A 57,369-nucleotide genomic window follows, 5' to 3' on the forward strand; every position below is an offset into this window, starting at 1 on the left:
TTGACGTTGCCGTCAGTGACGAGGAGATGGCACGCCGTCAGGCACAGTGGACCATGCCGCCGTACAAGGCGACGCGCGGGACGCTGTACAAGTATATCAAGAGCGTGAAGAACGCCTCCGAGGGCTGTGTGACGGACGAATAAATCCTTCGCGCCTCTGCGGCCGGCCAGGCGTTTCAATTCATTATGAGTCATCGCGCAGCGCCGGCAGCACCCGCTCGCCTAATAAGCGCAGACCCTCTGCGGTGCTCAGGCCGTGGGGCGTGCCGAACTCGACCCGCTGCGCTCCCGCCTCGAACACGGCCGCAGCCTGGTCCGCCACCTGCTCGGGTGTTCCGGCGAACGCCACCCGTCGTAGTAAGTCATCGGAGATATAGCTGCCGGCCCGTTCGAAATCGTAGGCATCGCTGGCCGTTCTGATGCGGGCCAGCAGCTCCGGCTCGATAGCCAGGCTGCGATCCAGCTCGGCGATAACCGGCAGATACAGCGCGGCCTCTCGGCGCGCCAGATCACGGGCCGCTTTGCCGTCCGCGTCCACCACCGTCACCGCTCCGACTACGAGGCCGATGGCGTCCGTGCTCCGTTGGCTGTGAGTCGCACTGCTCTTCAGGACGCTCCGCATCTGAGACACCGCAGCCGGATTGGCCGTTCCGCCGAGTTTGACCTCGCTGATGTGTTTGGCGCAGGCCGCCAGGGTTTGCACTCCCCATGTCCCCAACAAAAAGGGCACATCGGGCCGGGCGATTTTCCACCGCAGGGCCTCGCCGCCGGCCAGGGAAAACACCTGTCCGACATAGGGTTCGGACGATTGGCTGAGCAGGTGGCGAATGCAGCCGAAGGCTTCCCGCAGGGCGGTCACCGGCCGCTGGGCGTGTACGCCGACAAAGTCCAGCCAGGCTCCCCGCGCCAAGCCCAGGTAGGCGCGGCCGTGTGAGGCCTCGTCGAGCAGGGCGATGTTGCCGGCAATGTTGATGGGGTGGCAGGTGAACGGGTTGACCGCCGCAGGGCCGATGCGGACACGGGTGGTGTGGCGGGCGATTTCCAGCAGGGGCAGCCAGGCGGGCTGATACAGCATGTCGTTGTACACGCTCACCCCGCCGAAGCCGAAGTCTTCAACGGCTTTGGCCAGAGACCCGTAGGCGGCAAGAGGCTTGTCGGTCTGGAAGGCGATGCTGACGGAGCGCTGCATGGCACGTGATCGGACGCTCTACGGACGGACGGGCAGGGACGCCCGCCCGTCATGGCTGAACTCAGCGCCGGCCGGCCGGGCCGCGCAGCAGCTGGCCGGGCAGGGCGCCGGTGTGCTCGCCGTCGCGCAGCACCACCTGACCGTTGACGATGCTGGCCAGAAAACCGTCGGCTTTCTGCTTCAGGCGGCGTGCCCCGGCCGGCAGATCGTGGGTGACCTGGGGGAGTCGGGGGCTGACCGTCGCAGGATCAAAAATCACCACATCGGCCTGCCAGCCCTCTCGCAGCAGACCGCGTCCGGTCAGACCCCACTGCGAGGCCGGCACAAAGCTCAGCTGGTGCACAGCCTCTTCCAGGCTCAGCGCCTGTCTGTCGCGGACCCAGTGGCTCAGCACATGGGTCTGGAGCGAGGAGTCCATGATCTGCGACACGTGCGCCCCGGAGTCCGAGAAGGTGACGACCGAGCGGGGATGGCGCATCATCTCCAGCACGTGGTCCTGGTTGTGGTTGACCAGCGGCTGTAAGAAAAAGCGTTGCAGGTGTGTCTCCAGGGCCAGATCGAGAAAGGTCTCAAGCGGATCCTGGCCGCGTTCGTCGGCAATCTCGGCCACCGAGCGGTAGGGCGGGGTTGCCGCGTCCATGACAAACAGCCACTTGAAATTCGCCGCCCGGGCTTCGGCTCCGATGCCCGTATTGCTCCGCCGCGGTGCCTGACGCACGGCGGCGACCAGTCGGCCGCGCAGCTCCGGGTCGCGCAGTCCGGCTTCCTGCTCGGCCAGCGGCAGTTTGCGAAAATCGGACCACACCGGCAGCTTGTCAAACGGCGTGGTCGTCTCAAACGACAGGATCACGTTCAGCGGACGGCTGTGGACCTGGATGAACATCCGCCCGCCGGCCGCCGCCGTGTCATCGGCCAGCTGAAAGAAGGGCTGCCACATATTGGGCGCCTGACGGCTGCTGAACATGCCGAAGGTAACCGGCACGCCGGTATCGACGGCCAGGGCCTTGAGCCGTCCCATGTACTCGTCAACCCGGTCGGGATCGAACCGGGCGTCCTCATTGGCGATCTCGAACACCCCGGCGTTCTGCTCGCCCAGCACGCCGACCAGTTGACGCACCTCGTCCCAGCTGGCCAGGCGGCTGGCGACCGGCTGGTTGTCCGGCGTCTGATGATTCTTGGTCCGTGAGGTTGTAAAGCCGATCGCCCCGGCCTGAATGGCGCTGCGCACCTCGTGCTTCATGGCCGCCAGGTCGTCCGGGCTGGATTCCTGACTGAAGGCGCGCTCGCCCATGACGTGGGTACGCAGGGCCGAGTGGCCGATATAGGCCGCGTAGTTGATGCCCTTGGGCAGACGCTCGACCGCGTCGAGGTATTCCGGGAAGCTCGTCCAGCTCCAGCGGATGCCGGCTTCCATGGCCTGGGGGGCGATGTCCTCGGCCCGCTCCAGGTTGCGCATGACCAGCAGTTTGTCCTTTTCCGCGCACGGGGCGAGCGAGAAGCCACAGTTGCCCATGACTACGCTGGTGATGCCGTGCCAGCACGAACAGGTGCCGAGCGGGTCCCAGAAGACCTGGGCGTCCATATGGGTGTGGCCATCGACAAAGCCGGGACTGACCACATGGCCCTCGGCGTCGATGACCTGTGTCGCGCCGTCACGAATACGGCCGATAGCCGCAATTTTTCCCTGGGCGATGGCCACATCGGCACGAAACCGGGGCAGGCCCGAGCCGTCAATAAGCGTTCCGTTGCGAATCAGCAGGTCGTAGTGCATCCGTCCCTCCTTAGTGCGTGCGGCTGAATCCTACCACCTCAGCGGTCGAAGTTCGAGGCCAAACTCAGAACGAACTCAGCTCAGAACACGGTCTTCCCTGAGCTGCGCAATCTCCCCGTCTGGGTAGCCGAGGATGTCGCGCATGACCGCATCGGTGTGCTGTCCGAGCACCGGCGCGGGAGCCTGCACCCCGTTTGGCGCGTTGCTGAGCAGCCAGGGAATGCCGGTGTGGGTCTGGCGGCCGACCTCGGGATGCGGCAGTCGGACAAAAAATCCGCGTTCGGTGAGATGGGGGTCTCGGTCGAGGTCGTGGCTGTTCATTGACGGAAAGGCCGCCACTCCGGCCGCCTGTAGGCGCTCGGTGATGTCCCACTTGTCGCGCCGCGAGGTCCAGGCCGTCAGTCGCTCTTCGAGTTCGTCTTCGTGCGCCTTGCGGTCGGCCGCAGTCAGAAAACGCGCGTCGCGCAGGAGTTCTGGCCGGTCCATAGCCCGACACAGCGCCTGCCACTCCTGGTCGGTCCCGCAGGCAATGGTCACCCATTCGTCCTCGCCGGCACACCGAAAGCAGTTATGGGGCGCAAGCCACGGGTCACGGTTGCCCTGCCGGGCGGGCTGTTGGCCGTTCATGGCGTAGGCCATCCAGCCCTCGGGCAGCAGGGCGGCCACCGCCTCCCACAGCGAGACGTCGATGTACTGGCCGCCGCCGGTTCGCTGGCGGGCGACCAGGGCGGCACAGATGGCGACCGCAGCGTTGATGCCGGCGTTGGGGTCGCCGTATGAGAGGCCGACTTCGGCGGGTGGGCCGTCCGGATAGCCGGTCAGGGAAGACAGGCCGGTCAGCGGGGCGATGGCCGGGCCGTAGGCCATGTAGTTTTTCTGCGGGCCGGTATGACCGTAGCCGGAGATGGAGGCGACGATGAGGTCGGGTTTGAGCCGTTTGAGATCGTCGTAGCCAAAGCCCAGGCTGTCCATCACCCCGGTAGCGAAGTTATCGACCACCACGTCGCTGCGTTGAATCAGCTCGCGGGCAATGCGCCGACCTTCGGGCGTGGTGAAGTTCAGCCGCAGGCTTTTCTTGGCCTGGGCCCACTGGTTGAAGACGGCGCTGGTGTTGGCGCTGGGTTTGATGCCCCTGGGGCTGGCCGGCAGACGCCGGGTCAGGTCGAGCCGCGCCCGGGACTCGATCTTGATGACCTCAGCTCCCAGATGAGCCAGATGGGCGGTGCAGAAGGGGCCGGCCCACACCCAGCTGAAGTCGGCCACCCGCACGCCGGCCAGGGGAAGAGCCGGGGGAAGAGCCGGGGGAGTCGAGGTTTGGACTGGCTGGGCGGGTGCGGTGGTCTGGAGTTGCTCGGCGTTCTGCTCGCCCAGCAGCGGGGCCGGACGACGGATCTTCCACCACGGCCGGCCGAGTTGGTAGGGCGGACCCAGGTGGGTCAGCCGGCCCGCCTTGGGGTGGGATACCTCAACAAAGAAATTGCGGGCTCTGAGCTGCTCCTGCTCGGCCAGCTGGGCCATATCGAACACCGGCGCAAAGCAGATGCGCTTGTCCTGTCCGGCCCGGAACAGGTCGGCTACCTTCCAGTTCCGAAACCAGGCGTTCAGATGCTGGTGGAGCGCTTTTTTGTTCCTGGCCCGTCTGGCCGCGTTGCGGAACAGGTCTTGGCGACTCCAGTCCGGGTTGCCCATCAGCTCTTGCAGCCGCTGCCACTGGTCTTCTTCGGCCACAGCCAGAAAAATGAGACCGTCTTTGCAGGCGAAGATTTTCCACGGGTCTTGCAGGCGTCGGCCCAGGCGCGAGGTGTGCCAGCCCAGATAGGTGTAGAAGACAAAGTTGTGCTCCAGAAACGACGCCACATAGGACTGGACAGACAGGTCGATGTGTTCGCCCCGGCCGGTTTGCAGGGCGCGAAAGTAGGTGGCCAGGCAGGCGGTGGCGGCCGCCAGCCCGCCCTGAAAATCGGCCTGCTGACCGGCGGCTCTGAGCGGCGGCAGGTCGGGTCGGTCGGAACCGCCCGGGCTGAGCCAGGCCCAGCCGCCGCCGTGGGCGACGGTGAGTTCGTAGGCCGTGTAATCCTTGTACGGTCCGGTCAGGCCAAACGGCGTGACCGCACACATGACGAGACGCGGGTTAATGGCCTGGAACGCCCGGTAGTCAAGGCCCAGCGCCTCGGCCTGGGCGGCCGGGTAATTATGCACCAGCAGGTCGGCCCAGCCGACCAGTTCGGACAGGCGGTGACGATCTTGGGTTGAGCGCAGGTCGAGCGTCTGGCCGCGCTTATTGGTATTCAGAGCCAGAAACAGGCCGCTCTTTTCCGGGTCCGTAATGTCGTCCGGAAACGGACCGTGGCGACGCGCCCGGTCCCCGTCCGGCTCTTCGATTTTCACCACATCGGCGCCCAGGTCGGCCATCAGCTTGGTCGCGTAGGCGGCCGAGACCATGTGGCCGAGTTCCAGGACTCTGACCCCCTCAAGGCCCTGCATGGCATTCCCTCCTGTCGTCCATCAGGCAGATTCTAAGTGGGGAAGGGTCTTAATGAATTGGTCCGTCACCAAGCGGACCGCCTCCATTATTGCGGCTCGGGAGACACGACCGCGATACCCTTTGACGATCTCATCTATGTGTTCTCCAGCTGCCAGCCGTTCAAGCGTGCCGGTGATCTCAATGCGTGTGTATTTGAAAGTGGGACGGCCTTCACATACCCCTCCCGCCCGTACGACAAAGTCCCCGAGCGGGTGATAGTGGTAGGGTTCTCCAGCAACTATCTCGGTCAAGAAATCTGACATGAGAGGGACTCCTCACTCGGCCGTTTACCCTCGGTACCGGGCGAGCGCTGTGCCCGCCCGGTGGTGTCATGCCGACCTGGTCTAGCGCGGGGCAAAGGCCTCAACGACGCGTGGGTCGGGCAGGGCTTCGTCATCGGCCCGAATCGGCAGCAGGCAGACGTGCGTCGCTCCCGCGCCTAGATGGGCATCGATGCGGTCCTGAATCTTCTCCTCGCTTCCCCAAGCCACAATGGCATCGACCAGCTCGTCGCTGCAGCCGTTCTCAAAGGCTTCGTCCGGCCAGCCCAGATTCTTCAGATTCCGGGTGTAGTTGGGCAACCGGGGGACATAGGTCTTCATGTACTGACGCGCGGCGGTGCGGGCCTTGGTCGCGTCGCTCTCCAGAATGACGGCCTGGGCGGCGCAGATCCACGCCTCAGGACCGATCTGAGCCCGGACCTTGGCCGTATGCTCGGGCGGCACAAAATACGTATGCGTGCCCTGGGCCTGTTCGGCCGACAGAGCCAGCATCTTGGGGTGCAGGGCGGCGATCAGGATCGGGGCCGGCTCGGCCGGCTTGGGAGCCTGATAAAAGACATCCTTGAGCTTGGGCAGGTAGTCCTTCATGTAGCTGTACGGCTTGTCATAGCTGTGGCCGCGCAGGTTGGAGACGAGCGGCTTATGGCTGACGCCGATGCCCAGCACGAAGCGGCCGCCCGACAGCTCGGCGACCGTATTGGTGGCCGTAGCCATGGTATAGGCGTCCCGCGCCCAGATGTTGGCAATGCCGGTGGCCAGGTTGAGCGTGTCTGTGTTGTTCAGCAGATAGGCCGCGTGGGCAAACGGCTCGCGGCCGACCGCCTCGGGAATCCACAGTGTCTTGTAGCCCGCTTTTTCGACCGACTGGGCAAAGGCTGCGCTGTCCGGCGCGCTCATGCTGTCCAGAAAAAACCAAATCCCGACTTTTCCGATATCCATATGACCTCCTGTGCGATCTTTTGGCGCTAGATCATACCGTTTCAGACCGCGTGGGGCTATGCCTGGTAAGCGTGTTCGTTGACTCCGTGCCGGGAAAACCGTAGGTTTCGGTCATTCTGAGCGGACTGAGCAGGGGAGGTCGGCATGGCTGTGACGTTTCATAAACTCCACCCCCATTTTGTCGCCGAGGCGGGTCCGATTGATCTACGCCGGGTACACGACCCGGAGACCCTGGCCGCGATTCGGACCGGCATGGACGACTACGCGCTGCTGGTGTTCCGTGACCAGCGCTTCAGCGACGAGGAGCACCTGGACTTTGCCCGGCGTCTGGATGGCGAGCTGCACACCAAAACCGGCATCAGCGCCCTCAAAAAGAGCCGCTTGGGCAACGAGGCTCTGGCCGATGTCTCAAACCTGACCGACCGCGGGCAGCTCCAGCCGGCCGACGACCGGCGGCGCATGTACGGACTGGGCAACCGGCTGTGGCACACCGACGCCTCGTTTCAGGACCCGCCCGGACGCTACTCGATGCTGTTTGCCCGGGTCATCCCGCCGGTCGGTGCGGACACCGAGTACGCCGATATGCGGGCCGCCTACGACGCCTTGTCGCCGGAGCTGAAGACCCGGCTGGAGGGGCTGCGGGTGCACCACTCGATTGCCCACTCGCGTGAAATCCTGGGCTTTGCCTTCTCACAAAAAGAGCAAGAGATTCTGAAGGGGGCGGTTCATCCTCTGATTCGGAGCCTGCCGCGCTCGGGCCGCAAGTCGCTCTACATTGCCGCCCACGCCTCACGGATCATCGACTGGCCGCTGCCCGAAGGCCGGCTGCTGCTGCTCGAACTGATTGAGCACGCCACCCGCCCGGAGTTTGTCTACCGGCATCAGTGGAAGGTCGGTGATCTGGTGATCTACGACAACCGGGCGACCATGCACCGCGCCCGGCCCTTTGAGGATACGAAATACCCGCGTGAATTGCGGCGGGTGACGACGCTGGATATTCAGGACAAGGCCGCTGCCGAGGCCGCCGGCGAGAAGGTCAGGGTGGCCCGGTAGCCTAAACCGGCCATGACGCGCAGCATCAGGTCTGTCGATACGTCCTTGGTGTTGCGGTTGAGCATCGCCGTTACACGCGACAATCGGAAGAGGGGCGCATATAGCATTGCCGGTTGTCACGCGGTGGGCACTGCGCCTCCCCACCTTGAGATCTCGACGGAAAGGGGCCACTAGCGAAAAATCGACCGGAGTATTTCGCCAAAGAGGTGTCAACGATGGGTAGGATGGTCGGCTTTTCCCTCTTATCCATCCCGTAGGGCGCTGCCGAACGACACCTCATTAGCCTATTCCTCGTCTGACGTTTCACTGTCAGCTACGCTAGCCGCAGTCATCGCTGTTGGCAGGTGTACGGACCGCTCTCGCATGAATTTCCGTTCATCCTCTATCAGGAACTTCTGCCGTTCTTGGATCAGACTAACTCGGTCATTACTCTGTAACTGGTGGATCGAGCTCATCGGGAAGCCATGTGTCGGTAGCAATTTTATTAAGTGGTCGTCTCCCAAGTCAGCCAAGCGTGTGAATGATTGGCCGACTTGGTCTTCGTCTATGAACATGCGATTCGCGGGACTGCTGAAAAGGTCCGTCATTGCCCCTAGGCTCGATGTCACATAGCCTACTGCCCTGGTTCCACGAGCAGAAAGCAGATAACCAGGATCGAGGTGTTCCTCATCGTTGCAAAGTGAGAGGGGGCGAAGAGACGTAAGGTAGAGGAGAAAGGCGCGAACGCGAGCGCTTCGGCTATCGAAGCGCTCGGGAAACGCCTGGGCTCGTGCGTCCAGATCAACGACACTGACCCCGGTCTTCCTACCTTCAGCAAGGTCTCGGATTTCACTCAGCGCACGAGTGGCTTGCGTAGTGTTCACTCCGCCAAACCAGCCGGTAAAAGAGGTCACCCAGAACCAGCGCTTTAGCAATGCGACTACATTGGCGTCTGGTTGTGGGCACAGTCGAAAAAACTCGCCAAGCATCACAAGTTGGAGCCCATAGGGCAGCAACCGGTCAGAGGTAACTCCCAGATCTTTGAGAAAATCGAGCGCCCTTGTGATTCCCTTCTTTGCCTCTTCGAAGGCTGCTGGAAGCTTATCTCTGACCTCCGTCTTGACCACAAGATTCGCCCACTCCTTGGCGTAGATATCAAGGCCGAGAGCAGCAAGTATTGCCCTAAGAAGGAAGACGCGGTCGAGATTTCCGAACCCTTTTCCCTCAAGCTCTTCCTGAAACTGGTCCAAATTGTCGGCAAGATGGAACTGTCCTTCCTGATAAGTCAACGCAGAGACCATCTGGTCGGCGGTCATCTTGCGTCCAGTACGATTGAGTCGGGCGAAGACTGCTATGGCACTGTCGATGTCTGCCTCACGGATACGAACGAGGGGAATCTGATAGTTTCGGAATGCGTTCGCCAGACGGTCGGCTTGGTCGAGCCAGCGTTTGGCCATATTCTCGTCATCAACTTTCGAGCTGATGTTGTGGCACGCGGCAAAGAATCCGGCTGTGTTAAGCAGGCTCCTTACGGGGAAGTGGTGCGGCTTCACTCCACCCGTAGGCTCCCGGAGAAAGTCTCCGTTGTCGAGGTCACAGTACACGCACCATTCCACGTCGTGTATGATGGACTTCTCCCCGTCGGGTAACTGAAGCGTGCCGACAAGAGTCGATACCCGTTGTTGGCCGTCAAGTAGATATCCAACCACACCACCCGGCTCCCGACTAACCGCGACGGGACCGACGTATTCGGTGGTCTCGACAGGTTGCTCTGTCTCCCAGACGAGGATGGATCCAATCGGAAAACCGCGTAGTACGCTGTCGAGCAGAGCGTGCAGGTCTGCCTGTTTCCAGACGAAGGGGCGTTGAAACCTTGGAACGCGGATTTTCCCGGCCATAATGCGTTCGACAAGGTGGCCCAGAAAAATAACCTCGGGGGAGACTATGGTGCGAGAGGGCTGACCGTCGGACATGTTTCTATACTTCCTTCCGAATTATCTCGATGCCGCGCTCAAGGTCACCTTGTCCACGGTCGAGCAGTTCGTTCTTAGCTTGCCCCTCCCAGAGGGTCCAGCATTTGTAGACATTCTTCCCGAATCCTTTGGAGAGGCCCTCTCGGTCGGCCGGCGACAGGCCAGCAAACAGTTCCTGCTCAGGCGGACAGGATTTTTCGACCAGCCATCCTTCATATCGAAGAAATTCTTTTGATCGTCGGTGAGGCTGTCCCAGGCTTCAACCAATTGAGCGTGGTCTGCTCCTACGTCTTTTCTCTGACTAAGAAGGATTCGGGGGAGGTAATTCTCGGCTTCTCGTTTGGCGAGGACCCAGCATGGAACACTCCACTTCTCGCATTCGGTACGTAGTGCCCGAGCCGTATGGCTTTCCGTATCCTCCGGACCCTTCCGGTCGCTATCGACAATAACGACCAATCGCGGTCGATAGGGCTTTCCCAGCATCAGGCGCTCAACATGTTCCAGCATTTTTCCCTTGCCGCCCCGGCTGTCAAATCGGATCGGCTCTCCTGGCTGACGCCAAAGCTTATGAAGAGATTTATCAAGCTCCATCACGACGCGTTTTACGAAAGCGCCATCGCTGCCCCGCTCCTCCACTAAAATCTGGAGGGGTTCGTCAGCAAGGCGGAAAGCATTCTCGGGGCTGAGTTCATCCGTTCCATTTGGATGCGCTGTCACTCGCACGCGTCTTCCGTGTGGAGCGGAGGTCCACGCATCGCGCTGAATCGACCTGACGAACATCTCGTGTACCCAATCACCTTGAGATCCACGGTCACGAATCCAAGACGTGGTTTCAATTATGTCGGGATTTGGCAGACTGGTCGTGTCCCACACGTGCCAGCCATCCTCGATCCTGTAGATAATGCGATCCAACTGCTGATGAGCGTCCGGGTTGTTCGCTGCACTGGGGTCAATCTCGATGCGCACCAAGCTCATTCCTTCGGCCGGCTGGCACGGCGGATAGCAAGAATCTCGTCATAGTCTTCGATGAAGACGCCTTCTGGCCAGCTATCCATCTCGCCGTTCTCGTTGATTTTGATTTTCCGCAGAATAGAGCCGTGTCCTGGTTCCGTGTCAATCCAGTAAATCAACACGTTCTCGGCCGGCAGTCGTCCTTCCGCGATCCAGCGTCTTGTGCGAAGCAGCATCATTTCCGAGTGAGTCTCGATAACCATGGGCCGCATGGGGCTAAGGTTCTCGAGCAAGAGTTGTGCGACATCCGCGTGAGCCGCTGGATGGAGCTCGGCTTCGGGGTGTTCGATGACATCGATACCCTGGCCTGCCTTGCGAGCCGTGAGTGCCATGACCACAACCGGGAGAACATGCGAAAGCCCTCGGCCGGATTGCAAGAGGCGTACATCGGTGGAGCGGGCAGGCGCTGGGACTACGAGTTCAGAGTAACTGCCCTGTGCTACCACATCGAGACTCACACCGAAGGTGATGCGATACCACTCGCGAACCGATTCTCTCAACTCGTCGTCCGCCGCTAGAGCTAAGGGCGTATTCTGCCCGTTTGGCCCAAGCTCTGTAGGCGAATGTTCTATCGGAGTGAAGGGCGATGGAATGAGGCGACGTGGGCACTGCAAATGGCGAACGCCTGAAGCCCAAGCCTTGAGGCCTTTGGCTGACGCACCAACCCAATCTGCAAGATTGTTCGGCTGCTCGGGGATCAGTCCTCGCCAACCGATCTGTCGCGATTCCTGCGCTCTTCCCGAGACACAGACATTGTAGAGGGCTCCTCTATCGAACCCTTGCCTTTCCACTGCGACCTTCTGGCCGTCACTGATAAGGCTCCACTTTGAAATCTGACGCTCGGACGGATGAGACGGTGCTACAACGTTCGTAACGGTGGCCGAAAGCGACAATTCAGTGCCGTTATCCGCTAAGGTTGCGGACAAGTATAGCCGACCGTGAACGGTACGCCCGGTCACCAAATCCTCGAAGGTCTCCCCATGTTGGATTCCTCCAGACTTCAACGGAAACGGCTCCAACGTGTCATTCTCTGAAGGAGCCACGCCGCCCGCAAATAGCTGGATCGCCTTGGCTAGTGCTGTCTTACCCGCGTTATTCGCGCCCACGAGAATGGTCAAAGGGGCGAGTTCCAGCTCGGTCAGTTCAGCATAGCCTTTGTATCGTTCGAGACTGAGCTTGCGGAGTTTCATTGTTGATCACCTGACAGTCTACCTAAGTGAGTGCTCTATAGAATGTCAAGCCGCTTGAGCATAGAGGATGAACGCTGTTATGCACGACCGGGAGGTGCGGGCGAGTTTTGCGACTTGCTGATGGGTGAGTCTGCCTTTCTGTACGGCCTCAATGATGGTGTCATTCAAGTCGCTCCGAAGCTGGCTTTCAGCTCCATCGGCGGGACTGAGCCCCAACTGTCAAGCTCTCATCCGTCACCTCACTGTTCCATCATCACATCCCGACTGGCGAATCCCTTGGCCATGGCAGCCCAAGATGCTATGGCCAGAGAAAAAGGAGGACGGCATGAGCGAATCTGGCAACGCAGCACAAAGAGCGGCAACAAGTTCCTACGCCGAGGCCGACCCGAAACTGTACGCCTTTCTGGACTGGATGGAGCAACAAGACCCCGACTACTCGAAAGCCTTCAGAGCCTATGGCGAGAAGGGCACCGGGGAGGGGCAGGCCCTGGCCGTCAAGTATCGGGAGATGGTCATGAGCGCCGTCCTGGTCTTCTCGGGCCGACGGGAAGGCGCGGTGGCCCACCTCAAACGGGCAATCGAGCACGGGGCGACCAAGCGCGAACTGTTCGAGGCCGGCCAGTCCGCAGCCATCCCCGGCGGCGGCATCACCCTGGGCCTGTGGATGCAGATCCTGGCTCAGCTGGATAGTGAGGGAGCGTTCAAAAACGGCTGATGCCCGACCAGCAAAGGAGGGAGGGTGTATGACACACCAAGCGACCGCGTCGTCCAAGCCGATTCACCCCCAGACCCAGATCGGTCATATCCATCTGACGGTGACCGACCTGGAGCGCTCACTCGCCTTTTACCGTGATCTGTTGGGCTTTGAGGTGACCATGCGCTACGGGGACTCGGCCGTGTTTCTATCCGCCGGCGGCTACCACCACCACCTGGCGCTCAACACCTGGGCCGGACCGGAGGCGAGTCCGCCCCCGCCCGGCCATACCGGGCTGTATCACTTCGCCATTCTCTACCCCAACCGGCAGGAGCTGGCCCGCACGGTCCGGGCCTTGCGTCAGGCCGACTACCCGCTGCAGAGCACCTCCGACCACGGCGTGTCCGAGTCCATCTATCTGGCCGACCCGGATGGCAACGGGGTCGAGCTGTCGGTCGACCGGCCGCCCGACAGCTGGCCCCGTGACGCCCAGGGCAATCTTCAGGCCAGCCGCGGCAGCCTGGACCTGGACGAGCTGTTGGCCGAGTTGGCGGACAGTCAGGACTGAGCGCACCCGGCAGCAGACAAGAAAGGGCACAGGCATGGATTTCAGTTTTAGCCCACAGGAAGAGGTCTTTCGTCGGGAGTTTCGGAGCTGGCTTGAGGCCAACATCCCGCGTGACTGGCGCGACGACGGCGAGTTGCACGACCCGGATTCCAAGGAGGAGTTTGAACGCCGCCGGGCCTGGCACCGCAAGCTGTACGACGGGGGCTGGATGTGTATTCACTGGCCCGAGGAATACGGCGGACGCGGGGCCAGTCTGATCGAGCAGGTCATTTACCACGAAGAGCTTGATCGGGCCAAAGCGCCGCCCACGGTCAATTTTCAGGGTATCGCCCGGGTCGGACCGACGCTGATGCAGTGGGGCACGCCCGAGCAGAAGCAGCGTTTCATTCCCAAGATTCCGCCGGCCGAGGAAATCTGGTGCCAGGGCTTGTCGGAGCCCAACCACGGCTCTGATCTGGCGGCGGTCGAGACCCGGGCGATTGACCAGGGCGACCACTTCCTGGTCAACGGCGCCAAGGTCTGGACCTCGAACGCCCACCACGCCGACTACACCACGCTGCTGTGCCGGACCGATCCCGACGTGCCCAAGCATAAGGGCCTCAGCTATCTGCTGGTCGATATGAAAAGCCCGGGCATCACAGTCCGCCCGCTGGTCCAGATCACCGGCGAGCACGGCTTCAACCAGGTGTTTTTCGAGGATGTCCAGGTGCCCATGGCCAACCTGGTCGGTGAGAAAAACCGGGGCTGGATGGTGGCCATCACCAACATGATGTTCGAGCGCACCATTCATGGCGGGCGGACCGACATGATGGTCGAGGTCGAGCAGCTCATCAGCCTGGCCAAACAGGTCGAACGCCACGGCCGACCGGCCTGGCAGGACAGCTATGTGCGCCAACGGATCGCCGGTTTTGCCTGCGAGGCCTCGGCGCTGAAGTACACTAGCTTCCGCCAGCTGACCCGCCAGTTGCAGGGCCAGCCGCCCGGACCCGAGGGGTCGATGATGAAGCTCGGCACCAGCACCCTGAACCACCGCATGCAGGAGTTTGCCATGGAGCTGCTGGGACCCTACAGCCAGTTTGAATACCAGGCCGACCAGGCCATTGACCGCGGCAAATGGTCACACCGCATGCTGGCTGCGCGGCGCAGCACGATTGCGGCCGGCACCAACGAGATTCAGCACAACATCATTGGCGAGCGGGTGCTCGGCCTGCCCAAGGGCTGAGGGCGCACGGCTTCACGCATAAGGAGGGATGAGCGATGGCAGCCGGAAAAGTGATTGACGCCGACGGACATATCCTCGAACCGCCCGACCTGTGGCAGCGCTACCTGGAGGGCAAGTATAAAGACCGGGCTATCCGCATGGAAAAAGACCGCGACGGCGTCGAGTACTTCGTGATCGACGGCCGTCCCTCGGCCAACCTGCGCGGCGTCGGACCGGCGGTGGGGGGAATCGGTCAGCCCTACCAGGAGATCGCCACCTCGGGCAGCTTCAGCTACTTCGACGGTCCCAGGGGCGCCTATGAGCCGACCGCCCGCCTCAGCTACATGGATGAGGAAGGCGTGGATGCGGCCGCCATCTTTCCCTCGCTGGGCCTGACCTGGGAGGTCGAGGTGAAAGAAGCCGCCCTGGCCGCCGCCTATGCCCGGGCCTATAACAACTGGGTGATTGATTTCTGTAGCGCCGACCCGCGGCGCTTGATCCCGGTCGCCCATATCTCGCTGCTCGACATTGACGAGGGGGTCAAGGAAGTCCGGCGGGTGGCCAAGCTGGGCGTCAGGGGGGCGTTTATGCGCGCGGCTCCGCCCAGCCAGATTCCGTACTGGGATCGCGCCTACGACCCGTTCTGGGCCGCCCTGCAAGAGGCCGACATGCCGATCGGCTTCCACGTCTCTTTGAACGAATACTTCCTCGGCCACCAGTGGAAGATGAACGAGTCGGTCACCGCAGTGTCGAGTCCGCTCCACGGCTACCGTTTCAGCGTGGTCATGTTTGACGTGCAGGCGGCCTTTGCCGCCCTGTGTCAGGGGGCGGTGTTTGACCGCTTTCCACGCCTCAAGGTGCTGCTGCTCGAAACCGGCGGCGGCTGGATCGCCCACTTTCTGGAGCGCCTCGACGCCAAACACAAGCTGCTGAGCTGGAAGACCGGCCTCAAGGAGTATCCGAGCGAGTACTTTCGGCGCCAGTGTTGGATCTCTTTCGATCCCGACGAAACGACGATCCCCGACGTGGTCAAGCACTGCGGGGCCGATAAGTTCATCTGGGCCTCGGACTTCCCCCACTTTGACGCCAGCCCGGCTGCGGTCGAAGAGACCAAACAGGCGGTCTCCAGCCTGTCGGACGAGGACCAACGGCTGATCCTGGGCGAGAATGTAGCCAGAATCTACAATCTGTGACCTATAATCTGTAATCTCTAATCTGTGAGGGGCGGCAGGGACTCCAGACATGAACACCGACACCGCGTCTGATCGTATCGACTTCTACCTGTGCACCCATCTGCACTGTAGCCACAACCGCGTCCGGCTGAAGCTTCGCCCCGCCGACCGGACGGCCCACGAGCTGAACGGCCCGGCCCTGGCCCGAGCCTTGCGCCAGCTGGTTGGAGAGAAGGGGCTGGGCGATCAGGTTCGGGTACGGGAGACCTCGTGCATGCGGGGTTGCCTGGTCGGACCCCGGCTCAACGTGGTCGGCGGGGCCGGGTTTCGGGAGGCGGTACGCTATCTGCACCTGCCGGCCGCCAAGCGCCACCTGAAGTGCGCGGCCTGGCAAACCGCAGGCAGCCTGGAAGAGGTGCTGGAGCGCCACCTCGAGGACAGGCGGCTGCTGCGCCTCATTACCTAGAGACGGTGGTGACAAGCCCCCCTGAAAACGCGTATGAATGACACACTACCCAAAACGGAGGAACGACGATGCGCGATGGATTCAAAATTGTCGATACCGATTCGCATATGATGGAACCGACGTGGCTGTGGGACCGGCATATGGAGGACGCCTACAAATCACAGGGGCCCCGGATGGGCGAGGCGCCGGGATCGGGCCGCCGGGCCTTTCTGGTTGAGGGCGAGTCCTTCACCCGCGAGAAGGGCAAGTATCCGATGGCGGCCAAGGCATTTCTCAAAGCTGCGACCAAGGCCATGGACCGCTTTGATAAAGCCCGGCAGACCGAGTTCAGTCCCCAGAGCCGGCTCGACGATATGGACGAACACGGGGTTGACGTGCAGATTCTGTACCCGACCTATACCGGCCAGATGCTGGGCCGCGAGTTCCGCGATACCAAGCTCCTGGCCGCCTGTGTGCGCGCCTACAACAACTGGGCGACCGACTATACCTCGCTGGCGCCGGAGCGTCTGCGCTGGGCTGCGGCTCTGCCCATGCAAGATGTCGGGGAGGCGATCACAGAGGCCCACCGGGCCGCCGAAGCCGGCTGTGTCAGCTACTACATGCGGCCCAATCCGGTCCGAGGCCGGACCCTGTGGCACGAAGACTACCATCCGCTGTGGGCCGAGATCGAGAAGATCGGCAAACCCATCTCGACCCACGATTCGGCCTCGGCCTCGGTCCCGTCGTTCGGCGACCGGATGGACACCCATACCAGCGGCCATATTCTGTCACACCCGTTTGAGGCCATGGCGGCCATGGCCGGGCTGATCTGGTTCGGCATCTTTGAGAAGTTCCCGAATCTGAAAGTGATCCATGTCGAGGGAGACGGCGGCTGGACCCCGTACTGGCTCCAGCGCATGGAGCAGCACTGGAGCTTCAGCGGCAACGCCGAGCACGAGTACCTGACCCGCCGGCCGACCGACTACTTCAAGACCAACGTGTGCGTGGCCTTCCGGGGCGACGAACCGACCATGAAGGCTGCGGTCGAACTGGTCGGCGACGACAACTTCACCTGGGACTCCGACTACCCGCACCCCGACGGCACCTATCCGTGGGGTGTCCAAGCCATGCTTGAGCAGCCGATTCCCGAGGTGTCCAAGCGCAAGCTGTTGTGGGACAACGCGGCGCGTATCTTCAATCTGGACTGAGCCGACCGCCGACGCGGTCTCAACCCACTCAGGCGCCGCCCGGCGCCTGATTTCTTTTTGACAGGAGAGCAACATGAATTTTGACGCAAAGGTCGGTCTGGTCACCGGCGCCGCCTCAGGCATTGGTCGTGCTACTGCGCTGGGCTTTGCCCAGCGCGGGGGAACGGTCGTGGTGGCCGATATCAACCCGGAGGGAGCCGAACAGGTTGCGGCTGAAATCGGCGCCAGCGGTGGCAAGGCGCTGGCGCTGGTTGCCGACGTGACCACACAGGCCGATATCGACGCCATGATCTCCCGCACCGTCGGTGAGTTTGGCCGCCTCGATTTTTTGCATAACAACGCCTTTGGCATGCCGGGTGACGACCGCTTTGCGGCCCGGACCGGCGAGCTTGACGATCAGGTCTGGGATAAGACCCTGGAGCTGGGCCTGACCGCCGTCTTTCAGGCCATGAAGCGCGCCATTCCCGAGATGCGCAAAAACGGCGGCGGCGCGATTGTCAACACCGCCTCGATCTCGGGCCTGTACGCCGACTACGGCATTGCCGCCTATAATGCGGCCAAGGCCGGGGTCATCAACCTGACCCGGGTGGTGGCCGTTGAGTATGCCCGCAACGGGATTCGGGCCAACTGTGTGTGTCCGGGCGCGATCAACACGCCGCTGATCGCGCCGGCTCTGGAGATCGCCGGCTTTCAGGACAAGTTCGACGCCGCGATTCCGATCGGCCGGCTGGGCGAGCCCGAAGAAATCGCCAACGTGGTGCTCTTCCTGGCCTCGGATCTGGCCTCGTTTGTGACCGGTTCGGCCTTTGTCGCCGACGGCGGACAGACCGCCAAAACCGGCAGTCCGTCGTTCCTGGCCGAGGGCTAGACGCGGCTGTGTCAAGCATTGCACTCGCGTCTCAGTCGGACTATGCTCGGCTCGAATGACGCCACAAGGAGGGAGCTATGGCAGACCTGGAAACCCAGATGCAAGAGGTGATTGACCGCGAGGCGATCCGTAACCTGCCGCTGCAGTACTGTCACTGCGTGTGGCAAAAGGACCTGGACGGCTACGCCAATCTGTTCACCGAGGACGGTTCGTTCACGATTGACAACCCCGACCTGCCGGGCGCCCAGGGCCGGGACAATCTGCGCAAAATGATTGCCAGCGGCCTGGACGACATCCAGCCCCGGCCGTTCATTCATAACCACGTGATTGAGCTGACCGGCCCGGACAGCGCCACCGGCACCTGCTACGTCGAGGTCCACATGCTGCGCGAGGGCAAGAAGTGGGAGATGCGGGGCTGGTATAACGACGAGTACGCCAAGGTCGGCGGCGAGTGGAAATTCAAGTCGCGGTCCCGAGAACGAGGGCTAAGAGGGGAGCCGAGTATGGCAAACTCCAGTCTGGAACCCCAGCTGCAAGAGGTGCTGGATCGTGAAGCGATCCGCACCCTGCCGCAGCGCTACTGCCACTGTGTGTGGCAAAAAGATCTCGACGGCTACGCCGCGCTGTTTACCGAAGACGGAACCTTCGGCACCGACGATCCCAGCCTGCCCAGGGGCCAGGGCCGCCAGCAGCTGCGCAGTCTGATCGAGGGGGCGCTCAACGACCTGGGCCCCCGGCCGTTCATTCACAACCACGTGATCGAGCTGACCGGTCCCGACTCGGCCACCGGCACCTGCTACGTCGAGGTCCACCTGCTGAAGGAGGGCAAGAAGTGGGAGATGCGGGGCTGGTATAACGACGAGTACGCCAAGGTCGGCGGCGAGTGGAAATTCAAGTCGCTTTGGCCCCGAGAACGAGGGCTGAGCCGCGTCCTCTGTCAACCACAAGAAGATCGCAGGCGTCACGCGCAGCCAGGGAGGCACCATGGCCCGACCGTTTGATCCCATCCTCGTCGAAGTCATCCGCAACCAGATCGCGGCAATCACCGAGGAGATGACCCTGACCGTGTACCGGACCGGGCGTTCCGGCATGTGCAAGGTCGGTGATTTCGCTACCGCGGTGTGCGACCGCCACGGCCGGGTCGTGGGTGAGGGCGGCTCGCCGTACCAGATGTGTGTCTTCATCGACACCATGGACAATGTGCTGGCCAAGCACGGCGACGATCTCAAACCCGGCGATATCATCATTGCCAACGACCCCTACTGTGGCATTTCCCACATGCCCGATATCACCCTGATTGCGCCGGCCTTCTGGCAGGGTGAGCTGGCCGGCTTCCTGATCTCCTACTCGCACCACACCGATGTGGGCGGCCGCTTTGCCGGCGGCATCTCCAGCCTGTGCCAGTCGAGCTTTGAGGAGGGCGTGCGGATTCCGATGCTCAAGCTGTACGACGCCGGCCAGCGCAACGATGTTCTGCTGGATCTGATCGTGGCCAATGTGCGCACGCCCGAGGAGTGGGTTGGCGACGTTGACGCCAAGGTGGCCAGCTGCTGGAAGGGCCAGGAGCAGCTGACCAAACTGATCGACAAGTACGGCTTCGAGCAGCTGAACGCCACCTGTGACCACCTGGTCGAGTATGCCGAGCAGACCACCCGCCAGGCCATCAGCCAGATCCCGTCGGGCGAGTACCGGGAAGAGATGCTGTTTGTTGACGAGAACGAGGTCACCGGCGGGCCGGTTCCGCTCGACGTCATCGTCCGCATCGAGGGCGACCGGGCCACGCTCGATCTGTCGTCCAGCCCACCCCAGGTCAACGCCTCGATCAACGCCCCGCTGGTATCGACCAAGGCCGTCACCCGGGCGCCCTTCAAGTCGCTGCTGCCGACCGATGTGATTGTCAACCACGGCTTTGCCCGGCCGATTGATATCATTGTGCCCGAGGGGACGCTGCTCAACCCGCGCTATCCGGCGGCGGTCGGTGGCCGGGCCTCGCTGATGATGTCGCTCAGCAACATGGTCTACCGGGCGATTGCCAAGGCGCTGCCCGGTCGGCTCGGCGGGGTCGGCGAGGGCGCCGACATGCTCCATTTCAACGCCCACAGCAACGGCAAGTACCAGTCCTTCATGGACGTATTTTTCGGTGGCTGGGGCGGCCGTCCGCAGGCCGACGGGGTGGACGGTGCCTCACCGCTGGTGATGGGCGGCGGCTATGGCTCGATGCCGGCCGAGCTGCTCGAACGGGAGTATCCGGTCACGATCGAGGGCTTTGGTTTTGTGCCCGATACCGAGGGGGCGGGCCGCCACCGCGGCTCGGTGTCGGTCTACCGCGAGTGGCGTTTCCGCAAGCCGGCCGAGGTCTTGCTGCGGACCGTCGGCCTGCGCGGTTCGGAGGGCCTCGACGGCGGCGGACAGGGCGGCGACGCGGTCAACATCCACACCTCGGACGGCCAGCAGACCGTGCTGACCCCCCAGGCCCACGTCCACCTCCAGGTCCAGCCCGGCGACCGGGTCTACCACAAGGTCCACGGTTCGGGCGGCTATGGCGATCCCTTTGAGCGTGACGTGGAGGCGGTCAGGCTCGACGTGCTTGAGGGCAAGGTCTCGGTCGAGCGCGCCCGCACGGTGTACGGGGTGGTGATCGACCCCGACAGCCTGAGCGTCGATGAGGCAGGCACGCTGGAGCTGCGGGGCGGTAGACAGCGTCTGGCGGCGGTGGCGGATTAGGGCGGGAGACACGCGCATGCGGGTGGGGTTTGATATCGGCGGGACGTTTACCGATGTGATCGTGCTGGGCGATGACGGTCGGATCGACACGGCCAAGGTCCTGTCCCTGCTCGACCGGATCGGCGAGGACATCGTCGGTCATATTCGTCAGGTTGGTTCGTCGGAGCAGATCGCCAATTTTGTCCACGGCACGACCATCGCGTCGAACGCCGTGATCGAGGGCACGACCGCGCCGACCGGTTATATCACCACCCGCGGTTTCCGCGACGACCTGGAGATGCGGGGCGAACGGCGGCCCAATTTGCAAGACCCCAACTGGGTCAGGGGCCGTCCGCTGGTGCCGCGCCAGCTGCGCCTGGAGCTGAGCGAACGGGTTCTGGGCGACGGAACGGTCGAGCGCTCGCTGGATGCCGAAGAAGCCCGTCAGGCCATTCGCAGTCTTGCCGCCCAGCGGGTGCAGGCCATTGCCGTGTGTCTGATCAACTCCTACCTCAACCCGGCCCACGAGCAGGAGGTGGCGCGGCTGATTGCGGATGAGCTCGGCTCCGGGGCGGTGGTGTGTATTTCGTCCGATATCTATCCCCAGATCCGAGAGTATGAGCGGGCCAGCACGACTGTCATCAACGCCTCGCTGATTCCGGTCGTGGACCGCTATCTGGACCGGCTCGAACACCACCTGTCAGCCTACAGCGAGCGGCTGCTGGTCATGCAGTCCAACGGCGGGATCATGTCGGCCGAGCTGGCCCGCAACAAGCCGGCCTTTATGATCGAATCCGGGCCGGCGGCCGGAGTCCTGGCTGCGGCTCGGCTGGGCCAGGAGACCGGTCTGGACAAGGTCTTGTCGTTCGATATGGGCGGCACCACGGCCAAGGCGTGTCTGATTGAAGACGGGCTGCCGGCCGAGCGGGCCGCCGGTGAAATCGGTGGGGCGGCCAACGTCACCACCCACCAGTTCTACAAGGGCGGCCATGCCCTGCGCGTGCCCTCGCTCGACATCGTCGAGGTCGGGGCCGGCGGCGGCAGCATTGCCTGGATCGACGCCAGCGGGGCGCTGCGGGTCGGACCCCACAGCGCCGGGGCCGAGCCCGGACCGGTGTGTTACGGCCGGGGCGGCAGCAAACCGACGGTGACGGACGCCAACGTAGTCAACGGCTATATCAATCCCGAGGCGATTGCCAACACAACGATGCGGATCGACTATGACGCGGCCTGGCGGGCGATCAAGGACCAGATCGCCGACCCGCTGGGGCTGGACACCCGCGAGGCAGCCTACGGGATCAGTCAGATCGCCAACTCGGCCATGATGCGCGCCCTGCGGGCGGTCTCGACCGAGCGCGGACGCGATCCGCGCGACTTTACCCTGGTGTCTTTTGGCGGCTCGGGGCCGGTTCACGCCGCCGCCCTGGCCGACGATATCGAGATCGGCAAAGTCCTGGTGCCGGTCTTTCCCGGCGTGTTCAGCGCCCTGGGGCTGTTGCTGGCCGACTACCGCCACGACTATATCCGCAGCGTGGTGACGCCGCTGGCCGCGATCCGGCCCGGGCGGATCCAGGAGTTGTACGCCGACATGCAGGCCGAGGCCCGGGAGCTGATGCAGGCCGAGGGCATTGACGTCGAGCTGATTCGCTTCGAGCCGTATGTTGATATGAAGTACGACTATCAACTCCAGGACTTGAGCATTCCGTGTCCGGACAACGCTGATGCCGCCGAGCTGCCGGACACACTCGCCCAGGGCTTTCAGGCTGCTCACGAACAGGCGTTCGGCTATACCACCGGCGATCCGATTGAACTGGTCAGCCTGCGCCTGCGCGCCCTGGCGACGGTTGGGGATATTCGTTTTCGAGACCTGGGGATGCGGATTGGGGCGTCGTCCGGCGCCAACGGTCACAAGCCCCGGGCGGCTTTCTTCGGCCCGCAGCACGGTCTGCTACAGACGCCGGTATGTCGCCGTAGCGATATTGCCGACCCACAGCCCGGGCCGCTCATTGTTGAAGAGCCCGACACCACCGTCCTGGTTCCGCCGGACTGGCAGATCAGCCGCGATGCCTTCGGCAGCCTGGTGCTGACCAAGGCCGCCTGAGGGGTTTGCCACAACACGACATGTGGAGGAGAAACTGCGATGTCTGAGACGCTCAGCCAAAATGCGACGGATTCGGCGCCGCCCGTGCGCACGACCGTCCCAAGCCCGGTGCCCCATCCCCTGCATCCCCTCACCCGCGCCGAGATCGAACGCGGCGTGGCGACCCTGTCCGAGTCGGGGGCGTGCCACGGGCGGCTTGCCTTTTCCAGCGTCAGTCTGCTCGAGCCGGCCAAGGCTGCGGTCAAGAACTTTGCGCCGGGTCAGCCGCTCACCCGCGTGCTGCGTTTTCTGGGCGTGGACGGACAGGGCAGCTTTGACGCGCGGGTGAACGTCAGCACCGGCGAGCTGCTCGAAGTCCGCCGTCAGGCCGGTGTGCAGGCACCGCTCAGCGGCCGGGACTTTATCCGGGCGATAAAAATCACCAAGGCCGACCCGGCCTGGCAGCGAGCTGTTCGCAAACGTGGGATTGACGATTTTGAGCAGATCCAGATCGACATGTGGCCGGGCAGCGGTCCGGCGGTCAACGGCGCCGACCCCGGCCATAGGCTGGTTCGTGCGATTGCCTTTGTCCGCCAGGATAAGACCGACAACGGCTACGCCCGGCCGCTGCACGGTATTATCGCCCACCTCGATCTGACCGAAGGCCGGGTGGTGCATGTCGAAGACCACGGGGTGAGGACGATTCCGCCCGAGAGCGGCCGCTATGAGCCGGAGCACCAGCCCGGGCTGCGCACCGACCTCAAGCCGCTCGACATCAGCCAGCCCGAGGGACCGGGCTTTCGTATCGACGGCTATGCCGTGAGTTGGCAGAAATGGTCCTTCCGGGTCGGTATGCACCCCCAGCACGGCCTGGTTCTGCACGAGCTGTGTTACGAGGATGGCGGGCAGAAACGCCCCATCCTGTACCGGGCTGCGCTGGCCGACATGGTCGTGCCCTATGGCGACAGCGACCCGATGCACTCCTGGAAACACGTTCTTGACGCCAGCGAAGCCTCAATCGGCAATCTGGCCAACTCGCTCAAGCTGGGCTGCGACTGTCTGGGAGAGATTCGCTACCTGGACATCAACACCGTGGCGTATGACGGCTCGGCCGTCACGGTCGAGAACGCGGTGTGCATCCACGAGGAAGACTACGGGGTGTTGTGGAAGCATATGGATATCCACTCCGCCCCGGCTTTCCACACCGAGGTTCGCCGCTCGCGGCGGCTGGTGGTGAGTTCCTTTTTCACCGTCGGCAACTACGAGTACGGCTTCTACTGGTATCTGTACCTGGACGGAACGATTCAGATGGAGGTCAAACTGACCGGTATCGTTGGCGTGAGCGCGGTCGAGACCGGGGCCGAGAAGCCCGAGTTTGCGCCGCTGATCGCCCCCAACCTGGCCTCGCCCATCCACCAGCACCTGTTCTGCTTCCGGCTCGACTTTGATCTCGACGGGGAAGACAACGCGGTCTACGAGGTAGACGTCGAGCCGCTGCCGCTTGGGCCGACCAACCCCCACGGCACCCAGTTCCACGCCCGCAGCACCCTCCTGGGCTCGGAAACCGAAGCCCGCCGGGACTGCGCGCCACACAAAAGTCGAAGCTGGAAAGTGGTCAATCCGCAGCGCCTCAACCGGCTGGGCGTCCCGGTCGGCTACAAGCTGCTGGCCGGCGCGACCCCGACCCTGTTTGCCGACCCGGACTCCTACGTCGGACGGCGGGCCGGGTTTGCCCGGCATAACCTGTGGGTGACTGCCTTTGACGCCGAGGAACTGAGTGCGGCCGGTGATATGAGCCTGCAAAGCCCGGGCGACGATGGGCTGCCGGCCTACTCGCGCGGGCGTGATATCGACAACACCGACCTTGTGGTGTGGCACACCTTCGGGCTGACCCATGTCCCCCGGCCCGAGGACTGGCCGGTGATGCCGGTCGAGTACAGCGGCTTCAGCCTGATGCCGGTTGGATTCTTTGAACGCAACCCGGCCCTCGACCTGCCGCCGAGCAAGCACCACTGTTCGTGACGGGGGAGGGGTGAGCGCCCCTCCTGTTTCTTAGACTGCGCACGAGGCGGCCAGGCTCGACAGGGCGACCCGGCGGCGGCCTTCGCGCAGGGCGTTGCGATCAAACCCGTTGGTCAGATAGCCGAACGAGATGCCGGTGGCCGGATCGGCCCAGCCGCTCTGGCCGCCAAAGCCCGGATGGCCAAACGCCTCGGCCGAGTTGGTCTTGCCAAAGGCGCGCAAATTGGCCTTGCCGTCCCCGCCGGCTATGGCGATGCCCAGGCCGCGCAGGGCGCGGTGGCCCAGAAAGGGGTCTCTGAGGTCGCCGGTGCGCGGTTGGCGCGCCTGGGCCAATATTTCGGGCTGCCAGACCTGGTTGCCGTCGTGAGCCCGCCCGTCATTGAGCAGAGCCTGGTAGAACAGGGCGATATCACCGGCGGTGGTGATGCAGCCGGCCGACGGTGAGCCGGCCTGGCGGGTGACGGTCTCGTTGAGTTCGAGCACACCGTCTTCGCTGATGGCGCTGGTCGTCTTGCCAAAGCCTTTGAGGCCCATTTTTTCGTACTCTTCGGGGCTCAGGTCCTGGCCGACCCATGCACCGTCGGCCACCTGCTCATTGCCCGAGGGCGGCAGTCCGATCCGCAGCTCGGGCAGGCCCAGCGGCTCGGCGATCCGCGTCCGCACAAACTCGCTCAGGCTCTGGCCGGTCTGTTTTTCGATGATCGCGGCAACCGCCCAGAAGTTGGACGAGATATGGTACTCGAATTTCTCGCCCGGCGCATGGCTGAGCCGCCACTGGGCAAAGCGGTCCACGCGCCGCTGAGGGTCGGCCCATTCTTTCTGCCAGTGCGGGGCATACGGAATGCCCGAGGTATGGACCAGGCAGTGTTCGACGCTTACTGCGTCTTTGCCGTTGGTGCCGAATTCCGGAATATAGTCGGCGATGCGGTCGTCAAGGCGTAGCGCGCCCTCCTGCATCATGATCCAGGCCGAGGCTGCGGTCAGCGCCTTGGTCGAAGACATGATGACAAAATGGGTGTCGTTGGTGGCCGGTTTTTCGGTCCCGCCCTGCACCGCGCGGCCAAAGGTCTGCATGGCGCCGAGCTTGCCGTTGCGGGCAATAGCGACCTGGCTGGCCGGCAGCAGGCCTTCTTTGACCTCGCGCTCGGCCCGGTCAAACAGGGCCTGGACTTTTGCCGGGTCAAGGCCGACTTCCTCAAGATTTGTGGCAAAAAAATGTGCGGCTGGCATGTGGTGTCCCTCCTTTGCGGTGTGGACGGGATTGTAACCGGAAGCGGCCCAAGAAAAAAGGAGCGTGGCCACCCCGGAATCCGGTCAGGGGGACGACCCGTCCGGGCGGAACCACGGCTGCAAAATCGCCTCGTCGGGCCACAGGAACTCGAAGCCGGCGTCGAGCGCGTACTTTTTGTCGAGGTCTTCCCGGTCGCCGATATGGTAGTACACATCCGCCTCGAACGCGGCCTTGACGTCGGGCAGCATCATTTTCCCCACGGCAAAGTCTATCGGAATCTTGTGCCGGTCCCAGATCGCCCGCTGGGCGCTGATTGGACGGTCGGAACAGCTGCCGATCACAAAGCCCTGCTCCTGGACTCTTCTGACCATGGCCATGGTCACGACCCCGGGCGGGTCGCCGACCTCCAGGGTTCCGTCTATGTCGAAGCTTATGAGTATGAGCAAGCTCAGTCCTCCGTGTGCTGTCGCTGATGCCGTGTGCCGACCTTTGAGCCGACCGGTCGTGTCCGGTCGAGGCAGGGCCACCGGGAAAATCCCCCTCAGTCTCCCTTTTTCAAAGGGGGAAGCCTGTCCTGAGCCCTATCGAAGGGCGCGTGAGCGCAGGCGGATTTCCGGTGGAAGAGGGGCGGCCTCCAAGGCATGCCTGTTCAGTCGGGCGTGGCGCTCCAGACGGTGAAGTTGCCGCCCAGGGGCATGGGACCGCCGGAGACTCCGATCTCGGGTTTGACCCCGGTGACCTGGCGGGCGCCGGCCCGTTGCTGTAGCTGCTGGATGGAGTCGGTGTGCATCCAGAAACGGCTGCGGCCGCTGCCGATGTTGCCGCCGCTGGGCAGGACCGGGTTTGGGCCCTCAATGCTGATGTCCGTCTGGTAAAAGTCCAAGGCTTCGCCAAACTTGATGCCGCGATAGCCCAGACCCTCCAGGTGGAACTGGTGGAACTGGGCGAAGCCGTCGTACATGTTCTCGAAGGACAGATCCGCAGCGGTGATCCCGGCGCCCTCGTACAGCTTTCTGCCCGTTCTGGCGGTGTCCTCCTCGACCTCGTCCAGGGTGGGCGTGAGGCTTCTGGGCGTGGTCCGGCTCGACGCATGGTTGAGGATGTAGACCGGCTTCTGTTGCATGTCCCTGGCCCGTTCGGGGGTGGTGAACAGGTAGGCGGCGGCAACCGTGATCGGGATGTCGTTATCGAACAGGTTGGCCGGCTTGGCGATCCAGCGCGCGGCCTGGTAGTCCTCCGCCGTCAGCTGCTCGGGTCGGTGCTGCGCCCAGTAGCCCTCCGGGAACATCAGGCCGTTGCGCCTGGAGTTGGAAATGAAGGGGGCCATCATGTCGTGGCTTTTGCCGTACTTGCGGCAGTACTCGGCGAACTGCAGGGCTGTGCCGTAGCAGGCCGGAGCGCCCCACAGATTCCTCAGCGCGCTCATTCCAGAAACGGCGCCCCCGGCGTTCGAGCCGCCCTGGTAGTAGCGGCCCTCCAGGTTATGCCAGCCCTTGAGCACCAGGCAGGTGTGGGTCAGGCCGTCGCCTACGGCCTGGGCGGCAACGACGATGGCGTTGGACATACAGCCCGGAGCGTGCATGCTGAACTGGACCTTGGTCAGCTCCGGCATATTCTTCACGATCCACTCGGCGCTCAGTTTGGCGATGCCGTCCAGGGGATCGTCCGTGGGGCTGAAGGCGCTGACGACATCCTCGGGGATGGGCCGGCCCTTTGGCCAGTAGGCTCCGGTCGTGGTCTCGGGCACGACGACCAGCCCGTCGATCTGGTCCGGTGCAACGCCCGCGTCGGCTACTGCCTTCCTGAGCGCCTGAAGGCTCCAGGCGCCCACACAGGTGTCGGGGCTGCCGTCCCAGCGCCGGGCGGTCGGCGAGTGGCCGACGCCCACGGCCGCGACCTTGGCCCGGTGTTCCCACAGGCCCAAGCCCTCGGTGGTGCGATACATGGAAGCCGGAGGAGTCTGGGTATTCATTGTGCCTTCCTTTCTGCGACCCGCCACTCGGGGACCTTTTGGCCGTTGGCGGTCGCCTCGAACACCACCTCGACTTTAGCTCCGACCGGGACCTCGTCCACCGGCGTACCGGGCAGGTGGGAGTACATCTGGATGCCCGGGTCCTCGTCCAGCATGATGACCGCGACGTTGAACGGCTGATCCTCCTGGAGCAGTCTGACCGGGCAGTCGTAGACCACCCCGTAGTTGTAGATCGTGCCCCGCCCGCTCATCTCCTTCCATTCCAGATCGTCGGCCGAGCGGCACTGACGACACGTCGGCGCCGGCGGATGCTGGAGCCGGTCGCAGCCGCGACAGTTCTGGATGACCAGCCGCCCCTGGTTGGCGGCGTCCCAGAAGGGCCGGGTCAAGTCATCGGGTATGACGCCCTGTTTTGCCATATCTCCCCTCCACGCTAAGCAGGATTGTCAGTGAGAAGTTTTACGCGGCCAACAATAGCCCATTGCTGGTATATGTCAAAAGGTCTGGATCAAAGAGGAAAGGTAATCTGAACGGGCGCACGCTACGGCTCAGCTTCACTCTAGGCCACAATCGCAATGCCGCTACGACCGCAGACGGCTGGTACATCGACGACGTGGCGGTGTCTGATACATCAGCTCCGCCACAAGCGCGGCTGGAAAACCCCGCCCCAAACTCATTCCAGAGCGGTCTTGGTGTCATCTCCGGCTGGGCGTGTGAGGCCAACGAGATTGTCATTGAGCTGGACGGGGCTCCGGTACAGGCGGCCTACGGCACGCCCCGAGCGGGTACCCAACAGGTCTGCGGGGATACCAACATGCGATGGGAAGAGTCCCGCCAGAACTTCGTGATTATTCCCTAACCGCGCTCCAACGCCCTACGGAGACGGTCAGTCACAAGAGCTGCCCCTACTGAGATCGTGTGACGGTCTGGAGAGAAAAGGAATTTCCTGATCGACTCAGCATCTTCCTCCAGCGTTCCATGTCAGTGACATTCTCTGTCACTAATTCTGCTCTCGCTCGGACAGCTCCCAGAGCAATCAGCAGATCGTTGATATGGTTTCGCGGTTCCAACTCTCCATAACGCTGCTGATACTGGGCGAGCAATACGCCACTCAAGGTCCAGTCCTCGTGACTTGGCGTGACGACATAACCTTGCCTGATAAACGCCTGGTTGATACCGTCGTAGTTTCGCTTATCGGCTCGGGTCCGCGCTCCAGCATACAGTTCCTGCATAACCACTGAGCTCAAGCGTGCCCGACCGGTACGGAGCGCTCGTTGGAACAGTTCCTCATAGGCTTCTCCCCGAATCATCGGAATGAGAACAGACGAGTCGAACAGTAAGGGGCGACGGCGCGCCACGGTTACTATTTCCTTGTCGTCCGTTTGCGAGTGTCTTGGACTGTTCCTCTCCGGCGTAGCTGCAAAACATGTTTCATGACCTCATCCGCAAAGAGGCGATCGTCAATCACTGTGCGAATGGCTTCAGATTCGCTTGAGGCATCCAGGTGCTTGACCAGTTGTCGCACTTTTTCCTCTTCCAACATGACATTCTTACGAGTCAGCGTGGCTGCGCGGGCCATAAGCCCCTCCTCTTATGTATAGTTCTGTATTCTATTACACACTCTGAAAATCGACAAGGCGAGCCACGTTATAGAACGGTCGTGCAATCTTCAGGTGCTCGTGTTGTCAGCCGGTGTTCGGGTGGCGTATAATCCCTGCCGGCCTGAAATGCAAAGGAGGAAGCTATGAGCGCGAGCGCTGGACAGCACGGGGGGACACGGCCGGCGTCCCCCCTCGACTTTTTGATTATTGACGCAGACCATCATTACTACGAGCCGGACGACTGCTTTACCCGTCACATGGAATCGGCCTATGCCGACCGGGCGGTGAACATCCGCCGTGGCGAAGCCCCGTTCGGACGGGTGTATATCGGTGATGAGCGCATGCGGTTTTTCAGCATTATCCCCGGTGACCACACCGGGGTGCCGGGTGCGCTCCAAGCCTATCTGAAGGACCACGCCGGTGAGGGCAACTCACTGGTTCATGACGAGACCATTGCCGCCCACGACTTTCCCGAGGCCATGGACCGGCCAAGCCGGGTGAAAAAGATGGACGCGCAGGGCGTGGAGGCGGCCATCATGCTGCCGACGCTGGGCGTTGGGGTGGCCCACGAGCTGCGCCACGACCCGCCGGCGCTGTTCGCCAATCTGCGGGCCTTCAACCGCTGGTTGGAGGAGGACTGGGGCTTTGGCAACCGGGGCCGCATCTACAGCCTGCCCATGCTGTCGCTGGTCGATATCGACCTGGCCGTGGCCGAACTCGAACGGGTTCTGGCCGAGGGCGCGCGGAGCGTGAACCTCACCCCGGGTCCGGTCAACGGCCATTCCCCGGCCGACCCGCTGTTCGACCCGTTTTGGGCGCGCTGCCAGGAGGCCGGCATTCCGGTCGTGTTCCACCTCGGCAACGATGGCCTGGCCGAACTGTACTCGGCCCAGTGGGGCGAGAATCCAACCCCGCCCAGCCACCGCTTGAGCCCCTTCCAGCGGGTGACGGCCTCGACCGAACGGGCCACGGCCGACACCTTGTGCGCGCTCGTTTTTCATAACCTGTTTGGCCGTTTTCCCGACCTGCGGGTGGTCAGCATCGAGAACGGCGCGGGCTGGGTGGGACCGCTGATGCGGGAGATGGACCACGTCTCCCGCCTGGCCGGGCCGCGCGACTGGACCTACGGCCACTGTCCGGGCCGGCCCAGCGAGATTTTCAAACAGCACATCAAAATCTCGCCCTTCCCCGAAGAGAATATCCCCGCCCTGGTCGAGCTGTTGGGACCGGACAACGTGCTGGCCGGCTCTGACTGGCCGCATCCCGAGGGCTGCGCCGAACCGATTGATTATCTGGACGGCCTGTCGGGTCTGTCGCCCGAGGTGGTGCGGGCGGTCATGCGCGACAACACCGCCCAGCTGTTTGGCCTGGCCTAGCGCGCTTCACACGAGACTGTAGCCCTGCTGTTGCGCTATCGTCAGGCCGGGCCTGTCCTGAGTGTAGTCGAAGGACGTGATCCGGTATCCATGCTTCGACTCCGCCCTTACGGGCTACGCTCAGCACAAACGGCCTTACGTTCGCCCTGAGCGTAGCGGAGCGAAGTCGAAGGGCCTGTCCGGCGGCGGGCACCTGCCGTCTTGCGCCGGAATGACGGCAGGGACCGGCTGGCGATATGGAATCGTGAAGTGTCCTAGCGGCAGTGCGGCATCACTTCCTGAGCAAACAGCTCCATCGCGCGCCTCACCGCAGCATGCTCAACCAGTCCCCCCTGGTTGAAATAGCAGATAAACTCGTTTGTCTGGAATTCGCGTTGCAGGGCCTGGACCCGCTCGGCGCAATGCTCCGGGTCGCCAAGGACCGCTCCCAGGTCTCCCAGCTCCTCGTAGGTAATCCCCTTGAGTCTGTCCACCGCCTTCTGCAAGGACTGATAGCTCTCGGGCAGAGCCTTGATATCCGGCCGCCGCTGCTCCAGGAAACTGAAGAAATGCATCAGGCTCGCCTCACACTCCCGGCGCGCCTGGGCCTGGCTGGCCGAGACATGGACGGTGAAGGCCACCGCCACATCTTGTGTGACCCCGGCTGGCAGGCTGTCGCGGTAGGTCCCGATGTACTCCCGCAACTTGTCCATTGAGCCCGCGATCAGCGGCGTGGCAAAGATCGGCAGCCCCAGGCGTCCGGCGATGGTATACGTCTCGGGACTGTTGGCGGCGATGCGAATCGGGGGGTGGGGTTTCTGGATCGGTCGAGGAACAACCGGCAGGTCTTGTACCCGTGAGTACTTCCCCTGGTACGACAGCCGCTCGTTCGTCCAGGCCTGGCGGATGACATCGAGCGCCTCCTCAAACCGCTCCCGGCTCTCTTCTACGGGGACATTATAGGCGGCGAAGAAACTCGGCGCCGCGCCTCTGCCCACTCCCAGCTCCAGGCGACCACCGGTGAGAATATCCACCGTGGCGGCTTCCTCGGCGACTTTCAGCGGGTTGTGCAGGGGCAGGAGGGTGACGGCCGTGCCGAGTCGAATACGCTGGGTGCGCTGGGCGGCCGCCGCCAGAACGGTCAGCGGAGAGGCCAGGCGGGAAACGTTCGGGTAAAAGTGAATTTCGGCCAGCCAGGCGGTATCGAAGCCCAGCGTATCCCCAAGCTCGATCTGGGCCAGGATGTCATGGTAGCGCTGGACCTCCGACTGCCACTCCGCACACGGCAAATGATCCATAAAGCCAAAGCGCATGGTGTCTCTCCTTTCTTTTGGTCAGGCTCGGCCAGCTGGATGTCGTTCATGCCATGGCGTGCTGCGCTCATACGCATACGCCACACGCAATAGCAGCGTCTCCTCAAACGGCCGGCCGATAATCTGCAACCCGATAGGCAATCCAGCGGGCGTAAATCCACACGGCACCGAGATGGCGGGTAGACCTGTCATATTGAAAGGCCGCGTCGCCCGAGCGATATGGGCAGCAACCACAACTTCCTTGCCACCAATATCGACTGTGATGTCGTCGATCCTGCTTGCCGCCATCAGGGTCGTTGGCGTAATCAGCGCATCGACCCGACCAAGAATGTCGAGCATCTCCTGACGCAGCAGCGTCCGAAAGCGTTGGGCCTTGAGATACTGCGAGGCCTGGATGCAGGCGCCGAGCATGAGCCGCGACCGGACATCAGCGCCGTAGTGTTGGCTGTAGGTTTTCAAGGTCTGGGCATGGACTTCATACGCTTCCGCCCCAATGATGGCGCTGGAGCTGGCGATGACGTGCGGCATGCTCGGGATTGAGACCTCTTCGACTACGGCACCGAGGGAAGACAGGTGCTGCACGGCGGCCGTGATTCCATCTCGCACGGCGGATTCGACATCTTCAAAAAAATACTCCTGGGGCACCCCGAGACGCAGGCCCTGGATATCCTCTCTGAGGGCCAATGTATAATCTGGCACCGCCGCTCGGCTTGTCGTTGGGTCTTTGGGATCAGGACCAGCGATGGCTCGCAACAGCACGGCAGCATCGGCAACCGTGCGGACCATTGGCCCAACATGATCGCACGAATGGCTCAAGGGATAGACGCCAAACCGACTGACGCGGCCGTAGGTGGGCTTGAGACCAACAATACCGCTGAGCGAAGCCGGAATCCGAACAGAGCCGCCCGTATCAGTCCCCAGCGTCCCCATAGCCAGTCCCGCGGCCGTGGCTACAGCACAGCCGCCGCTTGATCCACCCGGAAGGCGAGTCAGATCCCACGGATTTCTTGGGGTTCCATAGTGAGGATTCAGAGACGTCCCGCCCCAAGCGAACTCGTGCATGTTGAGTTTGCCCAGCAGGATTGTCCCGGCATCATTGAGTCGGGTCACGACTGTCGCATCGCTCTCCGCTCTATGATCAGCGAGAATCTTCGAGCCACACGTCAGACGCACGCCTTTGACCGCGAAGAGATCCTTGAGGGCGATAGGAATACCGTGCAGCGGACCACGATACTGCCCGCCGACAATTTCTTGTTCAATGGCGCGCGCCGCCGCCAGCGCTTCATCTCTCAGGACAGTAAGGTAGGCGAGGTATTGCCCGTTTAAGCGTTCAATCCGGTCGAGATACACTTGCGTCACCTCTACAGGTGAGACCTCCTTCCTTTGAATGAGAGGCGCCAGCTCGGTAATGCTCGTAAAGGCTAACTCTTCAGTCTTCATTGCCTTCAGCCTCCGGCATGACAAAGCTCACCGCCGGATCAATATGGCTCAGGTCCAACGCGTCCAGCGCCGCGAGCCCCTCAGATAATTGTGAATACAGCCTGGCGATTTCCTGTAGTGCGTCATCGCTCAGCGGTCGGGCGATCTTGTCTCGGAGGAGAGCAGCAACGAGTTCTCGGTCTTTCACCGGGATTGTGTCCATTTCGATTATACCTATATCCAACGCGCCCAGAGCAGAGCGTGGCGCAAGTGCAGGAGCGACCCGCTGCCCGAAGAATTCCACGGCTGGCGCGGTCTCGGCCAAGGATAGTGTCAGAAAAAATAAGCGTCTTACTTCTTAAGGCATGGCGTCGGGGGGAAGCTGCTCCTGTCGCCGTTATTGTCGTGTTATGACGGTAGCGTGTAATGAATTGACAGCACTCCCAGGCCGGCACCTGGTGTCACCTTCAGCTCAGTCCGCTCGGTCGTGGCAAAACTCCAGCCGCGTGCTGTCGTAGCCATCCACCACACTCGGCTGCTTATAATTCTCCACGGCGGTCGCCACCTCGGCTAGCGATAACGCCAGGTGAAACAACCGCTTGGCATCTTCGGACAGGTTGTCCAGCGGAAACTGGCCCAAGTAGTTCAGCACGGCTTCCATGCGCGGGAGTAAGGTGTCGTACAACGCCTGTATCTCCGACATGGGACTGGTCAGGCGATGACGATTGCGTTCGGTCTCTGTGGCCAAGGCCCAGCGCTCGGCTAAGGGCTCCAGGTCTGCGAACCCTTCGGGCAACAAACTCATGCTCCACCTCCCGAATAAAAGCCAACGTACTCTTCGACGACCTTATGCCCGTGGCGGATACACACTTCATTGTCCTGTAATAAAAAGTGCGTTTTGGCGCGAGTGGCTAGAGCTTGCTGTGTTTCTTCCAGGGTGCTCAGGTCTTCCAGCAACGCATCCCGAAACAGGCACTTACTATATTCCTGCCCGAAGCGTTGTTCCACGGTGGTGGCCGGTGGGAAGTATTGGCGAAACTCCCACAAGGTGCGGTCCACGGCTAGGGGCCAGAAGTGATAGGTAAAATACATGCCGTCGAGCACATCGACAAAGAAGTTGGGAAAAATGACGTTAATGTCAAAACTCCAATTTGGAACTTTACCCGGGTTCAGATACGGGGGCAGGTCGTCAGTCGAGGCCGAAAGCATGGTATCAAACGAGCGACCCAGTTTGTGCACCAAGGTTTGGATAGGGGTCGGCTTGGGCTTGGGATTGCCGTCCACGGAAAACCTACGGTGATTACGATATAGCTTCACCCACGGCAGGTGTACCAGTGGATTTTCCTTGGGGCCATAGCTGGGCAGGGAGCGGGCGTGGATAAACGCGACATGATAGCCTTCTTGAAACGCGTCTGCGGCCACCTTCCAGCTCACCTTGGCTTCGGTCTGATAGGTTTTGCGTGTGGTGTATCGGCCAAACGGAAAGCCGCGCAGCTGTTCCCCGAGTTCGCCTAAGTATTCTGTCAGCGTCTCCTTGGGCTGGGGGGCAAGGTTGATGAAAATGAACCCCTCCCATGTGTCCACGGCAACAGGAGTCAGGCCGTGGGCGGTTTTATCCAAATCAAAGAACTGATCTTCATCTGGTACAAAGATGAGCCGGCCCTCAGTATTGTAGCTCCAGCCATGAAACTTACAGGCAAACACGCCCCGACACGTGCCGTCGCCATCCCACACGACCTTATTGCCCCGATGCGAGCACATATTGTGAAACGCGCGGATCGTGCCGTCTTGGCCGCGCACGATCAGCACCGAGGCTTCGCCCGCAGCAATATTTTTGACCAAATAGTCACCGGCCTTGGGGATTTCTTCCACCCGGCCGACATTCAGCCACACTTGCTTAAAAATCCGCTCGCGTTCCAGGGTATGATACTCGGGTGAAATACACGGCTCGATTGGCACGGGCCCGGTCCCCAACTCTGGATACGTTTGCGCCCAGCTCTTCCCGTTCGTCCCGTTTGTTTGAATACCCATCGCATGGCCCCCCTTTCTAACACGGCTTCGGTACGACTCCTATGCATCTTTACCAGCAAACGCAGAGCAGCTCGGCCAGCCCGCTGCAGCAGCGTCATGCCGCCCCCACCTCTCCGCCGTCTATACTCGGCCTCGCGCCGATGTCAAGAGTTGCGGTTGTATCGGAAGGGGCTGTTCTCCCTCTCGTTGGCAGTTGCTCCCACCCTGCGAGCACTTCGTCTTGGACTTTATTGCTGCCAAGTGCCATGGTGTTTCCTCCTCCCTGCTACAGATGAGAACCTCGGTTCGTGTCCGGGTACGAACCGGGTGGATTCAAAGCCGTCAATCACTCCCGGCTGCCCAAAGAATTCCACGGCCGGTGCAATTTCTGCCAAAGATAATGTCAGTAAAATTAAGCGTCTCACTTCCTCGGGCATTGTGTCGAGAGGAAACTGCCGTAGATACTCAAGGATGGCTTCCATCCGGGGAAAGATCGCGTCATAAAATGTCCGCAGCTCTTCCATGCTGCTCGACAGGCGCTTTTGGTTGCGCGCCCTTTCTTCGGCCAGGGACCAGTCAGCAACGAAAGCCTCGAGGTCTGCAAACTGATCCGGCAACACACCCTGAGACATAGCTCCCCCCTTATCTTTCGCCATCTTCTATAAAGTCCTCCGCAAGCTTATTGGCGTGTCTGATCAACAGTTCTTGATCTTGCAGCGGGGTATGGGTGAGCGCACCAGAAGCGAGCCCCCTTTGTACGTTCTCAAGCGTACTGCCGTCTTCCAGCCACACGTCGCGGGTCACGCATCTGGTGTGTTCTCGGCTAAACCACTGGGCGGCATTTTCCGCCTGGGGTAAATACAGCCGGGCTTCCCACACCGATCGATCGACCGTCAGCGGCCACATATGGTGGGTGAGGCAGAAGCCCCCGAACAGCAAGAAGTGAAAATTGGGGAAGATATAATACAGATCGAAAGACCAATTCGGATTTCTGGTTGGGTTGAGGACACTCGGTGGCAGTCGTTCGAGAAAGGAGCCGGTTGCTTCAGCGCTGAGCATCGCTCCGAATTGAGAAGCCAGGGCTTCTACGGGAGTTGGCGTATGGGTCTGATTCCCGTAACCGGAGAGCATACTGTGACGCCGATAGAGTTTGATGTCGAGGGTGTGAAGAGAAGGGTTGTCTGCATTGGCGAAAAAATCTGGGACCGTGCGCGCGTGCAGGCTCTTGGCGTGATAGGCTTCCAGCTGGGAGTCTCGCGCCGCTCTCCAGTTACATTGCAGCTCTGCCTTATAGGAGTAACAGACCGACAGTTCGGCGAAGGGAAATTCTGTCAAGACTGTCACCGCCTCGCCCAAATACTGCGGCAAGGTTTCCTGCGGGTGGGGATCGAGATGGATGAAGATAAACCCTCCACAGATGTCTGTGGTAACCGGGGTCAGACCATGCTCGCTCTTCCTGAAATCAAAGAACATCTCCTCTTCCGGCACGCCGATCAGCCGTCCGTCCGGGGCATAGGTCCAGCCGTGAAATTTACACGTCAATCTCTGACACGAACCCCGTCCATTCCAGACAAGCTTATTCCCACGATGTTTACACACATTGTGGAAAGCGCGTACCGTTCCGTCCTGTCCGCGAACAACAAGAATTGAGGTATTGCCCACGGCAAGGTCCTGAACGAAGTAGTCTCCCGGTCGTGGAATGTCTTCCAGCCTGCCGACATTGAGCCACACCCGCCGAAAGATCCGCTCCCGTTCCAACTTAAAATATTCCGGTGAAATATAGGGTTTGATCGGGGCCGGGCCTGTTCCCAGCTCACCATACTGTGTTGTCCAGTGTTGGTGCTTCGTTGCAGTCTCCATTCTCTCTCCCTTCTTATCCTGTCCCCATGAGTACCGTTTCTTCTCCCAGCCATAACACTCATGAACGTCCCGTTTGAGAAGAAGAGACGGTTCCCACCCGGACGTGGGAACCGTGAGACACGGGCTAGGTCAGCTCAATTCGGTACAGCTTGGCCGCATTGTCACAGATGATCTTTTTGGTGACCTCCGCCGGCACGTTGGAAAAGTCGCGCTCAATGATTTTGAGCGAGTCGGGCCAGGTCGAGTCGGTGTGGGGAAAGTCCGAGGCCCACATGTAGTTATTCTCTCCGAAGATGTCGTAGGTTTTGGGACCGACCGGGTCGTCCTGGAAGGTGGCCCACATCTGGCGCTTGACATACGCGCTGGGCTTTTGCGGCAGGGGTTCCTTGAGCATGGCGTTGAACTTCTCAAAGGCGTGGTCCAGGCGGTACATATAGTGCGGGAACCAGCCCGAGTCGTTCTCGGCCGACACGATCGGCAGCTCGGGGAAGCGCTCCAACACCCCGCCGAAGATCAGGCTGGTCAGCGAGCGCTGGACCTCGTGAATGATGTTCATGTACTGCGAGGCAATCTCGGGGCCCAGAGTTTCCTTGCCCTGCCGCTTTTTGCCGGTGATGACGTGCAGCGACAGGGGCAGGTGGAGTTCCGAGGCGGCCTGCCAAAACGGATCGTAGACTTTGTCGCTGTACGGCCGGTCGGGTGGCGGCGAGCCCCAGATCATCGCGCCCTTGAGGCCGAGCTTGGCGCTCCGCTCCAGCTCCTTGACCCCGGCGTGTATGTCTTCGAGTGAGATCAGGGCGATGGCGTGCAGGCGTTGCGGGTTGTGCGAGCAGAACTCGGCAACCCAGTCGTTATAGACCCCGAAGCAGGCGCGTTGCAGGTCCGCGTCCTGCAGGCCGAACAGCGGCATGCCCAGGGTGGTGTACAAGACCTCGGCCTGCACCCCGTCAATATCCTGGTCCTTGAGGCGTTCGGCCGGATCCCAGCCGCTGGGCCGGGCCGCCTCATAGCCCCGGTTCAAATGGTCTTTGAGTTCCTGGCCGCTGCGGCCGGCGCCAAAGCCGCCCGCAACCGGAAAGGGCTGGATGTCGGGCGCGACAAAGATCTGGGTCGGTTTTCTGGGGTGTTTGATGACCTTGGGGGCCTGGTCGCGGTATTTTTTATCCAGCCGTTGCTGCCACAGATCGGCCGGTTCCATCATGTGCGAGTCGGCCGATATGATCTGGATTTGTGTCATAGGGTGTTCCTCCTGTTTGGAATCTGGCGGTCAGTGAGCGGCGGCGTCCGAGTGCGGAACCTGGGCCAGCAGCGTGGGCGGGTCGTAGGCCACGCCGCCGCGATACACGTCGGTCAGCCGCCGCAGCTGCCGCGGGTCGGTGAGCGGGTCGCCGTCGACGACGAGCAGGTCGGCGTAGCGGCCCGATGCCACGCTGCCGAGATGGTCCTGCTGGCGCAGATAGCGGGCCGCCACAGACGTGACCGCCTTGAGCGCGGCCATGGCGCCGATGGCTTCGGACAAGAGTTCGATTTCCCGCAGCAGGCCAAACCCGGCCGGTGGATAGGCAATCCCGCCGCAGTCGGTCCCGCCGACCACGATGCCGCCGGCCTCGTGGAGAATCCGGGTCACCTCCTGGTGCTTTTCCAGCGCCCTGGCGCCCAGGCTGGGCTCAAAGCCGGGGAACATGTCCCAGTCGGGGCGTTCGCCGATGTGCTCGGCCAGGCTCCGCTGCCGGGCCAGCGCCATAGGCGCGATATAGCGCCGGTCGGTGTCGTGCAGGGCGGCTTCGGCTCCCACCTTGGCCAGCCACAACAGGTCCAGAGTGGTGCCCATATTGACCTGATGATCGACCATGGCGTCGAACCAGGTCTTGGCCTGATCGCCGTGCAGGTCGGCGTCTTCCCAGCCTTTGAAGGTCAGCGGGGCGAAGCGGCGGTCCATCATGGAATGGACCGACAGGCCGGGGCCGAAGCGCATGTCGGCGGCGCAGAAATCGTTATAGGGCGAGATCCAGACGTGTTCGAGTCCGTCGATACCGGCCCGAATCACGTCCAGCGAATGGGTGTAGCCCAGGTGGCCGGTGACCGGAACGCGCTTATCCACAAAGTCGATCACCGCCTTGGCGGTGTCCGGCGGCAGGGTGAAATACAGCTTGACGCCGTCCACGCCGGCCGCCAGCAAACCGCTAATTTTGGCCGGTACGGCCTCGACTGAGGGGATGCTGTCCAGCAGCTCGGCAAACGGACCGTTAGGATCAAAGCTGGAATCCGAACCGTCGAGCAGCGGGCCGCAGATGAACAGCCGGGGACCGAGCAGATGGCCGCTGTTCAGCTCGTCTTTGAGCTGTGTGACCTTTTCGAGTTTGCCGCCCACATCGCGCGCGGTTGTCACCCCGGCGGCCAGAAACAGCGGCAGGCTCTCCTTGTCCATGAAAGTCGTGTGGACGTGGGTATCGATCAGGCCCGGCAGGACGGTTTTGCCGCCCAGGTCAATGATCCGGGTGCCGGGCGGGGCTGTAATCTCACCGCTGGCGACCTGGCTGATGCGCTCGCCGTCGATGAGAATTGAGACTCCCGATTGCGCTTGGTCGGCGATGCCGTCGATCAGCCGCGCGTTTTTCAGCAGCATGGGTGGCATACTTCCTCCTTATCGGTGCTCCCAACATACTCCTGATTGGAAAGAATCCGCAAACCCCGGGCGGTCCTGCCTGAACGCTTGACAGCCCAGTGGATATGGGCGAGCCTGACCGAGGCCGCACGGCGCAGGGCGTCGGCGTTGAAGTCATACACATCGGAGAACGTATGGAATACACACGACTGGGCAATACCGGCCTGACCGTCTCGCGCATCTGCTTTGGCTGTATGAGTTACGGCGACGGCAAATGGCGGGAGTGGACGCTGGACGCGGACGAGGCGCGTGAGCACTTTGCGCTGGCCCTTGAGGCCGGCGTCAACTTTTTCGATACGGCCGATGTCTACTCCATCGGGGTCAGCGAGGAAATCACCGGGCGTTGGCTGGGCGAGATGGCCGCGCGTGACGATATTGTCCTGGCCACCAAGGTCAACGGTCCGATGGGGCCGGGACCGAACCGACGCGGGCTGAGCCGCAAGCACATCATCGAAGCCTGCGAGAACTCCCTGCGCCGGCTCAAGATGGACTATACCGACCTGTACCAGATCCACCGCTGGGATTACGCCACGCCGATTGAGGAAACGCTGGACGCGCTCGATTTTCTGGTCCGGTCGGGTAAGGTCCGCTATCTGGGGGCCAGCAGCATGGCCGCCTGGCAGTTCTCCAAGGCGCTGTACACGGCCAAGGAGCACGGCTGGCAGCGCTTTGTGGCCATGCAGAACCACTACAATCTCATCTACCGCGAGGAAGAGCGCGAGATGAATCCGCTGTGCATCGACCAGGGCGTGGCTCTGATTCCGTGGAGCCCGCTGGCGCGCGGACTGCTCGAAGGGGAGCGGGCGCGTAACCCGGACAGCGGAGATACGAGGCGCGCCCAGACGGACAAGGTGGCGAAAAATCTATACTTCCACGACAACGACTATCGGGTCGCTCTGGCCGCCCAGCAGGTCGCCCAAGAACACGGGGTGACCGCCACCCAGGTTGCCTGCGCCTGGATTCTCCAGGCACCGGGGGTGACGGCGCCCATCATCGGGGCGACCAAGGCGCGGCATCTGCAAGAGATTTTTGCCAGCGTGGATATTCGGCTGACCCCGGAGCAGGTGGCCGTTTTGGAAGAACCCTACCAGCCACACCCGATGCGCGGCCATGTCCAGCCGAATCCTAAAAAGATGGCCCGGTAATCTGGACCGCTAGCCCTGCTCAGGTCCTAGCGCTGAATGCTTCGGATGGGGTCGGAGCCGTCCCAATGCTGGGCTGCCTCGGCAACTTTCTGGAAGAACTTGGCCTTCCAGCCACACGCTTCTGACAGCTCAACGACTGTACCCGGATGCGCTTCTGTACACAGGTACACGAAGCGTCCATTTTCGCCGACCGTACCCGACTGTCCGACCTCGTAACCCAGAGACTCGGCACGCGCCAGGGCGGCATCCATGGCTTCAGGACTCTCCATCCAATAGGCAAAATGCTGCAAGCCTTCGTGGCCGGCGTCCAGAAAGTCGCGCCACATGGAGGGCGCGGTGTTGCGGGGCTGGATGAGTTCGATTTGAAGCTGCCCGGAGTTGGCCAGGGCGATACTCGCCGCCGCCTCAGACGGCTGATCTCGATATCGAAAATCGTCGATCCTGACCTGATCGAAGTAGAAAAACGGTCCGACGCCGAGGACATTGATCCAGTGATTGAGCGCCGTCTCAATGTCGCGGACAACGTAGCCGTTCTGACGAATCGCACCAAAAATACGACTCATGGTGAGCCTCCTTTTCGACCCTCAGCCGTTGCAGGGGTGAGCCTAGAACGCAACCTGTCTGCCGGTCAACCGGTTGCTTGCCGTGTGGAAGGCAGAATAGCGCCGAGACTGGCTCAGTCACATCCGGTTGCAACGGTTATCGCCCGACATACGGCTCGCATCTGCTCAGGCTTAAGACGGCCGATATATCGGGACAAATGGGAACGTTCGACGGTCTGTATATGATCGAGGTTGACTGCCGACTCGTGCTTGAGCCCCTCTGGCGTCCCGACTATGACCTCACTGGGAAGGCCACGGATCGTTGAGGTGAGCGGAGCGACGAGTACGGTATGCAGGACCTTGATAGCCTCTGGGCGGCTCAGGACTAAGACAGGGCGTCGTTTGTCCGGTCGGGCAAACTCGTATGTCCAGAGTTCTCCCCTGGCAATTGCTACTCGTCTGGCCATGTTCCTTGATCCGCCCAGCCGTTGAGGTCTGAGTCCGCCGGGTGTTCGCTATAGCCACGCTGGTAGGCTTCGGCAATCGAATCCCGGCGCTTCTTCCGCAAATAGTCTGCCACCGCCCGACGGATCACCGCAGAACGGCCGTTCTGTTTGACCTCTTCGTCCCGGTCGAGCGTTTCCAAGAGCTGTTCGTCAAAGGTAATTTGAATGGCTTTCATGAGGATATTCTATGTGGATAAACTGTACACATCAATATGTATACGATAGGACTGAGAGGGGACTCTGGACACGTCTTATCAGAGAGAAGGGGAGGGGGGAGCAGACCCGCCTTTACGGCGGGTCTGCTGGAACTGGGACGGTGCGGGGTTAGAGCACTTCACGATTCCGTATAGCCAGCCGGTTCTTGTCGTCATTCCGGCGAAAGCCGGAATCCAGGCGCTCGGCCGCATGACGAGAGTGGCAAGGCTACAGCTTAACGTGAACCGCTCTAGCGGCTGGCCAGCGGACCGCGCAGCAGCTGGCCGGGCAGGGCGCCGGTGTGCTCGTTGTTGCGCAGCACGACCTCACCGTTGACAACGGTGGCCAGAAAGCCGTCGGCCTTTTGTTTCAGCCGCCGGGCGCCGGCCGGCAGATCGTAGGTCAGGGTCGGCACCTGGGGGGCAACCGTCTCGGGATCGAAGACCACCACGTCGGCCTGCCAGCCCTCACGCAGCAGACCCCGGCCGCTCAGGCCCCAGTGCGAGGCCGGCACAAAGCTGAGCTGACGCACAGCTTCTTCCAGACTCATCGCCTCCCGCTCTCGAACCCAGTAGCTCAGCAGGTGGGTTTGCAGCGACGAGTCCATGATCTGCGACACGTGGGCGCCCGAGTCGGAGAAGGTGATCACCGAGCGGGGGTGGCGCATCATCTCCAGCACGTGGTCGTTGTTGGTGTTGGTCAGGGGCTGCATGAAGAAACGCTTCAGACCCTTTTCCAGAGCCAGGTCGATATACGTCTCGACCGGGTCCTGGCCGCGCTCCTGGGCCATGTCCTGCATCGAGCGGTAGGGCGGAACCGCCTTGTCCATGATCGGAAACAGCCACTTGAAATTGGCCGCCCGCGCCTCGGCGCCGACCGCCCGCCCGCTGTCCTGGGGTGGATTGTTGGCCGACTCGACCAGCTTGTGTCGCATGTCCGGGTTGCGCAGGGCGGCTTCCTGTTCGGCCAGCGGCAGTTTGCGGATATCGCGCCACACCGGCAGCTTGTCGAACGAGGTGACCGTTTCGAACGATTGCAGCACGCTGATGGAACGGCTGTGGACCTGGACGAAGATACGTCCCCCGGCCTCGGCCGTCTCGTCGGCCAGGGCAAAGAAGGGCCGCCAGTAGTCGGGCGCTTTGGGGGCGCTGAACATGCCGTAGGTGACCGGTACGCCGGTATCAACGGCCAGCGCCTTGAGACGGTTCAGATAATCCTGGATGCGGTCCGGGTTGAGGCCGGTGTCCTCGCCGGCGATCTCAAACACGCCGCTGCCCATCTCGCCCATGCTGCCAACGAGCTGGCGGACTTCTTCCCAGCTGGCCAGACGGCTGGCAACCGGCTGACCGTCGGGCGTTTGGTGGTTGCGCGTCCGTGAGGTGGTAAAGCCGATGGCGCCGGCCCGCATCGCAGCCCGCACCTCGTTCTTCATCGCCTCCAGGTCGTTGTCGCTGGCCTCGTCGGTAAAGGCGCGCTCGCCCATGATGTGGGTGCGCAGGGCCGAGTGACCCATATAGGCCGCGTAGTTGATGCCCTTGGGCAGGCGCTCGACCGCGTCGAGGTATTCCGGGAAGGTCGTCCAGCTCCACCGAATGCCGGCTTCCATGGCCTGGGGCGAGATGTCTTCGGCCCGCTCCAGGTTGCGCATGACCATCAGCTTCTTGTCCTCGCTGCACGGGGCGAGCGAGAAACCGCAGTTGCCCATGACCACGCTGGTGATGCCGTGCCAGCACGAACAGGTGCCGAGCGGGTCCCAGAAGACCTGGGCGTCCATATGGGTATGGCCGTCGATAAAGCCCGGAGCGACGACATGGCCCTCGGCGTCAATGACTTCCTTGGCGCTGTCGCGAATTTTTCCAATCGCCGCGATCTTGCCCGCGACGATGCCGACATCGGCCCGAAAGCGCGGCAGGCCCGAGCCGTCAACAACACTGCCGTTCCGAATCAGTACGTCGTATTGCATGGTGTGTCCTCTCTGCCGTCTATGCGTCCTGGCCCTGGCCGTGGCGCAGCAGCTGGCCCGGCGTGGCTCCGGTACACGCGCCGTCCTTGAAGGTCAGCTGACCGTTGACGATAATGGCGTGATAGCCCTTGGCGCGCTGTACGCGGCGCCATTCTCCGCCCGGGAAGTCGTGCGAGACCTCACCGATCCAGTCCGGCTCAATGCCCAGCCCGTCCAGATCGTACACCACCACATCGGCTGCGGCGCCCGGTTTCAGCACCCCACGGTCACGGAAGCCCGCCGCCTTGGCCGGCAGGGCCGACAGCCGGTAGTGGGCCTCTTCCAGGGTGATCCGCCCTTCGTCACGGACCAGCCAGTGCAGAAAGTCGGTGGTGAAGGCGCCGCCGGTGAAGAACTTGGTATGCGCCCCGCCGTCGGACACGCCGGGGAAGGTGTAGTCGGAGTCGTTGATCATCTCGGCCATGTACTGGGCGTTGAAGCCCTTGTTGGGACCCAGGAACTCGACGTTCAGATCACCGGCCAGCGACAGGTCGAGCATCACGTCAATCGGCGTCTTATTCTCTTCCTCGGCAATCTGGCCCAGGGATTTGCCGACGTATTTTTCCAGTGCGGTCTGGTTGTTGACGCTCTGGACGAGCAGGCTGGGAATGGAGCCGCCGACACCAGCCTGAATGATCTGGAGGCGCCGGTCGGCCTCCTCGGCCTCGCGTTTGACGGCCTCGCGCAGGGCCGGGTTACGCATCTTGTCCAGCTTCTGCTGCTTGGTGCCGGTCGTCAGCTCGCGCCAGGCCGGGCTGGCGTCATACAGGTTCCAGTGTTCCAGGGTGAAGGCAAAACCGGTCCGGATGGTGCCGGTCTGGCCATAGATGGGCAGCCCCTGGGCGCGACAGCGCTCCAGCCAGTCCAGGCTGCGGCGGTGGACCTTGGGGTCTTTGCGGGCCGGCACGATGGCGTTGTGCAGAATCGGCCGTTTGGCGGTCGCGGCCAGTTGTTCCAGGAAGCGCAGATCGTCTTTGATGTTGCCGGTGGCCTGGGTGATCTGGATGAAGCCGTCCCCGCGCTCGCTCAGCACCTCGCCCAGGTTCAGAATGTCGGCGTCGGCCATGGTGTCGGTGACCATGGGCGAGCCGTCATAGTCGGCCTGGGTCGAGTCCGGGCCGAGACGCTGGATGGAAAAGCCGCACAGGCCGGCCTGCATGCCCTCGTGCAGCAGGCGCTTCATCTCCTGGCGTTCGGCCTCGGTCGCCGGCCGACTCTTGGCCGCCTCCAGGCCCATGACGTAGGTCATCAGCGAGGCGGTCGGCATGTACTGGATACAGTTCACGCCCTTGGTGGAGCGGTCGAGCGAGTCGAGATACTCCGGGATGGTTTCCCAGTCCCAGTTCATTCCCACCTTCATCGACTCGTACGGAATCGCCTCGGTGCGGGTCATGGTCAGCATCGAGCGTTCCCGGAAATCGGGTTTGACCGGCGCAAAACCGAAGCCGCAGTTACCCAGCACAACCGAGGTGACGCCGTGCCAGCCAGAAATGGTGCAGTACGGGTCCCAGCGAATCTGGGCGTCGTAATGGGTGTGCAGGTCGATAAAGCCGGGGGCGACGATCAGGCCGTCAGCCTTGATGGTGTGGTCGGCAAAGCCGGGGGATTCGGTACCGATATGGGCGATTTTCCCGTCTTTGATCCAGACGTCGGCCCGGCGTCGTGGCGCCCGGCTGCCGTCAACCAGCGTGCCGCCTGCAATGTGAAGATCGTATTCGGCCATGCTTCCCTCCTTGCGATAACGGGTGGTCAGGACCCTTGTGAGTCTGTCTGAACGTTCATTCACCTATAGACCAAATCGGCACCCCGGGCTAGCCCGAAACCCGGGGGACGGCAGCCATCAGCCCGGCAGATACAGCCCGCCGTTCACGTGCAGGGTCTGGCCGGTGATATACGCCGCGTCGTCCGACAGCAGAAAGGCGACCGTGGCCGCAATCTCCTCGGGTCTGCCCGGCCGGCCGGAATGGGGCGGGCCAGCTTTTCCAGCTCGGCCTCGGAAAACACGGCCCTCAAACCGTCGTGCAGAATCAGGCCCGGGGCCAGGGCGTTGACCGTCACGCCGTGGCGGGCGAGGTCGAGGGCGACCGAGCGGGTGTAGCCGGTCACCGCCGCCTTGGCCGCAGAGTAGGGGGCTTGCTCGCTGGGTGGGGCGTAGGCGGACAGCGAGGCAAGATTCACTATCCGACCGAAGCCGCGGGCGACCATGGCCTGGCTGAAGGCCCGGGTCATGTAGAAGGTGCCGTGGATATTGACCCGCAGGGTGCGCTCCCACACCCGCGACTCGGTGCCGGCGCCAAAAATCCCGGCGTTATTGATCAGGTAGGCGACATGAACGGCGTCGTCACCCAGGCGCTTGGCCAGGGCCTCGACCTGGTCTTCCTTGGTCACGTCGAGCGGCTCGAAGCGGACACTCTGCTGCTGCTCGGCCGGCAGCCGCTCCAGCCATTCGCCGGCTGCCTCCGCGTTCCGGTCACAGGCGATGATCGTATGGCCTTCCTGAAGCAGACGGCGGACCATGGCCGTTCCCAAGCCGCCGACTGCGCCGGTAATCAGCACCTGGCCGTGTTTCACGCCGGGCATGTCTTCCTCCTCGGTGCGTTCCTCGCCGGGGGTGTGTCAGCCGGCCGTTGAGACCAGTTCCCCCTTGTCGTTATAGATCGTATCGCCCAGGGCAAAACTCGCCTCAATAAACTTCTTGGCATAGGCGCCGCAGGTAATCGGCGGTTTTTTGGGCGGATTGTCCGGCCCGCAGCACGTCGGCAGGCAGTCGATGACGGTGTCAGCCGCAGGCTGGAAGAAAAACGGAATCGAGTAGCGGTGGGTGCCCGAGGTGTTGACCACCCGATGCGGGGTGGACAGCACCCGGCCGTTCGACCAGCGGGCCAGCAGGTCGCCCGAGTTGACCACAAAGGCGTCTGGAATCAGCGGGGCGGTGATCCAGCGCCCGGACTGGCTCAGGATCTCCAGACCGGGCTGGTCCGAGGTGGCCAGCAGGGTCATGAACGAGCCGTCGGTGTGGGGACAGATGTTGAACTGGTTGTCGTCGAGCGGGTCGGGCGGCATATGGGACACGCGCAGCACGTTCAGACAGCGATCCCTGGGAAATTTGTCGGCAAAGAAGTCCGGCGCCAGCTCCAGGGCTCGGGCGTACAGCGGCAGCAGGCGCAGGCTCAGGTCTTCTGTGGCGTCGAAGAAATCTTGCATGGCGGCCTGAAATTCAGGCTCGCCCGCCGGCCATTGGTTGCGGGTGTGGGGCCGGCGCGTCCCCCAGTCGCGCTGGAGCAGAAAGGCTTCGCTGAGGTCCGGTTTTTTGGTGCCGGTGTAATAGCGCGAGTGTTTGCCGAACTCGCCCTTGGACGGGATATAGCCCAGCCCGGCGCGGTTGATCTTGAGCGCCATTCTGGCTTCCGGCGGCAGGGCGTAGAAACGCGCGGTGGCCTCGACCGTCCGCTCACGCAGCGCCGTGGCAATGCCGTGGTTGATAATGAAAAAGAAGCCGATGTGTTCGAGCGCGTCGCGCATCTCGGCTGCGGTCGTCTCGGCCGCGTCGGGCCGGTCGCTCAGATAGGGGCCGAGGTCGATGATCGGGATCTCTTCGCCGGCCACCGCATAGGCGGCTTGGAGTTGGCGTTTGTGCTGGATCGTAGGCATGGGTGTTGTGTAGCACACCCGGGGCTGCGTCGCCTAGAAGCCTGGCGGCCCGACATGCTATGGAAGGGGGTAGGGCAGGCTTGGCTGTCCGGTCTGTAAGCAGGGGTGGCATACGCATGTACAAGCTTGGAATCGATGTCGGTGGGACCTTCACCGACCTGGTGTGCGCCGACCAAACGGGCCATATCGAGACTCAGAAGGTCTTGTCCACGGCTGAAAATCAGGCCATCGGCGTCCTGGCCGGGATTGAGCAGCTGGCGGCCAGGTATGGCCTCGACAGCCCGCAGCTGCTGAGCCAGATCTCGAGCATCGTGCACGGCACGACTGTCGCCACCAACACCATGCTGGAATACACCGGGGCGGATGTCGGCCTCATCACCACGGCCGGATTCCGCGACATCATCGAGATCCGGCGCAACTACAAGGAAGCCGCCTTTGATATTCGTTTGCCGGCCCCATACCCCATTGTCCCGCGCCGGCGGCGGCTGGGTGTGACCGAACGGATCGACGCCAGCGGAGCTATCGTCAAGCCGCTGGCCGAGGACGAAGTCCGGGCTGCGGCCCACCGCCTGGCCGACATGCAGGTCGAGGCGATTGCCGTCGCCTATCTGTTTTCGTTCGTCAACCCGGTCCACGAGCTGCGCACACGCGACCTCATTCGGGAGATGCTGCCCGACGTGTACATCAGCCTGTCGTCCGAAATCCTGCCCCAGGTTCGGGAGTTCGAGCGGCTCAGCACGACCCTGGTCGACGCCTATGTGACGCCCCGGCTGCGGGCCTATCTGCAACGGCTGGAAAGAGAACTCCGGGAACGCGGCTTCCAGGGCCAGCTGTTCATCATGCACGGCAACGGCGGCATAGCCGATGTCCGGCAGGCCAGTCAGCACGGCGCCCAGGCCCTGCTGTCCGGGCCGGCCAGCGGCGTGGTGGCCGGCGCCCAGCTCGGTCAGGGCTCCGGCTTTCGGAATGTCATCACCGTCGATATGGGCGGGACGAGCTTTGACGTGTGCCTGGTCCAGGACGGCCGGCCCAGAATCGGCACCGAGCAGTGGATCAGCCGCTATCGGGTGGCGGTCCCGTTTATTGACATTCACACCATTGGGGCTGGTGGCGGCAGCATCGCCTGGGTCGATGAGGGCGGCGCCCTGCGCGTCGGTCCGCACAGCGCTGGGGCGCACCCGGGGCCGGCCTGTTACGGCTTTGGCGGACAGCAGCCCACGGTCACCGACGCCGACGTGGTCTTGGGCTACCTCAACCCCGCCTCTTTTCTGGGCGGGACCATGCGACTCGATGCGGCTGCGGCCGAGCGAGCGATTGTGAGCAGGATTGCCGAGCCGCTGGGCATGTCGGTGCTCGAAGCGGCCGGCGGCATTTTTCGGATTGTGAATAACAGCATGAGCAACAGCGTCCGCCAGGTCTCGCTGGCCAAGGGGTATGACCCGCGCGATTTTGCCCTCACCGCATTTGGCGGCGCCGGCGCGGTCCACGCCGGGGCGCTGGTTGACGCCTTGGGCATTCGGACGATTGTCGTGCCCAAGGGCACCGCCCCGGTGCTGTGCGCGCTGGGCGACCTGTTGTCCGACCTGCGGGTGAGCCGGGTGCGGAGTTTCTACGCGCGCGGCAGTGAGTTCGATCTGGCCGATCTGAACGCGCTGTTCCGAAGGATGCAGACCGAGGCCGAGGAGGCGCTGGGTGGTCAGCGCTCCCAGCTGGACACAATTCTGGCCCGCTTCTCCCTGGACATGCGCTATGTCGGACAGACCCACGAGGTCACGGTCGAGGTGCCCAGCCCGGACGGCCAAGTCGGGCCGACCGAGCTGGCCGCCACGATTGACGGCTTCCACACCCTCCACCGCCAGCTGTACACCTTCGACAAGCCGCAGGATGAGGTCGAGATCCTGAACGTTCACCTGGACCTGATCGGCGTCCGTCCCAAGCCCCGCCTGCAAACCGCCCGGCCGGGAGCCGCCGACCCGCAGGCCGCCCACACGGGCCGACGGCCGGTCTATTTTGTGTCTGCCCTGGACTATGTGGACACCGACATCTATGACGGCGACCGGGTGGTGGCGGGAAATGTGATCGCGGGACCGGCGGTGATCGAAGAGCAACAGACTTCGATTGTGATTTTGCCGGGCCAACGGGCGATTCTCAACGAACAGCTCAGCTACGTCATTGAGGTGGTATGAGATGAGCGAGCAGACTCTTGCAAAGGGGCTGGCGGCGATCCTCCAGCGCATCCGTCCCCGTCTGCTCCGTTCGCTGGCGTCCCTGGCCCTGATTGATCGACGCCACCTCGGCTGCGCCCTCAGCACGGCCGACGGGCAGCTGGTCGCCACCGACAACCCGGCCCGTCTCGGTATCCTCGGCGCAGTCACCCGCTCGGTGTTGGCCTATTTTGGAGACACGCTGGCCGAGGGCGATGTTGTCCTGACCAACGATCCCTTTTCAGGTGGCAGCCACGTGCAGGATGCGGCCCTGGTCAAGCCCCTCTTCGCCGCCGGCCACCGGCTCGGCTATGCCACGTTCCAGGTCCCGCTGGCCGATATCGGCGGGAACGCCCTGGGCGGCTATTTCCCCCGGGCTCTGGAAATCTGGGCTGAGGGCGTGCGGGTCACGCCGATACGCCTGTACCGTGGCGGGGTATTGCAGCGGGACGCGCTGACCATGCTGACGCTGAACAGTCGCCTGCCGCACCTGATCGAAAAAGACCTGGAGCTGCTGGTGGCTGCCCTGGAGGGGTGTCAGAACGAGGTGAGGGCCCTGGCTGCCCAGTACTCGCCCGGCGCCTACACTCAGGCCCTGCACGACATCCTGGCCGACACCGAAGGGCAGGTGAGGGCCGAACTCGGGAAAATCGCGCCTGGGGAGTGGCGGGCCGAGAGCGGGCCGGTCCATTCGTGTCTGGAAGACGACGCGTTCCGGGTCGCGCTCAGGCTGTCGCTTGCCGACGGGACACTCCGTCTCGACTTCAGCGGTAGCTCGGCCACCGCCAAAGGATTTGTGAACAGCACGACGGCAACGACGACCGCCGCCGCCCTGCTGCCCCTGGCGACCCTGTGGCCGGCAATCCCGGCCAATGACGGGCTGCTGCGCCCCGTGTCTTTCGTCATTCCCGAGCACAGTTTTCTGCACGCCACGCTCCCCATGTCGGTCGGCTGGTCGCCCTACCAGCCGAGTCTGGCCGTCGCACAGGCGGTGCGTGGGGCTTTACACCAGGCCCGGGCCGGACAGATTGCTGCCACACGGCTGGAGGCCGCGTTCAGGCCGCCGGCGCTGCCGTTTCGCATCAGCGGTTGTGGCCGTCCGGGCTGTCCGTTCCCGACCGAGATGTCTCAACAGTTGTAGCAATCTCCACGAGACACACAGGCACAGGAGGAGCACTCATGGTTGACCGTATCACCGCTCTGGTAGTGAAAGACTCGCTGGAGGCAATCTCTGAGGAAATGAGCAAGACGGTCGAGCGCACAGCGGTCCATCCGCTGTTCAACGAGGTCCACGACTATTCGACCGGGGTGTTCTTCTACGACGGACACGCTGTCCGCCTGGTTGCCCGGGCGACGGCCATCCCGGTGCATATCTTTGCCTCTATTCTGTCGGTCGAAGCGCTGATGGACACCTTTGGTGACGACCTGCACGAGGGCGACGTGGTGATGGTCAACGATCCCTATTACGGCGGGACGCACCACGCCGACTGGACGGTCATGAAGCCCGTCTTTTTTGACGGCAAGCCGGTGCTGTTCCCGTCCGTCCGCGCCCATATGGCCGATTTCGGCGGACCGGTGGCCGGCGGCTATAATCCCGAGGCCAGGGACATCTGGCAGGAAGCCCTGCGCATCCCGCCCATCAAACTGTTTGAGAAGGGACAGCTGCGCGAGGACGTTCTGGACTGGATTCTGGCCAACTCGCGTATTCCGCAGGTACTGCGGGGAGACCTGGCGGCCATGTTCGGGGCGTGCAATCTGGCCGAACAGCGCATTCAGGCCCTGTTTGCCAAGTACGGCGGCGAGGTGGTCAACGACAGTATCGAGTACACCCTGGACTACGCCGAAAAACGCTTCCGGGCCGAGGTCGCCAAGTGGCCCGACGGCAGGTATCAGGGCACCGCCGTCCTCGATCACGACAGCCTGGGCAGCCACGATGTCGAGGTCACGGCGACGGTGCAGATTGAGGGCTCGGACCTGAGCGTCGATTTTGCCGGCTCGAGTCCCGAAACGCCGGGCTTCGTCAACAGCCCGTTCGGCAACACCGCGTCGTGGGTGTATACCGCCCTGTGCTCGGTCCTGCCCGACGACATTCCGGTCAATTCCGGGGTGTTCCGGGCGGTCCGCATCAGCGCGCCCGAGGGCACGGTGGTCAACCCGCTGCCGCCCGCGCCGTGCATGTTCAGTACGGTGGTCATCGGCGGGGATATCGGCACGGCGACGATGCGTGCCCTGGAGCAGGCGATTCCCGACCGGGCCGGGGCGGTGTCGCTGAACTATTGCCTGTGTACGACCTACGGCCACGACTCGCGCTACGACGCGATGTTTGTGACCATCGAGTACGGTAATACCCTGGTGGCGGCCAGCGGCACCCGGGGCAGCGACGGCTGGGGCGGCTGGCCGGCGCCGATGTGCGGGCTGATCTATTCCACGGTCGAGATGAGCGAGATCCAGTTTCCGTTTTTCTACCACCAGTACGAGTACGTTGCGGACACCGCGGCCGCCGGCCAGTGGCGCGGTGTGCCCGGCTTTGCCATGAAGCGTGAGAGCGTGCGGGACGAGTCGATCATCAATGTCGCCCTGACCGGGGTGCGGCATACCGCGCCGGGCTATGCCGGCGGCAAGGACGGCGCCAGCAGCCGCTATGTGCTCAACTGGGGCACCGAACACGAGGAAGAAGTCCTGGAGTCGGCGGCCAACCGACCCTCCCCGCCGGGCTCGATCATTGCCACCTTCAAGGGTGGTGGCGGTGGCTGGGGCGACCCGTTTCGGCGCGACCCGCAGAAAGTCCTGGACGATGTGCTCGACGAGTACCTCAGCGTCGAACGGGCCGAACAGGATTACGGGGTGGTGATCGATCCCGATACCCTGAGCCTGGATATGGAGGAAACCGTTCGGCGCCGGGCGCAGACGGCGAAGTGACAGGGAGCAAGGAGCAGGCAGAGGGTAGGGCTGGAAAATTGTGTCAAAGCCAGGCAGAGTATGGACACCGTCATGGATAATGCCGTGCAGAAAAAGGAGGCTCACATGCAATTTGGTATGCTGTACGAAATGCAAACCCCACGACCGTGGACCAAGCTCAGCAGCTACAACATCTACCACGAAGCTTTGGCCCAGATAGAACTGGCGGATAAGCTTGGCTTCGATTATGTCTGGGAAGTGGAGCACCACTTTCTGGAAGAGTATTCGCACAGCCCGGCGCCCGAAGTATTCTACGGCGCCGTTTCCCAGCGGACCAAGAATATCCGGATCGCACACGGCGTGCGTTTGCTGCCGCATCGCTTCAACCATCCGATTAAAGTCGCGGTACAAGCCGCCGTGCTCGATATTCTGAGTAATGGCCGGATGGACCTCGGCACCGGCCGCTCGACGACCGCCCAGGAGCTGGATGGCTTTGGTATTGATTATGATCGGACGCGCCTGGAAGTCCGGGAAGCGCTCGATGTCATTGTCAAAGCCTGGACGGACGAGATTCTGGAATACGAGGGCGAGACGATTACGGTACCGCCTCGGATGGTCATTCCCAAGCCGATCCAGGAGCCGCATCCGCCGATGTGGATGGCCTGTACCGCCCCGGACAGCTACGAGATGGCTGCCAACCGCGGGCTTGGGGTGCTCAGTTTCAACTTCAACTGGGAACAAGTCCAGAAGACCATGCAGATCTATCGTGACACCAACAAGACCCGCAATGATGTGGTGACCAAGGTCATCAATGACCGGTTTTCTGGTGTGGTCATGTGTCACGTATCAGAAAGCAAAGAAGAAGAGGCAATTGGGATCAATGGTGCACGCTGGTTCCTGCACAACATCGCCAAGCTGTTTGAGCCGCTGATGGCCAAAAATAATCTGTACTCCTACGAGTACCTGCGCCAGCTGTTTGACCTGAGCGAGGACGCCAACGATCTCAGCGATCAACAGCTGAAAGATCATCCGATGGTGACCGTCGGCAATCCGGATGAAGTCAGTCGGAAGTTGGAGAAATTTCGCGACAATGGTCTCGACCAGGTCATCTTCTTCAAGCAGATGGGGGAGATTCCACACCAGAACGTCATGCGCTCCATTCGCCGCATCGGTGAGCATATCATCCCGCAGTACAATCCTCACAAGAAGATTGCCACGGATGTTGATGTGAGCTTCGCCGAACAGCCGCTGGCTGCGGCCAAATAGTCGCTATTTGTTCTCTTGGCACGCACCCGGACAGTCCGTCCGGGCGCTTCTTCTTCTCACCTCATTCAAACGAGACCCGCAAACGAGACCCGCCGGACCACCCTGGCTCCGTCAGCTGTGGAGTGCCATACTGTCCGACCATATCCAAGGAGGACTGTATGGCAGAACTCAAACATATCCTTGATGGCTACAAAGTCCTGGACTTCACCCAAGTCCTGGCCGGTCCGACGGTCACCCGACTGATGGCCGAGATGGGCGCCGAGATCATCAAGGTTGAACTCGCCCCCAACGGCGAACTCTCGCGCGGCCTGCCGTATCTGAGAAATGGCCGCAGCGCCTACTTTATTCAGCAGAATCGGGGCAAGAAGAGCCTGTGCATCGACGCCAGACACGCCAAGGGCCTGGCGATCCTCAAACAGCTCGTCAAACAGGTCGATGTGCTGGTCGAGAACTTTGCGCCCGGCGTGATCGGGCGTCTGGGGCTCGACTACGGGTCGGTCAAAGACCTGAATCCCAAGATCGTCATGTGTTCGATTTCGGCCTTTGGTCAGAGCGGCCCGCTGTCCCACCTGCCGGGCTATGATTATATCGCCCAGGCGTATTCCGGCATTACCTCGATGATAGGCGAGAAAGACGGCCAGCCGTATTTTCCGCTGCCGGGGATCGGTGATGTGAGCACCGGCGTCCACGCCACCGCCGCCATTAACGGCGCCCTGCTGTACCGCGAGCGAACCGGGCAGGGACAGTACGTGGATATTGCCCTGCTCGACGCCTATTTCCACTGCCACGAACTCAACGTCCAGATGTACTCGGCCAGCGGGGGCGACATCAAACCGACCCGCTCGGGCACCCAGCACTATGCGATCTGTCCCAGCGGCTTATACAAGGGCCGCGAGACCTATGTGTTTATCATGGCCCTGCCTCACCAGTGGCCGAGTGTGTGCAGAGCCATCGGGCGGCCCGAGCTTGCCGACGATCCGCGCTTTGTCGATAACGAGGCACGGCTGCAAAACACCGAGGCCGTGGCCAGGATTCTGGAAGACTGGATCGCCTCGATGCCCAGCGACGCGGCCGCCCTGCGCGCGCTTGAGGAGGCCCGCGTCCCGGTCGCGCCGGTGCTGTCGGTCGAGCAGGCCGTCAACCATCCGCACATGCGTCAGCGTCAGACCGTCCGCACGGTCACCGACCGGGCGTTTGGCGAGTTCCAGATTCCGGGCATGCCGCTCAGATTTTCCGCCTTCCCCGACCTGCTGCCGCTCGAAGCGCCCTTTCTGGGAGAGCATAACGCCGAGATTTTACACCGCTATCTCGGCTATGCCGCCGAGCAGGTGCGGGCCTTGGAAGAAGAAGGCGTGCTCAAGCGGGAGGTACCCGACCCGCCAGACCGGCCGGTCTGAGACCTGCTCCGGCCGGGGGCGCTCGGAGATGCCGGCGCGCCCGGATGCGGAAAAGCCTCAGGTCGTCTGGACACTCGCGTTGGCAATCAGCACGACCGTACCGTCCGGCTTGGCCAGCCACACAAAGGCGGCGGTTCTGTCGGGTTCGTCCTCCAGCCGACCCAGCTCGACGCCACGCGCAATCACCGTATCCTCTTCCCACACCGGGTTGGTGAACTTCACGTCCATCCGCCCGTTGCTCAGCCAAGCTGCGCCGTAGCGCTCTTCGAGAACGTGGCCGGCGTAGGCCATGGTCATCCGCCCGCCAACCACCACGTTGCGAAAACCGAGCTTGAGCGATGCCTCACGGTCGGTGTGGTAGTTGACGTCGCCGCCAAAGAAGCGGTCGCACATGTCCAGCGTAATTGTGCGTTCCAGCGAGCCGAACGGTTCGCCCTGGGGCACGTTGAACGTGCGGGCGCCAGGCTTCGCCTTGGGGTCGCGAAACTGGAGTTCGCCAGTCTGCTGGTCGAGCAGAAAGCTCTGGTGGTGTTGGCTGCGCAGAACAAGCCCGCCCGCCTCGTCGTGCAGCTCAACGGCGTACTGCACGACCTTACGGTCACGGCGTTGATAGATATCGGCAATGTGGCCGCTGGTCTCATACGCGTGCCCGACGTGCAGCGGGGCGAACAGTTCCCACTCCTGGCGCATCCACAGATGGCCGAAGTGGTTGCTGAAGCAGATCTGATCGAAATAGCCGTTGTCCGTGCCGCTGGCCAGCATGGACGGCACCTGGACCGCAGCGTCGAGGTCCAAGCCCCGGCAGTAATCGTCCAGGGCCTCCTGGCTGACCGGAAAGCTCCGACGCTCCAGCACCTTTCCGACATACGGCTCAGGACCGACCGTTGGTGTATCGCTCATCGTACTCCTCCTTTCGGCGGCCCTCAGTGTGTCAAACAACGCCCCCGTCTGCAATTCCAAGGGGCAGGTGGGCGAGGCGCGGTCCGATTGGATAGGGCCTCACTCTGTATTTCTTTCCTGCCAGCCTGAGACAGCAGGCCGATTCGAGGCAGCTTGCAAAACCGCAGCGCTCATGGTTGGGTGTCTGGCCTGTATGCAAGAGGAGCAAGATGAGCCTGCCGCCTCGACCTGGTCGGTCCATTCCAGCTATGTCTTCTATTCCTTTTTGGCCGGTATTTTTCTCACCTCGCTGACCCTGGGCAATGTCGTCGGCATCACCAAGTTTGTTGATCTGGGCTGGTTTGTGATTCCGGCCGGCCTGCTGGCC

Annotated in this window: 53 protein-coding genes (1 of these 53 only partly in view); 22 read left to right on the forward strand and 31 right to left on the reverse strand. The window is 62.5% G+C overall.

The window, feature by feature from the left end:
- A partial coding sequence (locus tag J4F42_10635; GenBank protein ID MCE2485957.1) for a dihydroxy-acid dehydratase occupies positions 1-143 on the forward strand: 143 nt, incomplete at its 5' end.
- 40 nt (positions 144-183) lie between these two features.
- On the opposite strand, the gene J4F42_10640 is transcribed toward J4F42_10635, so the two are convergent.
- The 5 genes from J4F42_10640 to J4F42_10660 all read right to left on the reverse strand — a co-directional run bounded on the left by J4F42_10640 (position 184) and on the right by J4F42_10660 (position 6,703).
- Positions 184-1,188 (reverse strand): LLM class flavin-dependent oxidoreductase, encoded by a 1,005-nt coding sequence (locus J4F42_10640; GenBank protein MCE2485958.1) that lies wholly within the window; start codon positions 1,186-1,188, stop codon positions 184-186.
- A gap of 61 nt (positions 1,189-1,249) precedes the next feature.
- Positions 1,250-2,959, reverse strand: a complete 1,710-nt coding sequence (locus J4F42_10645) for an amidohydrolase family protein (GenBank protein MCE2485959.1) — start codon at positions 2,957-2,959, stop codon at positions 1,250-1,252.
- A gap of 75 nt (positions 2,960-3,034) precedes the next feature.
- The gene (locus J4F42_10650) at positions 3,035-5,443 is read right to left on the reverse strand and encodes a CoA transferase (GenBank protein MCE2485960.1); all 2,409 of its coding nucleotides are present in this window, start codon (positions 5,441-5,443) and stop codon (positions 3,035-3,037) included.
- A 21-nt stretch (positions 5,444-5,464) separates the two neighbouring features.
- Positions 5,465-5,746, reverse strand: coding sequence for a DUF433 domain-containing protein (locus tag J4F42_10655; GenBank protein MCE2485961.1), 282 nt, complete (start codon positions 5,744-5,746; stop codon positions 5,465-5,467).
- Between the two features lie 81 nt (positions 5,747-5,827).
- Positions 5,828-6,703 carry a TIGR03620 family F420-dependent LLM class oxidoreductase gene (locus J4F42_10660; GenBank protein ID MCE2485962.1) on the reverse strand — a complete coding sequence of 292 codons (876 nt, stop codon included), beginning with the start codon at positions 6,701-6,703 and terminating at the stop codon, positions 5,828-5,830.
- A 144-nt stretch (positions 6,704-6,847) separates the two neighbouring features.
- Between J4F42_10660 and J4F42_10665 the strand changes: the two genes are divergently transcribed.
- Complete coding sequence (locus tag J4F42_10665) at positions 6,848-7,756, forward strand: TauD/TfdA family dioxygenase (GenBank protein ID MCE2485963.1); 909 nt, start codon at positions 6,848-6,850, stop codon at positions 7,754-7,756.
- Positions 7,757-8,040: 284 nt separating this feature from the next.
- On the opposite strand, the gene J4F42_10670 is transcribed toward J4F42_10665, so the two are convergent.
- From J4F42_10670 to J4F42_10680, 3 genes are read right to left on the reverse strand one after another with little or no spacing between them, the layout of a single operon-like run.
- Positions 8,041-9,708, reverse strand: a complete 1,668-nt coding sequence (locus J4F42_10670; protein ID MCE2485964.1) for a DUF262 domain-containing protein — start codon at positions 9,706-9,708, stop codon at positions 8,041-8,043.
- Between the two features lie 21 nt (positions 9,709-9,729).
- Positions 9,730-10,674, reverse strand: a complete 945-nt coding sequence (locus J4F42_10675; protein ID MCE2485965.1) for a hypothetical protein — start codon at positions 10,672-10,674, stop codon at positions 9,730-9,732.
- Positions 10,675-10,679: 5 nt separating this feature from the next.
- Complete coding sequence (locus tag J4F42_10680; GenBank protein MCE2485966.1) at positions 10,680-11,909, reverse strand: DUF3696 domain-containing protein; 1,230 nt, start codon at positions 11,907-11,909, stop codon at positions 10,680-10,682.
- A gap of 325 nt (positions 11,910-12,234) precedes the next feature.
- On the opposite strand from J4F42_10680, the gene J4F42_10685 reads away from it, so the two are divergent.
- The 11 genes from J4F42_10685 to J4F42_10735 all read left to right on the forward strand — a co-directional run bounded on the left by J4F42_10685 (position 12,235) and on the right by J4F42_10735 (position 24,870).
- Entirely contained in the window at positions 12,235-12,624 is a 390-nt protein-coding gene (locus J4F42_10685; protein MCE2485967.1) for a carboxymuconolactone decarboxylase family protein, read from the forward strand.
- Positions 12,625-12,652: 28 nt separating this feature from the next.
- Positions 12,653-13,171, forward strand: coding sequence for a VOC family protein (locus J4F42_10690; GenBank protein MCE2485968.1), 519 nt, complete (start codon positions 12,653-12,655; stop codon positions 13,169-13,171).
- A 34-nt stretch (positions 13,172-13,205) separates the two neighbouring features.
- Entirely contained in the window at positions 13,206-14,393 is a 1,188-nt protein-coding gene (locus J4F42_10695) for an acyl-CoA dehydrogenase family protein (protein ID MCE2485969.1), read from the forward strand.
- A 35-nt stretch (positions 14,394-14,428) separates the two neighbouring features.
- Positions 14,429-15,565, forward strand: a complete 1,137-nt coding sequence (locus tag J4F42_10700) for an amidohydrolase (GenBank protein MCE2485970.1) — start codon at positions 14,429-14,431, stop codon at positions 15,563-15,565.
- 49 nt (positions 15,566-15,614) lie between these two features.
- A complete protein-coding gene (locus J4F42_10705; GenBank protein ID MCE2485971.1) occupies positions 15,615-16,010 on the forward strand; it encodes a (2Fe-2S) ferredoxin domain-containing protein in 396 nt (131 codons plus the stop codon).
- A gap of 68 nt (positions 16,011-16,078) precedes the next feature.
- Positions 16,079-17,197, forward strand: coding sequence for an amidohydrolase (locus J4F42_10710; GenBank protein MCE2485972.1), 1,119 nt, complete (start codon positions 16,079-16,081; stop codon positions 17,195-17,197).
- Between the two features lie 73 nt (positions 17,198-17,270).
- Positions 17,271-18,065 carry an SDR family oxidoreductase gene (locus tag J4F42_10715; GenBank protein MCE2485973.1) on the forward strand — a complete coding sequence of 265 codons (795 nt, stop codon included), beginning with the start codon at positions 17,271-17,273 and terminating at the stop codon, positions 18,063-18,065.
- A gap of 77 nt (positions 18,066-18,142) precedes the next feature.
- Positions 18,143-19,066, forward strand: a complete 924-nt coding sequence (locus tag J4F42_10720; GenBank protein ID MCE2485974.1) for a nuclear transport factor 2 family protein — start codon at positions 18,143-18,145, stop codon at positions 19,064-19,066.
- Entirely contained in the window at positions 19,050-20,789 is a 1,740-nt protein-coding gene (locus J4F42_10725) for a hydantoinase B/oxoprolinase family protein (protein ID MCE2485975.1), read from the forward strand. The genes J4F42_10720 and J4F42_10725 overlap by 17 nt, the downstream gene beginning before the upstream one ends.
- Positions 20,790-20,805: 16 nt before the next feature.
- A complete protein-coding gene (locus tag J4F42_10730; GenBank protein ID MCE2485976.1) occupies positions 20,806-22,869 on the forward strand; it encodes a hydantoinase/oxoprolinase family protein in 2,064 nt (687 codons plus the stop codon).
- A gap of 39 nt (positions 22,870-22,908) precedes the next feature.
- Positions 22,909-24,870, forward strand: a complete 1,962-nt coding sequence (locus J4F42_10735; GenBank protein ID MCE2485977.1) for a primary-amine oxidase — start codon at positions 22,909-22,911, stop codon at positions 24,868-24,870.
- Positions 24,871-24,900: 30 nt separating this feature from the next.
- Here J4F42_10735 and J4F42_10740 read toward each other — a convergent pair whose 3' ends face one another.
- The 4 genes from J4F42_10740 to J4F42_10755 all read right to left on the reverse strand — a co-directional run bounded on the left by J4F42_10740 (position 24,901) and on the right by J4F42_10755 (position 28,492).
- Positions 24,901-26,100, reverse strand: coding sequence for a beta-lactamase family protein (locus J4F42_10740; protein ID MCE2485978.1), 1,200 nt, complete (start codon positions 26,098-26,100; stop codon positions 24,901-24,903).
- 84 nt (positions 26,101-26,184) lie between these two features.
- Positions 26,185-26,547 carry an HAD family hydrolase gene (locus J4F42_10745; GenBank protein MCE2485979.1) on the reverse strand — a complete coding sequence of 121 codons (363 nt, stop codon included), beginning with the start codon at positions 26,545-26,547 and terminating at the stop codon, positions 26,185-26,187.
- Between the two features lie 203 nt (positions 26,548-26,750).
- Complete coding sequence (locus J4F42_10750) at positions 26,751-28,073, reverse strand: hypothetical protein (GenBank protein ID MCE2485980.1); 1,323 nt, start codon at positions 28,071-28,073, stop codon at positions 26,751-26,753.
- Positions 28,070-28,492: an OB-fold domain-containing protein gene (locus tag J4F42_10755; GenBank protein ID MCE2485981.1), complete on the reverse strand. Its 423-nt coding sequence runs from the start codon at positions 28,490-28,492 to the stop codon at positions 28,070-28,072. Before J4F42_10755 ends, J4F42_10750 begins: the two co-directional genes overlap by 4 nt.
- 200 nt (positions 28,493-28,692) lie before the next feature.
- Here J4F42_10755 and J4F42_10760 point away from each other — a divergent pair, with 200 nt between their 5' ends.
- Complete coding sequence (locus J4F42_10760) at positions 28,693-28,932, forward strand: hypothetical protein (GenBank protein MCE2485982.1); 240 nt, start codon at positions 28,693-28,695, stop codon at positions 28,930-28,932.
- 46 nt (positions 28,933-28,978) lie between these two features.
- Here the strand turns inward: J4F42_10760 and J4F42_10765 are convergent, their stop codons facing one another.
- Positions 28,979-29,431: a PIN domain-containing protein gene (locus J4F42_10765; protein ID MCE2485983.1), complete on the reverse strand. Its 453-nt coding sequence runs from the start codon at positions 29,429-29,431 to the stop codon at positions 28,979-28,981.
- Between the two features lie 5 nt (positions 29,432-29,436).
- Complete coding sequence (locus J4F42_10770; GenBank protein MCE2485984.1) at positions 29,437-29,652, reverse strand: hypothetical protein; 216 nt, start codon at positions 29,650-29,652, stop codon at positions 29,437-29,439.
- 165 nt (positions 29,653-29,817) lie between these two features.
- Here J4F42_10770 and J4F42_10775 point away from each other — a divergent pair, with 165 nt between their 5' ends.
- Positions 29,818-31,050, forward strand: coding sequence for an amidohydrolase (locus tag J4F42_10775; protein MCE2485985.1), 1,233 nt, complete (start codon positions 29,818-29,820; stop codon positions 31,048-31,050).
- A 254-nt stretch (positions 31,051-31,304) separates the two neighbouring features.
- On the opposite strand, the gene J4F42_10780 is transcribed toward J4F42_10775, so the two are convergent.
- The 9 genes from J4F42_10780 to J4F42_10820 all read right to left on the reverse strand — a co-directional run bounded on the left by J4F42_10780 (position 31,305) and on the right by J4F42_10820 (position 40,266).
- Complete coding sequence (locus tag J4F42_10780) at positions 31,305-32,342, reverse strand: LLM class flavin-dependent oxidoreductase (GenBank protein MCE2485986.1); 1,038 nt, start codon at positions 32,340-32,342, stop codon at positions 31,305-31,307.
- A 21-nt stretch (positions 32,343-32,363) separates the two neighbouring features.
- Positions 32,364-33,782, reverse strand: a complete 1,419-nt coding sequence (locus J4F42_10785) for an aspartyl/glutamyl-tRNA amidotransferase subunit A (GenBank protein ID MCE2485987.1) — start codon at positions 33,780-33,782, stop codon at positions 32,364-32,366.
- Positions 33,772-34,086, reverse strand: a complete 315-nt coding sequence (locus tag J4F42_10790; GenBank protein ID MCE2485988.1) for a hypothetical protein — start codon at positions 34,084-34,086, stop codon at positions 33,772-33,774. The genes J4F42_10785 and J4F42_10790 overlap by 11 nt, the downstream gene beginning before the upstream one ends.
- A 147-nt stretch (positions 34,087-34,233) precedes the next feature.
- Positions 34,234-34,566 (reverse strand): hypothetical protein, encoded by a 333-nt coding sequence (locus J4F42_10795; GenBank protein MCE2485989.1) that lies wholly within the window; start codon positions 34,564-34,566, stop codon positions 34,234-34,236.
- Entirely contained in the window at positions 34,563-35,792 is a 1,230-nt protein-coding gene (locus tag J4F42_10800) for an aromatic ring-hydroxylating dioxygenase subunit alpha (GenBank protein MCE2485990.1), read from the reverse strand. Before J4F42_10800 ends, J4F42_10795 begins: the two co-directional genes overlap by 4 nt.
- 227 nt (positions 35,793-36,019) lie before the next feature.
- Positions 36,020-36,403, reverse strand: coding sequence for a hypothetical protein (locus J4F42_10805; protein ID MCE2485991.1), 384 nt, complete (start codon positions 36,401-36,403; stop codon positions 36,020-36,022).
- Positions 36,404-36,413: 10 nt separating this feature from the next.
- Positions 36,414-37,631, reverse strand: coding sequence for an aromatic ring-hydroxylating dioxygenase subunit alpha (locus J4F42_10810; protein ID MCE2485992.1), 1,218 nt, complete (start codon positions 37,629-37,631; stop codon positions 36,414-36,416).
- Between the two features lie 124 nt (positions 37,632-37,755).
- Positions 37,756-38,868, reverse strand: a complete 1,113-nt coding sequence (locus tag J4F42_10815) for an amidohydrolase (GenBank protein MCE2485993.1) — start codon at positions 38,866-38,868, stop codon at positions 37,756-37,758.
- A 30-nt stretch (positions 38,869-38,898) separates the two neighbouring features.
- On the reverse strand, positions 38,899-40,266 hold the full coding sequence (locus tag J4F42_10820; GenBank protein ID MCE2485994.1) for an amidohydrolase family protein: 1,368 nt from the start codon (positions 40,264-40,266) through the stop codon (positions 38,899-38,901).
- A gap of 164 nt (positions 40,267-40,430) precedes the next feature.
- Here J4F42_10820 and J4F42_10825 point away from each other — a divergent pair, with 164 nt between their 5' ends.
- Positions 40,431-41,441 (forward strand): aldo/keto reductase, encoded by a 1,011-nt coding sequence (locus J4F42_10825; protein MCE2485995.1) that lies wholly within the window; start codon positions 40,431-40,433, stop codon positions 41,439-41,441.
- A 26-nt stretch (positions 41,442-41,467) separates the two neighbouring features.
- On the opposite strand, the gene J4F42_10830 is transcribed toward J4F42_10825, so the two are convergent.
- From J4F42_10830 to J4F42_10860, 7 genes are all read right to left on the reverse strand, one after another.
- Positions 41,468-42,004 carry a VOC family protein gene (locus J4F42_10830; protein ID MCE2485996.1) on the reverse strand — a complete coding sequence of 179 codons (537 nt, stop codon included), beginning with the start codon at positions 42,002-42,004 and terminating at the stop codon, positions 41,468-41,470.
- Positions 42,005-42,117: 113 nt separating this feature from the next.
- On the reverse strand, positions 42,118-42,450 hold the full coding sequence (locus tag J4F42_10835) for a type II toxin-antitoxin system PemK/MazF family toxin (protein MCE2485997.1): 333 nt from the start codon (positions 42,448-42,450) through the stop codon (positions 42,118-42,120).
- Positions 42,435-42,665, reverse strand: a complete 231-nt coding sequence (locus J4F42_10840) for a ribbon-helix-helix protein, CopG family (protein MCE2485998.1) — start codon at positions 42,663-42,665, stop codon at positions 42,435-42,437. The genes J4F42_10835 and J4F42_10840 overlap by 16 nt, the downstream gene beginning before the upstream one ends.
- 269 nt (positions 42,666-42,934) lie before the next feature.
- Complete coding sequence (locus J4F42_10845; protein ID MCE2485999.1) at positions 42,935-44,647, reverse strand: amidohydrolase family protein; 1,713 nt, start codon at positions 44,645-44,647, stop codon at positions 42,935-42,937.
- Positions 44,648-44,666: 19 nt separating this feature from the next.
- Positions 44,667-46,409, reverse strand: a complete 1,743-nt coding sequence (locus tag J4F42_10850) for an amidohydrolase family protein (GenBank protein MCE2486000.1) — start codon at positions 46,407-46,409, stop codon at positions 44,667-44,669.
- Positions 46,410-46,552: 143 nt separating this feature from the next.
- The gene (locus J4F42_10855) at positions 46,553-47,266 is read right to left on the reverse strand and encodes an SDR family oxidoreductase (protein ID MCE2486001.1); all 714 of its coding nucleotides are present in this window, start codon (positions 47,264-47,266) and stop codon (positions 46,553-46,555) included.
- Positions 47,267-47,302: 36 nt separating this feature from the next.
- Complete coding sequence (locus J4F42_10860; protein ID MCE2486002.1) at positions 47,303-48,337, reverse strand: isopenicillin N synthase family oxygenase; 1,035 nt, start codon at positions 48,335-48,337, stop codon at positions 47,303-47,305.
- A gap of 116 nt (positions 48,338-48,453) precedes the next feature.
- Between J4F42_10860 and J4F42_10865 the strand changes: the two genes are divergently transcribed.
- The 5 genes from J4F42_10865 to J4F42_10885 all read left to right on the forward strand — a co-directional run bounded on the left by J4F42_10865 (position 48,454) and on the right by J4F42_10885 (position 56,102).
- Positions 48,454-50,523, forward strand: a complete 2,070-nt coding sequence (locus J4F42_10865) for a hydantoinase/oxoprolinase family protein (protein MCE2486003.1) — start codon at positions 48,454-48,456, stop codon at positions 50,521-50,523.
- 1 nt (position 50,524) lies between these two features.
- Positions 50,525-51,682, forward strand: a complete 1,158-nt coding sequence (locus J4F42_10870) for a hydantoinase B/oxoprolinase family protein (GenBank protein ID MCE2486004.1) — start codon at positions 50,525-50,527, stop codon at positions 51,680-51,682.
- A gap of 38 nt (positions 51,683-51,720) precedes the next feature.
- On the forward strand, positions 51,721-53,460 hold the full coding sequence (locus J4F42_10875) for a hydantoinase B/oxoprolinase family protein (protein MCE2486005.1): 1,740 nt from the start codon (positions 51,721-51,723) through the stop codon (positions 53,458-53,460).
- A gap of 105 nt (positions 53,461-53,565) precedes the next feature.
- A complete protein-coding gene (locus J4F42_10880; GenBank protein MCE2486006.1) occupies positions 53,566-54,705 on the forward strand; it encodes an LLM class flavin-dependent oxidoreductase in 1,140 nt (379 codons plus the stop codon).
- A gap of 158 nt (positions 54,706-54,863) precedes the next feature.
- Complete coding sequence (locus tag J4F42_10885) at positions 54,864-56,102, forward strand: CoA transferase (protein MCE2486007.1); 1,239 nt, start codon at positions 54,864-54,866, stop codon at positions 56,100-56,102.
- A 57-nt stretch (positions 56,103-56,159) separates the two neighbouring features.
- Here the strand turns inward: J4F42_10885 and J4F42_10890 are convergent, their stop codons facing one another.
- Positions 56,160-57,002 (reverse strand): MaoC family dehydratase, encoded by an 843-nt coding sequence (locus J4F42_10890; protein ID MCE2486008.1) that lies wholly within the window; start codon positions 57,000-57,002, stop codon positions 56,160-56,162.
- 193 nt (positions 57,003-57,195) lie between these two features.
- Between J4F42_10890 and J4F42_10895 the strand changes: the two genes are divergently transcribed.
- Positions 57,196-57,369 carry the start of a queuosine precursor transporter gene (locus J4F42_10895; protein ID MCE2486009.1) on the forward strand. Its footprint extends 525 nt past the window's final position, so the window shows 174 of its 699 coding nt (coding positions 1-174); the start codon lies at positions 57,196-57,198; its stop codon lies beyond the right edge, outside the window.

The sequence above is a fragment of the Desulfurellaceae bacterium genome, from assembly GCA_021296095.1.
In the GTDB taxonomy this organism is placed as follows: Bacteria; Desulfobacterota; Binatia; order Bin18; family Bin18; genus JAAXHF01.

Excerpts from the sequence above, each read along its gene's own strand:
- J4F42_10640 (MCE2485958.1), bottom strand. The coding sequence starts at position 1,188 with ATGCAGCGCTCCGTCAGCATCGCCTTCCAGACCGACAAGCCTCTTGCC.
- J4F42_10645 (MCE2485959.1), bottom strand. The coding sequence starts at position 2,959 with ATGCACTACGACCTGCTGATTCGCAACGGAACGCTTATTGACGGCTCG.
- J4F42_10650 (MCE2485960.1), bottom strand. The coding sequence starts at position 5,443 with ATGCAGGGCCTTGAGGGGGTCAGAGTCCTGGAACTCGGCCACATGGTC.
- J4F42_10655 (MCE2485961.1), bottom strand. The coding sequence starts at position 5,746 with ATGTCAGATTTCTTGACCGAGATAGTTGCTGGAGAACCCTACCACTAT.
- J4F42_10660 (MCE2485962.1), bottom strand. The coding sequence starts at position 6,703 with ATGGATATCGGAAAAGTCGGGATTTGGTTTTTTCTGGACAGCATGAGC.
- J4F42_10665 (MCE2485963.1), top strand. The coding sequence starts at position 6,848 with ATGGCTGTGACGTTTCATAAACTCCACCCCCATTTTGTCGCCGAGGCG.
- J4F42_10670 (MCE2485964.1), bottom strand. The coding sequence starts at position 9,708 with ATGTCCGACGGTCAGCCCTCTCGCACCATAGTCTCCCCCGAGGTTATT.
- J4F42_10680 (MCE2485966.1), bottom strand. The coding sequence starts at position 11,909 with ATGAAACTCCGCAAGCTCAGTCTCGAACGATACAAAGGCTATGCTGAA.
- J4F42_10685 (MCE2485967.1), top strand. The coding sequence starts at position 12,235 with ATGAGCGAATCTGGCAACGCAGCACAAAGAGCGGCAACAAGTTCCTAC.
- J4F42_10690 (MCE2485968.1), top strand. The coding sequence starts at position 12,653 with ATGACACACCAAGCGACCGCGTCGTCCAAGCCGATTCACCCCCAGACC.
- J4F42_10695 (MCE2485969.1), top strand. The coding sequence starts at position 13,206 with ATGGATTTCAGTTTTAGCCCACAGGAAGAGGTCTTTCGTCGGGAGTTT.
- J4F42_10700 (MCE2485970.1), top strand. The coding sequence starts at position 14,429 with ATGGCAGCCGGAAAAGTGATTGACGCCGACGGACATATCCTCGAACCG.
- J4F42_10705 (MCE2485971.1), top strand. The coding sequence starts at position 15,615 with ATGAACACCGACACCGCGTCTGATCGTATCGACTTCTACCTGTGCACC.
- J4F42_10710 (MCE2485972.1), top strand. The coding sequence starts at position 16,079 with ATGCGCGATGGATTCAAAATTGTCGATACCGATTCGCATATGATGGAA.
- J4F42_10715 (MCE2485973.1), top strand. The coding sequence starts at position 17,271 with ATGAATTTTGACGCAAAGGTCGGTCTGGTCACCGGCGCCGCCTCAGGC.
- J4F42_10720 (MCE2485974.1), top strand. The coding sequence starts at position 18,143 with ATGGCAGACCTGGAAACCCAGATGCAAGAGGTGATTGACCGCGAGGCG.
- J4F42_10725 (MCE2485975.1), top strand. The coding sequence starts at position 19,050 with ATGGCCCGACCGTTTGATCCCATCCTCGTCGAAGTCATCCGCAACCAG.
- J4F42_10730 (MCE2485976.1), top strand. The coding sequence starts at position 20,806 with ATGCGGGTGGGGTTTGATATCGGCGGGACGTTTACCGATGTGATCGTG.
- J4F42_10735 (MCE2485977.1), top strand. The coding sequence starts at position 22,909 with ATGTCTGAGACGCTCAGCCAAAATGCGACGGATTCGGCGCCGCCCGTG.
- J4F42_10740 (MCE2485978.1), bottom strand. The coding sequence starts at position 26,100 with ATGCCAGCCGCACATTTTTTTGCCACAAATCTTGAGGAAGTCGGCCTT.
- J4F42_10750 (MCE2485980.1), bottom strand. The coding sequence starts at position 28,073 with ATGAATACCCAGACTCCTCCGGCTTCCATGTATCGCACCACCGAGGGC.
- J4F42_10755 (MCE2485981.1), bottom strand. The coding sequence starts at position 28,492 with ATGGCAAAACAGGGCGTCATACCCGATGACTTGACCCGGCCCTTCTGG.
- J4F42_10770 (MCE2485984.1), bottom strand. The coding sequence starts at position 29,652 with ATGGCCCGCGCAGCCACGCTGACTCGTAAGAATGTCATGTTGGAAGAG.
- J4F42_10775 (MCE2485985.1), top strand. The coding sequence starts at position 29,818 with ATGAGCGCGAGCGCTGGACAGCACGGGGGGACACGGCCGGCGTCCCCC.
- J4F42_10780 (MCE2485986.1), bottom strand. The coding sequence starts at position 32,342 with ATGCGCTTTGGCTTTATGGATCATTTGCCGTGTGCGGAGTGGCAGTCG.
- J4F42_10785 (MCE2485987.1), bottom strand. The coding sequence starts at position 33,782 with ATGAAGACTGAAGAGTTAGCCTTTACGAGCATTACCGAGCTGGCGCCT.
- J4F42_10795 (MCE2485989.1), bottom strand. The coding sequence starts at position 34,566 with ATGAGTTTGTTGCCCGAAGGGTTCGCAGACCTGGAGCCCTTAGCCGAG.
- J4F42_10800 (MCE2485990.1), bottom strand. The coding sequence starts at position 35,792 with ATGGGTATTCAAACAAACGGGACGAACGGGAAGAGCTGGGCGCAAACG.
- J4F42_10805 (MCE2485991.1), bottom strand. The coding sequence starts at position 36,403 with ATGTCTCAGGGTGTGTTGCCGGATCAGTTTGCAGACCTCGAGGCTTTC.
- J4F42_10810 (MCE2485992.1), bottom strand. The coding sequence starts at position 37,631 with ATGGAGACTGCAACGAAGCACCAACACTGGACAACACAGTATGGTGAG.
- J4F42_10815 (MCE2485993.1), bottom strand. The coding sequence starts at position 38,868 with ATGACACAAATCCAGATCATATCGGCCGACTCGCACATGATGGAACCG.
- J4F42_10820 (MCE2485994.1), bottom strand. The coding sequence starts at position 40,266 with ATGCCACCCATGCTGCTGAAAAACGCGCGGCTGATCGACGGCATCGCC.
- J4F42_10825 (MCE2485995.1), top strand. The coding sequence starts at position 40,431 with ATGGAATACACACGACTGGGCAATACCGGCCTGACCGTCTCGCGCATC.
- J4F42_10830 (MCE2485996.1), bottom strand. The coding sequence starts at position 42,004 with ATGAGTCGTATTTTTGGTGCGATTCGTCAGAACGGCTACGTTGTCCGC.
- J4F42_10835 (MCE2485997.1), bottom strand. The coding sequence starts at position 42,450 with ATGGCCAGACGAGTAGCAATTGCCAGGGGAGAACTCTGGACATACGAG.
- J4F42_10840 (MCE2485998.1), bottom strand. The coding sequence starts at position 42,665 with ATGAAAGCCATTCAAATTACCTTTGACGAACAGCTCTTGGAAACGCTC.
- J4F42_10845 (MCE2485999.1), bottom strand. The coding sequence starts at position 44,647 with ATGCAATACGACGTACTGATTCGGAACGGCAGTGTTGTTGACGGCTCG.
- J4F42_10850 (MCE2486000.1), bottom strand. The coding sequence starts at position 46,409 with ATGGCCGAATACGATCTTCACATTGCAGGCGGCACGCTGGTTGACGGC.
- J4F42_10855 (MCE2486001.1), bottom strand. The coding sequence starts at position 47,266 with ATGCCCGGCGTGAAACACGGCCAGGTGCTGATTACCGGCGCAGTCGGC.
- J4F42_10860 (MCE2486002.1), bottom strand. The coding sequence starts at position 48,337 with ATGCCTACGATCCAGCACAAACGCCAACTCCAAGCCGCCTATGCGGTG.
- J4F42_10865 (MCE2486003.1), top strand. The coding sequence starts at position 48,454 with ATGTACAAGCTTGGAATCGATGTCGGTGGGACCTTCACCGACCTGGTG.
- J4F42_10870 (MCE2486004.1), top strand. The coding sequence starts at position 50,525 with ATGAGCGAGCAGACTCTTGCAAAGGGGCTGGCGGCGATCCTCCAGCGC.
- J4F42_10875 (MCE2486005.1), top strand. The coding sequence starts at position 51,721 with ATGGTTGACCGTATCACCGCTCTGGTAGTGAAAGACTCGCTGGAGGCA.
- J4F42_10880 (MCE2486006.1), top strand. The coding sequence starts at position 53,566 with ATGCAATTTGGTATGCTGTACGAAATGCAAACCCCACGACCGTGGACC.
- J4F42_10885 (MCE2486007.1), top strand. The coding sequence starts at position 54,864 with ATGGCAGAACTCAAACATATCCTTGATGGCTACAAAGTCCTGGACTTC.
- J4F42_10890 (MCE2486008.1), bottom strand. The coding sequence starts at position 57,002 with ATGAGCGATACACCAACGGTCGGTCCTGAGCCGTATGTCGGAAAGGTG.